The sequence below is a fragment of the Plantactinospora sonchi genome, from assembly GCF_036422035.1.
GTDB classification, from domain to species: domain Bacteria; phylum Actinomycetota; class Actinomycetes; order Mycobacteriales; family Micromonosporaceae; genus Plantactinospora; species Plantactinospora sonchi.
This window is the reverse complement of sequence record NZ_JAZGQK010000037.1, coordinates 56,427-114,097: the sequence shown is the minus strand read 5'-3', so window position 1 is coordinate 114,097 and position 57,671 is coordinate 56,427. Positions and strand designations below refer to the sequence as shown.

Genomic DNA, 57,671 nt, shown 5'->3' with positions numbered 1-57,671 from the left:
TCACATCAGACTCGGGGTTCAGCCGGAACCCCGTGGTGCCGAAGATCGTCACCCGCTTGCCGGATCCGTCACGGTAGACGGCCGCGAACGTCCCCTCGGCCAACCAGTTCCTGGCCCGCAGGTCCGCCTTGAGGTCCCCGACCGCCCGCTCGCCGTCCCCGTCGTCCTGCAGCCGCAGGTCACGTACCTGCTGCGGCAGGGGATCCGCCGGCTGGGCTGGGTACTGGTCCCAGACGGGCCAGAGGTAGTAGCCCGGCACACCGCAGCAGCAGAAGACGCTGAGCAGGGTCAGTACGAGCATGACCCGGGGCCAGCGCCGGCGACGTCGTACCGGGATCGGGACGTAACCCTGCGGTGGCTTCCAACCCGGCGGTGTCGCCTGGGGCGGGGCCGTGGACTTGCGTCGTTTCCGTCGGCTCGGCTGGGGCGGCGCGACCGGTGCCGGTGGGGGTGGCGGGGGCGCCGCCTTCGGGCGTGCTGGTTTCCGGCGGGGTGTCGGCTCGGGTGTCTGCCGTGGTCGGGGAACCGACGGTGCGCCGGGCGGGTGCGGTGTGGGCGCCGGTGGCGGTGGCCCGGCGGGCGAGGGGAAGACCCGGGTGGGCGACAACTGTCGCGGCGGGCTCACCGGGTGCGGCGGCGGGCTCACCGGGTGCGGCGGCGGGCTCACCGGGTGCGGGGGCGGGCTCACCGGCGCGGCCGGCTCCACCCTGGTGGGGTGGGCGGCCGCAGCGGTGTGCCCGGTCGACGGGTGGAGCGGCTGGCCGCCGGCCGGCGGGTAGGCGGGTGACGCCAACCAGGGGTCGTCGGCGGTACCCGCCCAGGGATCCACCGGGGTCGGCATCTCGGCATCGTCGGACTCGACGGTCGGCATCCGCAGCGTCGGGTCCGGCCGGCGCGGCCCCGTCGACGGGCGGTCCGGGCCCGGCGTCGCCGATGCCGGCGGTCCGGCCGGTGCGGCCGGCTCGTCGCCGCCGCCCAGCCAGCGGCGCCGGCGACGGTTCTGTGGCGGCGGTACCGCCGCCGAACCGGTCCAGCGGGGCGCGGCGACCCGGGTCGGCTCCGGTGCCGGCCCGGCCGCACCGGTGACCGGCGACGGGTCCGCCGCGTCGGCGCCCGCGGGTCCGTCCGGCGGCGCGCTCCCGGCGTTGGCTGCCGGTCCGGTCCGCGCCGGCTCGGCGTCGACGGTGGCCGGACGGGTCGGTACGTCGGTGCCGTCGTCCGGCTGTGCGGCGGGTTCGGTCCGGCGGGTCGGTGTGTCGGTGTCGTCGTCCCGGCCCGCCGCGTCGGTCGGTGCGGTGGGGTCCGGCGCCCGGTCGGGCTCTGGGTCCGTGCCCGGGGGCGGACGGTCGGGGTCGGCACCGGCCCCCACCGGCCGGTCGGGACCGGTGGTGGGGTCGACCGGGGTGCCCGAGTCCGCCGCGCCGCTGGTCGGCGAGGTCTCCACCCGGGGCGCCGTGCGGTCCCGATCGTCGGAACCGCCGGCCGGTGGCGGCTCGACCGGCTCCGGCTGCCCGGGTGCGGTGGCTCGGCCTGCCGGCTGACCCTCGTCCGGCTGAGGCTGACGCATCGTGCGGCTCTCCTCTCGCGCCCGTCCGAGGTTAGTACCGGCGTACCAGTTCGTCCGGTCGACGTCTGAGCTGTGCCGGTCCGCCCCGTGTCGTGACGGACCGCGTCGATCCGGGCACAACCAGGTGGGTCGAGTGCACCGGCGCCGACGACGGCTCGGGATAGAGTTCCTACCCGATCGGGTCGCGGAAGCTACGCGTACCCTGGATTGTTGGTCGGGTCCCTGCGAGTTGTTGTTCCGGGAGGTTCCATGAGCGCCGCGTCGGCCGCCGCGAGCAGGTCTGCGGCGATGACGGTCTGGCCGCAGCTCGAACCGCTGCTGCCCCAGGTGAGCAAGCCGATCCAGTACGTCGGCGGTGAACTGGGCGCGGTGGTGAAGGACTGGGAGTCGGCCGTCGTCCGGTGGGCGCTGATGTATCCCGACGCGTACGAGGTGGGCCTGCCCAACCAGGGCGTGCAGATCCTCTACGAGGTGCTCAACGAGCTGCCTGACGTCCTGGCCGAGCGGACGTACGCGGTCTGGCCGGACCTGGAACGGCTGATGCGCGCCAACGGCGTGCCGCAGTTCACCGTCGAGGCGCACCGGCCGGTCGGCGCGTTCGACCTGTTCGGCATCTCGTTCGCCACCGAGCTGGGCTACACCAACCTGCTCACCGCCATCGACCTGGCCGGGATCCCGCTGCTCGCCGCGGACCGGACCGACGCGCACCCGGTGATCGTGGCCGGCGGTCACGCCGCGTTCAACCCCGAGCCGATCGCCGACTTCATCGACGCGGCGGTGCTCGGCGACGGCGAGGAAGCCGTCCTGGAGATCACCGAGATCGTCCGGGGCTGGAAGCAGGAGGGCTGCCCGGGAGGCCGGGACGAGCTGCTGCTGCGGCTGGCCCGGACGGAGAGCGTCTACGTACCGCGCTTCTACGACGTCGACTACCTGCCCGACGGTCGGATCCAGCGGGTGGTGCCGAACCGGCCGGACGTACCGTTCCGGGTGCACAAGCGCACGACGATGGACCTGGACGCCTGGCCGTACCCGAAGAAGCCGATCGTGCCGCTGGCCGAGACGGTGCACGAGCGGTACGCGGTGGAGATCTTCCGGGGTTGCACCCGGGGCTGCCGGTTCTGCCAGGCCGGCATGATCACCCGTCCGGTCCGGGAGCGGTCGATCACCACCGTGGGGCAGATGGTGCAGCAGGGGCTGGAGTACTCCGGTTTCCACGAGGTGGGTCTGCTGTCGCTGTCGTCGGCCGACCACTCGGAGATCGGTGACATGTGCTCCGGGCTGGCCCAGCAGTACGAGGGCACCAACGTCTCGCTGTCGCTGCCGTCCACCCGGGTCGACGCGTTCAACATCGACCTGGCCCAGGAGCTGAGCCGCAACGGGCGGCGTACCGGGCTGACCTTCGCCCCGGAGGGCGGCTCGGAGCGGATCCGTCGGGTGATCAACAAGATGGTGTCGGAGGAGGACCTCATCCGCACCGTCGTCACCGCCTACACCAACGGCTGGCGGCAGGTGAAGCTCTACTTCATGTGCGGTCTGCCGACCGAGACCGACGAGGACGTACTGCAGATCGCCCGGCTCGCGCACGAGGTGATCAAGGCGGGGCGGGCGGCGACCGGCTCGAAGGACATCCGCTGCACGGTCTCGATCGGCGGGTTCGTGCCGAAGCCGCACACCCCGTTCCAGTGGGCGTCGATGGAACGTCCCGAGGTGATCGACAACCGGCTCAAACTGCTCAAGCAGGCGATCAACGCCGACCGGTCACTCGGCCGGGCGATCGGGTTCCGCTACCACGACGGCGAGCCGTCGCTGATCGAGGGCCTGCTCAGCCGAGGTGACCGCCGGGTCGGCGCGGTGATCCGGAAGGTCTGGGAGGACGGCGGCCGGTTCGACGGCTGGAGCGAGCACTTCTCCTTCCAGCGCTGGGTGGACGCCGCCGCCGAGGTACTGCCGACGTTCGGCGTCGACCTCGACTGGTACACCGTCCGGGAGCGCGAGGAGACCGAGGTGCTGCCCTGGGACCACCTCGACTCCGGCCTGGACAAGGACTGGCTCTGGCAGGACTGGCAGGACGCCATGTCCGAGTTCGAGCAGGACGACTGCCGGTGGACCCCCTGCTTCGACTGCGGGGTCTGCCCGTCCATGGACACCGAGATCCAGATCGGGCCGACCGGCAAGAAGTTGCTGCCGCTGACCCCGGTCAACGGGCTACGGGCACCGGCCGGCGCCCACCACTGACCGTTCGATCCGGCCGGCCGTCACCAGCGCCATCCGGCGGCGGCCGCCGGCGACCGTTCCCACCCGGCCGGCCGCGTGCCGTACGCCGGGGGCCGGGTTGGCGTCCGCCGCCGGGCTGGGCGAGGATGCCAGGAACATCGTGTACACCGAGGAGCAGCGCGATCAGTAGCAAACCACAGCCTGAGGGCGGTCAGGCGCCGGTCGTACAGCGGATCCGGATCAGGTACGCCAAACGGGGACCGTTGCGGTTCACCTCCCACCGGGACTTCGCCCGCGCCTTCGAACGTGCGGTACGCCGGGCCGGCGTACCGGTGGCGTTCTCCCAGGGCTTCACGCCGCATCCCAAGATCTCCTATGCCAGCGCGGCGCCGACCGGGGTGGCCAGCGAGGCGGAGTACCTGGAGATCGGCCTCCGGGAGCCGGTGGACCCGGCGGCGCTGCGGGCCGCCCTGGACGCCGCGTTGTCGCCGGGGCTCGACGTGCTGGACGCCGTCGTCGCCGGTCCGGGCAGCCTCGCGGACCGGATCGACGCGTCCCGGTGGCGGGTCGAGTTGCCGGGTGTCGAACCCGCTGTCCTGCGTGACGCGGTTTCGGCGTTCCTGGCCGCCGCCGAGGTGTCCGTGGAGCGGATGACCAAGCAGGGACGACGTGTCTTCGACGCCCGACACGCGGTGACCGGGATCGATGTGATCGAGCGGACCGGGGCACCTTCCGAGGTCGCGGGCGTACCGTGTGCGATACTCGAAATGGTCGTGCGGCAGGTCACCCCGTCCGTACGGCCCGATGACGTCCTTTCCGGCCTCCGCGTGGTGGCCGACCTGGAGCCGCCGGTGCCGCCTCGGGCGACCCGGCTGGCGCAGGGCACGGTGACCGCGCAGGGGGAGATCGTGGATCCGTTGGAGGCGGATCGCGACAGGACAGCCATCGGCGAACGCTAGCCGGAAGTCCGGTCGGCGGGCAGGCAGGCAGACTTCGGCGGTCCGGTCAACTTGACGCGTCGCCGGAAATACTTTGCGGCAACCCTGCGTGGCAGCGCTCACCCGCGCCCGGGGAAGCCAGAACTGGAGAACGTCCATGCTCGAGAACGAGCCCGAGGGCGGGGATCGGACCGGCGCCGAGCCGGCCGACGACACCGTCGAGAACAGCAACAACTCCGAGGCGGCGCCCGCGCGGCGTGGCCGTACCACCCGGCGGCGGAGTTCCGCGACGCCGAGTGAACCGGCGCCGACCGGCGTACCGGTCGAGGCGCCGACGTCGGTCCGCTCGACCAGTGGCGAAGCGGGCGACATGGAGGTGCTGGCCCCGGTGCGGGGCGACACGGAAAGCACCACAAAAGCCCCACGGCGCCGCCGTAAGGCCACCACCGCCGACAAGAAGGACAGCGCCGGAGCCGGCTCGGCGGAACCGACCGCCACCGACGGTCCCGATGTCGCGGCCGGGCGGCCCGCCGACACCGACCCGACGGAGGCCGGTCCGACCGGGGTGGCTGGCGGCGCCGACGAGACGGCCGCCGACGAACCGGTTCCTCCGGTCAAGGTGACCCGTACCCGGCGGAAGAAGGCGGTTCCACCAGCGGCGCCGGCAGGCGGGGAGACCGTGGTCGAGGCCGGCCCGGGCGGTGCGGTGGGCGAGCCGGGCGCCGTGGTGGTCGGTACCGACCCGAGCGGTGCCGCCGGGGTGACCCCGGAGACGCCGCCGGTGACCGTCGAGGCCGAGGAGGCCGAGGCTGAGGCCGAGGAGGAGCCGCCGCGTCGGCGCCGCCGGGCCGCGCTCTCCGCGCCGACCGTGCTCTTCATGGCGCCCGAACCGGAGACCCCGATCGTCCGCCCCGCCGCGCAGCCCGAGCTGGCGCCGGCCCCGGTCGAGACGGTCGAGGTGGAGGTGGAGGCGGACGAACCGGTCGAGACGGGCCGGCGACGCCGCCGTGGACGCCGCTCCGCCGAACCGCTGGCGACCGAGGCCGGTCCCGAGGCCGAGACCGAGGTGGAGGGCACCGCGGACGAGGAGCCCCTCGACGAGGCGGGGGACGAGGACGACGAGACGGCGGCCGCCCGGCGGCGGCGTCGCCGTGGGCGCCGAGGGCGTGGCCGGGGCAAGGGCACCGCCGACGACGGTGACGACGTCGAGGACGAGGAACCGGTCGGCCAGGTCGAGGAGGCCGACGCCGAGGCGGACGAGGACGAGGACGAGGAAGCCGAGGCCGCCGACGGGGTCACCCGTCGTCGCCGTCGTCGCCGCCGCAAGGGCGCCGGCGACACCGACGGCACCGCCGACGACGGCGTACCCACCGTCATCAAGATCCGTGAGCCCCGCAAGACCGTCGACGAGGTGCAGGGCGTCTCCGGTTCGACCCGGCTGGAGGCCAAGCGGCAGCGTCGACGGGACGGCCGCGAACAACGGCGTACCCGACCGCCGATCCTGAGCGAGTCGGAGTTCCTGGCCCGCCGGGAGGCGGTCGACCGGGTGATGGTGGTCCGCCAGCGCGGCGACCGGACCCAGATCGGCGTACTGGAGGACGGGGTGCTCGTCGAGCACTACGTCACCCGCGCCTCGTCCGGCACGATGGCGGGCAACGTCTACCTCGGCAAGGTGCAGAACGTGCTGCCCAGCATGGAGGCGGCCTTCGTCGACGTCGGGCGCGGGCGCAACGCGGTGCTCTACGCGGGTGAGGTCAACTGGGACACCACCGGCCTGGAGGGGCGGGCCCGCTCGATCGAGCAGGCGCTGCGCTCCGGCGACTCGGTGCTGGTGCAGGTGACCAAGGACCCGATCGGGCACAAGGGGGCGCGGCTGACCAGCCACATCGCCCTCTCCGGCCGGCACCTGGTGTACGTACCGCACGGCAACGCCTCCGGGATCAGCCGCAAGCTGCCGGACACCGAGCGCAAGCGGCTGCGGGACATCCTCAAGAAGCTGGTGCCGGACGGTGCCGGCGTGATCGTCCGGACCGCCGCCGAGGGCGCCAGCGAGGACGAGTTGGCCCGGGACGTCAAGCGGCTGCAGGCGCAGTGGGAGGACATCCAGGCCAAGGCCACCGAGGGTGGTGCCCCGGTGCTGCTCTACGAGGAGCCCGACCTGGTGATCCGGGTGGTCCGGGACCTGTTCAACGAGGACTTCCGCGAGCTGGTGGTGCAGGGCGACGAGTCGTACGACATGGTCGAGTCGTACCTCTCGCACGTCTCGCCGGACCTGGTGCCCCGGCTGCGCCGGCACACCGGGACGGCGGACGTCTTCGCCGAGCGGCGGATCGACGAGCAGATCCTCAAGGGGCTGGACCGCAAGGTCTTCCTGCCCTCCGGCGGACACCTGGTGATCGACCGTACCGAGGCGATGACGGTGATCGACGTCAACACCGGTAAGTACACCGGTGCCGGGGGCAACCTGGAGGAGACGGTCACCCGCAACAACCTCGAGGCGGCCGAGGAGATCGTCCGCCAGCTCCGGCTGCGCGACCTCGGCGGCATCGTCGTGATCGACTTCATCGACATGGTCCTGGAGTCGAACCGCGACCTGGTGCTGCGTCGGCTGACCGAGTGCCTGGGCCGGGACCGGACCAAGCACCAGGTCACCGAGATCACCTCGCTCGGTCTGGTGCAGATGACCCGGAAGCGGATCGGCGCCGGGCTGCTGGAGGCGTTCAGCGAGACCTGCGACTGCTGCAAGGGTCGCGGTGTGATCATCCACACCGAGCCGGTGCCGGAGAAGTCCCGGCCGGGTGCGGGCGACAAGGTCAAGGCGGTCGCGTCGGCGAGCACCGGCACCACGCCGGCGGCCCCGGCGGTCGAGCCGCCGGCCACCTCGACCCGGCGCCGTGGCCGCAAGGCCGCGCCGGAGCGGGTGGTCGTCGAGGTGTCCGAGTACGAGGACACCATGGGTTACGACCTGTCCCGGTACGAGATCGACACGCCCTCGACGGCGGACGTCGCCGACACCCAGCCGACGGAGTCGATGCGGCTGGCCGGCGCGGGTGACCCCGACGCCCTCGAGGACGGCGGTGACCTGGACGCCGAGGCCGAGAGCACGGAGTCCGGCGGTCGGCGGCGGGTCCGGCGGGGCGGTGCCCGGCGGCGTACCCGGCCCTGACGGTGGTGCCTCCGGTGCCTGCGGCCGCGGCTGTGGGCACCGGCTCCGAGGTGGCCCCAGGGGTTCGGTGGGACGCCGGTTCGCCGAGCGGTGCGCGGCGCTGACTGGGATGATTGCGGAGGATGTGGCTAGGCTGAGCGCATCCTTCGCGATCTTCAATTGGCCGTCGGCTCCGTCGGCCGGGTCGTCCGGGGGATCGGCCATCCCGCTGTCGAGGAGACGAACATGCGACGCCTGCTGGTGACCGCCGCCATCGCCGCCGTACTGCTCACGTCCGCCGCCTGTTCGGGCGAGCGGAACGGTGCGACGGGCGGCTCCCCGTCGCCCGGCGTCGGCTCGTCGACCGGTACGCCTTCCCCGGGCGCGCCGGGAAGCGGGGTGCCCGGGACCGGGGCGCCCGGCTCGGGCCCGACCGGGTCACCCGGCGTGGACGCCGCCCCGGCCGGCGGCAACGCCAGCGAGGTCTGTGACGCGGCCACCAAGGCCAGTGCCGACTCGGTCCGGACCTTCATCGAGGAGCTGGGCAAGTCGTTGCAGGCGACCGGCGCCAACGACACCGCCGGTGCCGAGGCCGCGCAGCGCAAGGCCGAGGAGGCGCTGCGGAACTGGGGCAGTGCCATGCGTGAACAGTCCGCCAAGGCCACCGACGCCCGGCTCAAGGCGGTGCTGGCCGAGATCGGCACCGAGGTGGGCTCGATGAAGGCCAGCGTCGAGTCCGTCGACGAGACCAAGCTCGACCAGTTGCAGCAGCGGCTGGACCAGCTCTGCGGGACCTGACGCCTGCGCCGGTCGGCTGCCGGTGAGCCGGGGACCGGGTCGCCGCACGGCGGGCCCGGAGCCGGATCGGCCGTCGGCGGGAGCGATCGCCGGCCCCGGCCGGCGTCTCGGGCGGGTGCCTGGTCAAGGGGCCGGTTTGGGGGTCGGAGCGGTCATGGCGTACGCTGGCCTGCGGCGCGATTTACGTGCTACGTTCTCGCGCGCCCGCCCCGCACCTGGTGCGGTGGAGTGGGCGACACGAAAACACCATCCGCAGCCTCAATGACAGGGAGTCCGCCTCCGATGTACGCGATCGTCAAGACCGGCGGCAAGCAGTACAAGGTCGCCGAGGGCGACGTGATCGAGGTTGAGAAGCTGACCGGGCAGCCCGGTGACGCGGTCAAGTTCACCGCCGTGCTGCTCGTCGACGGCGACGACCTGGTGACCGACGCGGCGCGGTTGGCCAACGTCGCGGTGTCCGGTGAGATCGCCGCGCACACCAAGGGTCCGAAGATCCGGATCCACAAGTTCAAGAACAAGACCGGTTACCACAAGCGTCAGGGTCACCGTCAGCCGTTGACCCAGGTCAAGGTGACCGGGATCACCAACGGTAAGTAAGCGTCCAGCGGAAAGACAGGTCGTCCTCAGATGGCTCACAAAAAGGGTGCGTCCAGCTCGCGTAACGGCCGCGACTCCGCGGCGCAGCGGCTCGGCGTCAAGCGGTTCGGTGGTCAGCTGGTCAACGCCGGCGAGATCCTGATCCGGCAGCGGGGCACGAAGTTCCACCCCGGTGACCTGGTCGGCCGTGGCAGCGACGACACGCTCTTCGCTCTGGCCCACGGCGCGGTCCAGTTCGGTACCAAGCGCGGCCGCAAGGTCGTCAGCATCGTGCCGACCGAGCGGTAACGTTCAGTTTTCCGGCGGAGCGGGCCGCGGACCTGGTGTCCCCGGCCCGCTCCGCCGTTTCACGTGTGGAGCGCTGTCCCGCGCCACCGCACGACGCCGTACGTGCCGGTGATCCGGGCGACGGTTGCGCCGCCGCTGTGCCGGCGCCGATGAAAGGATTGACAACGTGACGATGTTCGTTGACCGGGTCGTGCTGCACCTGCAGGCCGGTGACGGCGGGCACGGGTGCGTGTCGATCCACCGGGAGAAGTTCAAGCCGTTCGGCGGTCCCGACGGCGGTAACGGCGGACACGGCGGCAGCGTCTCCCTGGTCGTCGACCCGCAGGTGCACACCCTCCTCGACTTCCACTTCCGGCCGCACGTCAAGGCCGAGAACGGCCGTGGCGGTTCGGGTTCCAACCGGGACGGGGCCAACGGCGCCGACCTGGTGCTCAAGGTGCCGGACGGTACGGTCGTGTACGGCATGGACGGCACCGTCCTCGCCGACCTGATCGGCGCCGGTACGACGTTCGAGGTGGCCCGTGGCGGTCGGGGTGGCCGGGGCAACGCGGCGCTGGCCAGCAGTCGACGCAAGGCCCCCGGATTCGCCGAACTGGGCGAGCCGGGCGACCGGCTCGACGCGGTCCTCGAACTCAAGAGCGTGGCGGACATCGGGCTGGTCGGCTTCCCGTCCGCCGGCAAGTCGTCGCTGATCTCGGTCCTGTCGGCGGCCAAGCCGAAGATCGCGGACTACCCGTTCACCACCCTGGTGCCGAACCTCGGCGTGGTCCGGGTGGACGATCACACCTTCACCGTCGCCGACGTACCGGGGCTGATCCCGGGGGCGGCCACCGGCAAGGGACTGGGCCTGGAGTTCCTGCGGCACATCGAGCGCTGTGCCGTGCTGGCCCACGTCGTCGACGCGGCCACCCTGGAGCCGGGGCGCGACCCGCTGGCCGACATCGACGCGATCGAGGCCGAGTTGGCCGAGTACGGCGGGCTGGCCGACCGGCCGCGGATCGTCGTACTCAACAAGATCGACGTACCGGACGGCCGTGACCTGGCCGAGATCGTCCGGCCCGACATCGAGGCGCGCGGCCTGCGGGTCTTCGAGGTCTCCGCGGTCACCCGGGAGGGGCTGCGGGAGCTGACCTTCGCGATGGCCGACCTGGTCGAGCGGTTCCGGGCGGCGGCGCCGGTGCTGGAGCCGACCCGGATCGTCATCCGACCGCCGGCCGTCGACGACGCCGGTTTTGTCATCGAGCAGGCGCCCGACGGGGCGTACGTGGTGAAGGGTCCGAGGCCGGAGCGTTGGGTCCGGCAGACGAACTTCGACAACGACGAGGCGGTCGGCTACCTGGCCGACCGGCTCGCCCGGTTGGGCGTCGAGGAGCAGCTCGCCAAGGCCGGTGCCGAGCCGGGTGACCTGGTCCGGATCGGCGAGCGGGAGTTCGACTGGCAGCCGACGCTGTACGCCGGTGAGGAGTACACGCCGACCGCCAGGGGAACCGACAGGCGGCTGGAGGAGAAGCAGACCCGGGCGACGGCGGCGGAACGGCTCGCGGCCCGCAAGGCCCGTCGGCAGCGTCCGGCGGACGAGTTGGCCGCCGAGGGGCCGGCGACGGCCGTGGCCGCCGGTGAGGTCGGAACGTTGGCGAACGGTGTGGCCGATGACGCCGGGACGGTGGAGCCGGATCCGGCTGACAGCGCCGGGACCTCGGCGCAGCCGGACCCGAGTGGCAGCGCCGGGAGCTCGGCGAACACCGCGGACGACGAGGGGACGAGGGCGCCGGGTCGCCCCGGTACCGTCGACGGGGACGCGGATTAGTTCACCAACCTCCGGATTCGGGCCACCCGGGCGAAACCTTGTCGAAACGCCTCCTGGTTAACGTCGACAGGGTGCTGATCGAGTCGCGTCCGTCGTCGGACCCGGAGCTGGCCGCCCTGGTCGTGGCGCAGCAGCGCGAACTCCGGGAGACCGGACGGGTCGACCGGCGGGCTTTCTCGCCGTACGACGACGTACGTCACCTGGTCGGCGTGCAGGCCGGCCGGGCCGTCGCCTGCGGGGCGATCCGCTCGGTGGACCGGGAGACGGCCGAGATCACCCGGATGTACGTCCGCCCCGCGCACCGGGGCCGGGGTCTGGGCCGGCAACTGCTCGGCGCCCTGGAGGAGCTGGCGCTCTGGAGTGGGCACAGCGTGCTGCGGCTGGAGACCGGTCGCCAGCTCGTCCGCGCGATCGGGCTGTACGTCTCCGCCGGCTACGCCGAGATCGCGGTCTACGGCGAGTACGTCGACAACCCGCAGAGCGTCTGTTTCGAGAAGCGACTCCCGGTCCCGGCCTGACACCCGCCGCCCCGCCAGGCCGACCGTCGTCGCGCCGGCGTCGGTTCGGCTGACCGAGGCCGTGCTTTCCGCCGGCGGCTCGGCTGGCGTGGCGTCGGGCGTCGGCTCGGCTGACCGGGGCCGACCTGGCCGCCGGGGCGTCGGGTCGGTCGGTGAGCCGGGGAGGCGTCCGCTCGGCCGGGACCGGTGGTCGCTTCAGGTCAGCAGGCCGATTGCCCGCTTGGCCCGGTACACCGTGTCGGCCGCGCTGTCCCGGGCACGTTCCGCTCCCTCGACCAGCACCTGCCGGACGTACCCGGGATCGCGGGCGAGTTCGGCGTGCCGGAGCCGGATCGGCCGCAGCAACCCGTCGACGGCCTCCACCACCGCCGTCTTGAGCTGGGCGTACGACCGGTAGCCGGCGGTCAGCGCGGTGGGTGGGTCACCTACGGCGGCGGCGAGGATGTCCAGCAGGTTCGCCAACCCGGGGCGGGACTGCGGGTCGTACTCGACGGTACGGCCGGGATCGGTCACCGCGCGCGTCACCTTGCGGCGGATCACCTCCGGCGGGTCGAGCAGGAAGATGATTCCCGCGTCGGTCTCGGCGGTCTTGCCCATCTTCCTGGTCGGGTCGGCCAGGTCCATCACCCTGGCCGAGACGGTCGGGAGGACCGCGCGGGGCACCACGAACGTGTCGCCGTAGCGGGTGTTGAACCGGTTGGCGACCGCCCGGGTGAGTTCCAGGTGCTGGCTCTGGTCGGCGCCGACCGGCACCTCGTGCACGTCGTGCAGCAGGATGTCGGCGGCCATCAGCACCGGATAGCTGAGCAGGCTCAGCCGGACATTCGGCTGGGTGACGGACTTCTCCCTGAACTGGATCATGCGCTGTGCCTCCCCGTAGCCGGTGGTGCACTCCAGCAGGTAGTGCAGCTCGGTGTGCTGCGGCACCTGGGACTGCACGTAGAGGGTCACCCGGTCCGGGTCGAGCCCGGCGGCGAGCAGCGTGGTCGCCTGTTCCAGGGTGTTCGCCCGTACCTCGTTCGGCTGGTGCGTCACGGTGAGCGCGTGCAGGTCGGCGAGGAAGACGATGGTCTCCGCGCGGTACTGGCCGGTCACGATCGGCCGGATCGCACCGAGCAGGTTGCCCAGGTGCAGGTGCCCGGTGGGTTTGAGGCCGGTGATCCGGCGTACCCCGGGGGTCGGCCGCGGGTGCGCGGTGGGCGTGGTGAGGGACGCGGTCGGGGTCATGGTCGGTAACTCCTTGCCGGTACGGGGGCCGCCACCGCCCGGGGGAGCGCAAACGAAACGGCCGCCCGGGAGGGGCGGCCGTTGGCTGTTTCGGGTACGCGGATGCGAGGGCCGCCCGTCAGGGCGCCCACCAACTGGTCGTTGTCATCCGCACGCCGTCAACGGTAGCAGGGCGGCCGGGCCGGCACCCCCCACTTGCCGGTGCGGAGGTGAAAGGAAGGGCCCCTTCCTCTACAAAGAGCGATAAGAAGGGGCCCTTCCTTTCAGCCGGGTACGCCGACGTTGAGTTCGGCGACGGTCGCCCACCGGCTGCCGTCGACGGCGCCGAGGGTACGCAACCGGATGTACCGGCCGCTGGTCGGCGGGATGGTCACGGTCTGCTCCGCCGCGCTGTTCGGGAAGGTGCCGGTCGCTACCGGAGTGCCCCAACTGCTCCGGCTGTTCGAGACGTACACCTCGTAGCCGGTGATCCGGCCGGCGGTGGAACCCTGCCGGGGCAGGTAGTAGAGCCGGTTCACGGTCCGGGTCGAGCCCAGGTCCAGGTCGATCCAGTGCGGGTGGTTCGGACTGCTCAGCAGCCGCTGGGTGTGCCAGATCGACGAGGAACTGCCGTCCCGGACATTGTTGGGACGGCCGTTGACCAGCAGGGTCTCCTGACTGTCCGCCCCGGCCACCGACCACTGCGACTGCGGCAGCCGGACACTGCCGGACTGCGGCGCGTACGTCGCGGTGTAGCTGGTCGGCGTGGCCGGCGCCGTGATCACGTGTGACTGGCCGCCGCCGTCGGACCAACTGCCGAAGACGTACGGGACGCCGCCCACGGTCTGCGGGGTGACCGCGCTGACCGTGTTGCTCGACCCCTGGATGACGGTACGGGTGAACGGCGTCGCCTGTTCGGTGGCGCCGACGACCAGCCGCAGCCCGGTCGGGCTGGTGTCGAAGGTCAGGTCGACGGTCTTCGGGTCGAGCCGGACGCTGGTGCTGTGGGCCAGCCCGCCGCTGTCGGTGGCGGTCAGGACCAGTTCCAGGTAGGACGGGTACTCGTGGTCGGGCCCGAACAGACTGCCGCTGGCCCCGGTGAAGTCCTGCAGCGTGTGGGTGTGGCAGTTGTCCAGCGTGTAGCAGTGGTGCAGCAGCATCCGCCACTGCAGGGCGCTGGCCGGCAGGGTGCCCTGGTCGGGGTCGGTGGCGTGGCCGGTGAAGCTGATCGTGTCGTTGACCGCCCAGGTGAAGCCCGCGTCCGGGGTGTCGATCACCGCGGTGGGCATGCTGTTGCCGGTCTGGATCGGCACCGTCTGGGTGGCCGAGGCGTTCAACGTGTCGTACACGGTCAGCCGGGCGGTGTACGGTCCGCCGGCCGGGTAGGTGTACGTCGCCGTCGGGGTGGTCGCGTCGACGGTGCCGTCGTTGGTGAAGTCCCACTCGAAGCGGAGCCGGCCCACGTCGGCCGGGTCGGCGTCGGAGGATCCGGTGCCGTCGAAGGTGACGGTCAGCGGGGCCGTGCCGGAGGTCGGCGTGGCGCTGATCGAGGCGACCGGCGGCTGGTTGCCGGGGAAGTAGCGGACCCGGCGTACCGAACCGGCGTGGTCGACGTAGTAGAGGTCGCCACCGGGGCCCATCTCGAGGTCGACCGGGTTGGCCGCGGCGCTGCCGAAGGTACGGCGGTTCGCCGCCCCCGGCAGCCCGCCTGGCGCGTCGGGCAGCATCGCCCAGATGCAGTCCCGGGAGTAGTCGGAGAAGAAGAGCGCACCGGCGTACTCGGTCGGGTAGCTGCCACCGGCCGCCGGGTAGAAGGCGGCTCCGGAGACCGACGAGCTGCCGGTCGGGCACGCCTCCCCGGTGACGACCCGGGCCGCGTGGTCGTACGTGTAGAACGGCGCGGTCTGGCCGTCACCGGTGTAGAGGTTCTCGCAGAGGTCGAGGTTGGCGCCGTCGTATCCGCTCTGCCGCCCGGTGCCCTCGTAGCAGGGCCAGCCGAAGTTGGTCACCCCGGACGTCGGGTTGGCCACCCGGTTGACCTCCTCCCACCGAGTCCAGCCGACGTCACCGAGCCAGACCTCGCTGGTGCCGGGCCGGACGGTGAACCGGTACGGGTTGCGCAGGCCCTGGGCGACGATCCGTCGGGTGTTCGGGTCGGCGCTGGCCGCGAGCGGGTTGCCCGGGGCGGCGGCGCCGGTCAGCGGGTCCAGCCGGAGCACCGTGCCGTCCAGGCTGGTCGGGTCGGCCGGGGTCCGCAGGTCCTGGGCGCGCAGCGCGCCGCCCTCGGCGGTCGGCGGGGTCATCGCCCCGCCGGGCGGGTCGGCGCAGGGGTTGTGCGGGTTGCCGAGCTGGCCGTAGTCGACCAGGTCGTAGCTGGCTCCGTCGCCCGCGCTGACGTAGAGCATGCCGTCGGCGCCGAAGGCCAGGTCACCGGTGGCGTGGCTGGCGTACTGCTGGCACCAGTCCTGCACGAAGACCTGCTCGGTGCCGGTCATGGTGTCGCCGCTGGCGGTCAACCGGGAGAGTCGACCGGTCACCACGCACCGGCCGCCGTTGGTGCCGCCGACCGAGGCACAGTTGTCGTTCCAGTACGGCGCGGTCTGCCCGGGTGGCGCGTCGTACGCGTACAGCACGTACACGTACGGCTGGGTCGGGAAGTCCGGGTGCAGGGTGAGGCCGAGCAGCCCTCGGTCGTGCTGGTTGTGCACGTTCGCCGACAGGTCGGCGAAGACGCTCGCCGTGGTGTCCGCGAGGTCGTCGTACACCTTGATCCGGCCGCCCTTCTCGGCGACGAAGATCCGGCCGTCCGGAGCGAACTCCAGATTGGTCGGCTGGTTGAGGCCGGTGAAGACGACCTGCTCCTGGAAACCGGTGGGCAGCACCACCGCGGCGGCCGGTGCCGTGCCGCCGGTGACCGGTGCGGCCAGCGCGGCGATCAGGGCGACCGTGAGGCCGGTGCGGAGCAGACGGGCGGTTGATGACGGTTGCGCGGGTGACGGCATGCATGCTCCCCAACTTGGCGCAGCTCCAAGTGGACAAAGGACCTGTCACGCTAGGGGGACACGCCGGAGTGGGCAGCCTCGCCGCGCCCGGAGTGAGCATCCCGGGACTACGGGCCAAACTCGCGACGTTCGTCAATGGGATGTTGTCGCCCGGACCCCGACGCACCGCCTCCACGGATCATCGGAGCGGGTCGGGGCCGGTCGGGCGAAACTACTCCGCCCGACCGGCCCGACCTCGGGTCACCCCCTTGACGGCCGGAGGTGTCGCTTCCCGGCGGCCACCACGACCGGCGGCCGGGAGATCATCCCTTCACTGTCAGGATCGGCCGCAGTTCCACCACCGGCTCAGCCACCCCGGCGGTGCGCAGGCTCTCCACCACCGGGCCGACCTCCTTGTACACCCAGGGCGCCTCCTGCTTCAGGTCACGCCGCCAGGCGTCCACGATGTCCCGCCGGCCGGCCACCGTCGGATCGCCGGGGTCGAGCGGGGTGACCACCCGGAACTCCCGCAGGAACGCGTCCAGTTGGTCGTCGCTGCCCCGGGCTGCCGCACCCCGGGGCACGCTGCGCCCCGCGCCGTGGCAGGCGCTGCCCAGCGACCGGGGATTGCCGAGCCCGCGGAGCAGGTGGCTCGGTGCGCCCATCGAGCCCGGGACCAGCACCGGCTCACCCCAGGCCCGGCCACCGTCCCGACCGGTGCCGTCCGCCCCGCCCGCCGGGGTGGCGCCTTTGCGGTGCAGGACGGCGCCGTCCGGTTCCGGCCAGAGCAGGTTGTGCGGTGCGTCGTAGACCAGTCGTGACCGGAGTTCTCCGGCGCTGATGTCAGCGAGCCCGGCCCGCATCATCAGCGCCAGGAAGAACCGGTTGCCGATGGCGAAGTTCGCCGCGTTGGCGAACGCGGTCAGGTAACGCTGCCGTCCGGTCGCCGTCCGTTCGTCGAGCAGCATCGGCAGGATCCGGTTGCGGGGCATCGGCACCGTGCGCGGCCAGGCCGCCTTCGCCTGGTCGCGGCCGGTCGCGTTGGCCTGGTGGCCGAGCGAGAGCGAACCGCTGTGCACCATCAGCACCACCTGACCGGGGGTCAGACCCCAGGCGTACGCGGTCGCGCCGTCGTGCACCCGGGAGACGTACTGCAGTTCGGCGAAGTGGTTGCCGCCGCCGACACTGCCGATGATGCTGTCGTAACTCGTCCCGCCGCCGCTGGTGATCCAGTCCTGGAAGTCGTCGGCGGAGGAGACCGGGAAGCCGACCGAGTGCAGTCGGCCGTCCAGGTCGCCGAGGTCGTCCGGGCCGACCTGCCGCCAGGCGCCGGCGTCGGCCCGAGCGGCCGGCCCACCGGGTACGCCGTCGGCGAGCAGCCCCGGCAGTCCCTCCCGGAGCAGTCCCTCGCGTTGTCGGGGGGTCAGCCCTATTCGGCGGCCCCCCTCGAAGAACAGGTGTCGTAGCCGTCGTTCCAGGCGGTCGAGGTGCGGCCGGACCTGCTCCACGGTCAGCGAGGTGGCCTCGACCCGCATTCCGCAGTTGATGTCGTTGCCGACCGCCTGCGGGATCAGCGCGCCGACGGTACGCAGCACCGTGCCGATCGGGATGCCGGCACCCTTGTGGAAGTCGGGGGTGCAGACGACCCGGTCGAGGCGCGGCTCGGTGTCGAGCCCGGGTACGGCGTGCCCGAGCCGCCGCAGCGTGTCGGCGGTCTCCAGCACGGTGAGCAGTTCGTCGATCGCCACGGATTCGACAGGTACGTCTGCTCGGGCGCAGATCTCGACCGGAACGTCGTACGGGTTGGGCAGGTGGAGCCAGGAGTCGTCGATCCGGACCGGTCGGGGGTCGGGTCGTCTGGTCGGAGCTGAGCTTCGTCCGGTGGGAGTTGAGGAGGGCACGCGAAACCTTTCGGGGCTGCCAGGAGGTGGATGTGGGCCATCGGCACGCGCGGGACGCGTGCGGGCGGGCGGACGGTGCCGCCGGTATCCGGTTGTGCTCGTCGGTTCAGCAGCCGCGAGGTCAAGATCAGAGTAGGTGCGGCGGTTTCGGGCCGGCAAGCTGATTACCGCCGCGGCCGTCCTGGACGACCGACTGACCAGGAAGTTTGCTCCGGATCCCGATGAAGATCATCACTTGGCGAGGGGTGTCTGTCGTCCTAGGGTCGGCGGATGGGCGCGAACCGGATTCACCTTGCTGTCGCGGCGGTCCGGGCAGCACGCTCGTCGGCGGCACGGGGCGGTGGCCGGCGCCGGGCGCTGGCCGTACCGGTGCTCGCCGTGGTGTTCGCCGCTGCGCTGTCCGGCCTGGGCGGCTGTGGAACCGGACCGGCCGGGGACCGGTCCCCGGCGGCCGGCGGGGCGGGCCGGTCCCCGGCGGACGGCGGACCCGGCAACCCGACCCCCGTCCCGACCGGTCCGTACGCGGCCCGGCTGCCGCGCTTCCCGGCGGCGCCGGTGCCGGAACCGGTGACCGTGCCCGACGGCCCGCTGGCCGGTTGGTACAGCCGGATCCCCACCGAACAGCCGGTGGCGTTCCTGACCATCGACGACGGCTGGATCAGGAAGCCGGAGGCGCGCCAACTGCTCGTCGACGCGCACGTGCCGGTGACGCTCTTCCTCACCACCAACGCGGTCAAGGACGACCCCGACTTCTTCCGCGGCCTGCCGGACAACGTGGCCATCGAGGCGCACACCGTCACCCACCAGGTGCTGCGGGGCAAGTCGTACCGGACCCAGCGGCGCGAGATCTGCGGATCCGCCGACCGGTTGGCCGCTTGGTACGGCCGCCGCCCGCTCCTGTTCCGCCCGCCGGGCGGCAGCAGGGACGACACCACGCTGCGGGCGACCCGGGACTGCGGCCTGAAGGCGGCCTTCTTCTGGACGGAGACCGTGGACAAGGGCAAGGTCCGCTACCAGACCGCGGAACACCGGGTGCACGCCGGGGACATCATCCTGATGCACTTCCGGGACCGGTTCGTCGACGACTTCACCGCCGCGCTGACCGCGATGCACGAGGCCGGACTGACGCCGGCCCTACTCGGGGACTACCTGCGTTGACCAGGGCCGACGGCCGACCCGGTTCACTCGAGGTCGAACTCGCCGTCCTGGGCGCCGGCCACGAAGGCGTCCCACTCCGCCTGGGTGAAGACCAGCACGGGACCGTCCGGCTCGGCGGAGTTCCGCATGCCGATCAGGTCGTCGACGAAGGCGATCTCGACCGCGCCCTCCGAATCGTCTCCCTCGGCACGTTGCCACACGGCGCGCGACAGGTCGAAATCGCCCTTCGGATGCTGCGCCATCGTCGGTTCCTCCATCAACGGGTCGCCGGATCCGCCGCCTGCGGGATCCCATGGTGCAGGATATGCGGATGTCGAGCCTGACCCGGGTAGCGGCCGCCGAGCGCGCCGCCCTGCTCGCCGCCGAGTCCTACGCCATCGACCTGGACCTGACCGGCGACGAGCGGACCTTCCGGTCCACCACCACCGTCCACTTCCGGTGTACGACGCCGGGTGCCACCACCTTCGTCGAGGTCCGACCCGCGCAACTGCTCCGGGTACGCCTCAACGGCGTCGACCTGGACCCGGAGGCGCTGGCGGACAACCAGTACCCGCTGACCGGGCTGGGTGCCGAGAACGTGCTCACCGTCGAGGCGGAGATGGCGTACTCGAACAGCGGGGAGGGGCTGCACCGGTTCGTGGACCCCGCCGACGGCGCCTGCTACCTCTACGCCATGTCCGGTATGGACAACGCGCAGCGGATTTTCGCCTGCTTCGACCAGCCCGACCTGAAGGCGCCGGTGACCCTGACCGTCACCGCGCCGCCGGAGTGGACCGTGGCCGGTAACGGTGAACTCGCCGGCACCCCGGCCCCGGGCCGGTGGGAGTTCGCGCCGACCCCGCCGCTGGCCACGTACTTCGTGACCGTCGTCGCGGGGCCGTACCACGTGGTCCGGGCGGAGCATGACGGGATCCCGCTGGGCCTCTACTGCCGCCGGTCGCTCGCCGGGCACCTCGACCGGGAGGCCGAGGAGATCTTCACGGTCACCCGTCAGTGCCTGGACCGGCTGCACGAACTGTTCGAGGTGCGCTACCCGTTCGGCAAGTACGACCAGGCATTCGTCCCGGAGTTCAACATGGGGGCGATGGAGAACCCGGGCCTGGTGACCTTCCGCGACGACCTGGTCTTCCGGTCCGCGGTCACCGACGACGAGCGCGAGTCGCGGGCCAACGTCGTGGCGCACGAGATGGCGCACATGTGGTTCGGTGACCTGGTCACCCTGCGCTGGTGGGACGACCTGTGGCTGAACGAGTCGTTCGCCGAGTACTTCGGCACCCGGGTGATCGCCGAGGCGACCCGGTTCGACCGGGCCTGGACCACGTTCGGGCTGCGCCGCAAGGCCTGGGGATACACGGCCGACCAGCGCCCGTCCACCCATCCGGTGGCGCCGCCGGAGGTGACCGACGCCGCGCAGGGGCTCTCCAACCTCGACGGGATCTCGTACGCCAAGGGTGCCGCGGTGCTCCGCCAGCTCGTCGCCTGGCTCGGTGACGAGGCGTTCCTGGCCGGGCTGCGGGCCTTCTTCGCCGCCCACCGGTTCGGCAACGCCACCCTCGCCGACCTGCTCGCCGCGCTCTCCGCCAGCAGCGGTCGGGACCTGGGCGGCTGGGCCGAGGTGTGGCTGCGCCAACCGCAGGTGAACACGCTGCGGACCGAGGTACGGCTGACCGGGGACGGGCGCTACGCCGAGGTCGCCATCGTGCAGAGCGCGCCGACGGCGTACCCGGTGCTGCGTCCGCACCGGATCGGGGTCGGGCTCTACGACGCCGCCTCGACGGGGACGGTACCGACCGGGCCTGGGGGGACAGCCGACCCGGACGTCCGGCTGCGCCGCCGGTTCGAGGTGGATCTCGACCCGGCGCACGACCAGGGCCGTACGGTGCTCGCCGGGCTGGCCGGCGAACCGGCGGCCCGGGTGCTGCTGCCGAACGACGGCGACCTGACCTTCGCCAAGATCCGTCTTGATCCGGCCTCCGCCGCCGCCGTGCCGGAGGTGCTGCCCGGACTGGCCGACCCGCTGGCCCGGGCGGTGCTCTGGGGCGGGATGATCGACGCGGCCACCGACGCGGACCGACCTGTCACCGACCTGGTGGAGATGATCACCTCGGCCCTGCCGGCCGAGACCGAGGTCATCGTCGTTCAGGACGTGTTGACCATGGTGCGGCCACTGATCGACCGCTACCTGGACCCGGACGCGCGGGAGGCGGCGCTGGCCGGGGTGGCGGCGGCCTGCGACAGGTTGCTGACCGAGGCGAAGGCCGGCGACTCCATGCAGCTCACCGCCGCCCGGGGACTGATCGCATCGACCCGGGACGTCGGCCGGCTCACCGGCTGGCTCGCCGGTGGGGACGTACCTGCCGGGCTCGCCGTCGACACCGACCTGCGCTGGACGGTGTTGCGCCGGCTCGCCGTACTCGGTGCGGTGGGGGAGTCGGAGATCGCCGCCGAGCAGGTCGCCGACCCCAGCGCCACCGGGGCGGAGCGGGCGGCGGAGTGCCGGGCGGCGCGACCGGACCGGGGCGCCAAGCAACGGGCCTGGCAGGTCGTCATGGCGGACACCGACCTCTCCAACCGGCTGGTGCTGGCCAACGCGACGGGTTTCTGGCAACCCGAGCAGACCGAGCTGACCGCGTCCTACGTGGAGCGGTACTTCGCCGAGATCGGCGAGGCGGCCGGTCGGCGTACCCAGTGGGTGGCCGACCGGGTCGCGGCCGCCGGCTATCCGCGCTACGCCGTCTCGACGCGGACCCGGGAGCTGGCGGCGGCGCTGCTGGCCCGGCCTGACCTGCCGCGCGGGCTGCGTCGGGTGATCACCGACGCCGACGACGACCTGCGCCGGGCCCTGCTCGCCCGCACCCGCTGAGCCGTCCCGCCGAACCGCCGTCCCGCCGAACCGCCCCGCCTGCCGCCGGTCGCCCCGGCACTGCGATCTGTCCCATGCCGGGGCCGTCCGGCGGGGCGGCCGGCCTACGATCACCACGTGGAGGAGAAGATCCGACGGATAGGGATCATGGGGGGCACGTTCGACCCGATCCATCACGGGCACCTGGTCGCCGCGAACGAGGTGGCCGACCGGTTCGAGTTGGACGAGGTGCTGTTCGTACCCACCGGGCAGCCCTGGCAGAAGGCGGACGAGCCGGTCAGCCCGGCCGAGGACCGCTACCTGATGACCGTGATCGCCACCGCCTCGAACCCGCGGTTCCAGGTCAGCCGGGTCGACATCGACCGGGGCGGGCCGACCTACACCGTCGACACTCTGCGTGACCTGCACGACCAGTACGGCCCGAAGGTGCAGCTGTTCTTCATCACCGGAGCCGACGCGCTGGAGAAGATCCTCTCCTGGAAGGATCTCGACCAGATGTTCGAGCTGGCGCACTTCATCGGGGTGACCCGTCCCGGCTTCGAACTGTCCGACGCGCACCTGCCGGCCGACACGGTGAGTCTGGTGGAGGTCCCGGCGATGGCCATCTCCTCGACCGACTGCCGCCGCCGGGTGGCCGCCGGTGGCCCGGTCTGGTACCTGCTGCCGGACGGTGTGGTGCAGTACATCGCGAAACGACGGCTGTACCAGGGGTGATTTCGCCCGGTACGTGCCTTGTCGTTCTGATAACCGCCGGGCCGTACGACGCCCTCGTGTGAGAGGCTAGAAGGGCCCTACGGTTGATCGAAGGAGAATGGTGACAGCTTCCGAACGCGCCCATGAGCTGGCAACGGCCGCCGCGCAGGCCGCCGCCGACAAGAAGGCGCAGGACATCGTCATCATCGACGTGTCGGACCAGCTGGTGATCACCGACGCGTTCCTGCTCGCCTCCGCGCCCAACGAGCGCCAGGTGACCGCGATCGTGGACGCGATCGAGGAACGGCTGGCCGGCCTGCCGGAGAAGGCCAAGCCGGTGCGACGGGAGGGCGAACGGGCGGGCCGCTGGGTGCTGCTCGACTACGTCGACCTGGTGGTGCACGTCCAGCACACCGAGGAGCGCGAGTTCTACGCTCTCGACCGGCTCTGGAAGGACTGCCCGACCGTCCCGTTCGTGGACCGGGACCTGGTGGAGGCCGAGGCGGGCGCCGCCGAATGACCCGGCTGATCGTCTGGCGGCACGGCAACACCGACTGGAACGCCGTCAACCGGGTGCAGGGACAGCTCGACGTACCGCTCAACGACCTCGGCCGGGAACAGGCCGCCGCCGCCGCACCGCTGCTGGCCGCGCTCCGGCCCGACGCCATCGTCGCCAGCGACCTGAGCCGGGCCGCCGACACCGCCGCCGCCCTGGTCGCGGTGACCGGCCTGCCGGTCCGGACCGACCCCCGGCTGCGGGAACGGTTCTACGGGCAGTGGCAGGGGCTCACCATGACCGAGGTCGCCCAACGGTTCCCCGTCGAGCACACCCGCTGGCGCGCCGGCGAGCCGGATCCCGGCTGCGAGGTGGAGAGCCTCGACGAGCTCGGCAAGCGGGTCGGCACCGCGTTGCAGGACGCGGCCGACGCGACACCGGGCGGCACCGTCGTGGTTGCCACGCACGGCGGCGGTGCCCGGCAGGGCTGCGGTTACCTGCTCGGCTGGGACTCCCTGGTGCTCCGCGCCGTCGGCTCGCTGAACAACTGCCACTGGACCGAACTCCGGCACGACGAGGTCCGCGGTTGGCAGCTGCGCGGCCACAACGTCGGGCTGATCGCCCAGGGACCGACACCGGCCGCCATCTGACCCCCGCCCGGCCGCGCTCCGCGTCGGGCCCCGCCGACGGGCGTCGGGTCACGTCCCGCCGGCGGTCGGCCCCGTCGACGGGCGTCGGGTCGACGCCCCGTCAGCGGTCGGCCTCGTTGGTGGTCGGCCTCGCCGGACGGACGCCGAGTCGCGCCCCGTCCGGTCAGACCCGGCGGCCACGCACTCTCTCTTTCCCCGGATGATCGGCTACCGTGCCGGAATGCCCGTCGCGGTTGTCACCGACTCCACCGCCTACCTCCCGCCGGAACTCGCCGACCGGTACCGGCTCACCGTCGTGCCGCTCACCGTCGTCGCGGACGGGGTGGCCGGGCTGGAGGGCGTCGACGTCACCCCGGCCGACGCCGCCCGGGCGTTGAGTGCGCGGCGGAGCACGATGACCACCTCCCGTCCGGCCCCGGAACAGTTCGTCCGGACGTACCGCCGACTGCTCGGGGACGGGGCCACCGGCGTGGTCTCGGTACACCTGTCGGCGGAACTCTCCGGCACGGTCGAGGCGGCCCGGCTCGCCGCCGCCGAGGTCGGTGACCGGGTCGCCGTGGTCGACGCCCGATCGACCGGGATGGGCCTGGGTTTTCCGGCCGTCGCCGCCGGCGAGACCGCCGACCGGGGCGCGCCGCTGGCGGAGGTACGGCAGGCCGCGCTCGACACCATCGACCGGACCAGCACCCTCTTCTATCTCGACACCCTGGAACTCCTCCGGCGCGGTGGCCGGATCAACGCCGCCGGGGCGCTGCTCGGCACGGCGTTGTCGGTCAAGCCGATCCTGCACGTCGTCAACGGCACGATCGCGCTGCGGGACCGGGTCCGTACCGCCGGGCGGGGGCTGGCCCGGCTGGTCGACCTGGCCGTCGAGGAGGCCGGGCCGGGTGATGTCGACGTCGCCGTCCACCATCTCGCCGCCCCGGGGCGGGCCGCCGAACTCGCCGAGGCGCTCGCCTCCCGGCTCGGCCCCCGGCTGCGCACCCGGTACGTGACCGAGGCGGGCGCGGTGGTCGGCGCGCACGTCGGGCCGGGCCTGGCCTGTGTCGTGGTGCACCGGGTGTAAGGAAGGGCCCCCTGTTATCGCTTTTTGTATAGGAAGGGCCCCTTCCTAACACCTGGCCCCGCAACGGGTTGACTGTGGTCGATTCGCGTGATCGCATTGGATAAGAAACCTTCCTAAGAGTCGTCGCCCGGTCGGCGGCGCCTCCGTGTTCCGAGCAGGAGGAAGTGCTGTGTCCAGGTCACGTCTCCGGGGCAGGATCCCCCGCCTGATCGCCCTCGGCGCACTGCTGGCCGCGACGGCGGTGGTGGTCCCGTACGCCGCTCCCGGCACCTCGTCGCCGGCCCAGGCCGCGCCGGCCACCTTCACCCACCCCGGGGTGCTGGTCAGCCGCCCGCAACTCGACTTCATCCGGTCCCGGGTCAACGCCGGCGCACAACCCTGGCGCGGCGCCTACGACCAGATGATGGCGAGCAACTTCGCCTCGCTGTCGCGTACCCCGAAGCCGCGGGCGGTCGTCGAGTGCGGGTCGTACTCGAACCCCAACAACGGCTGCACCGACGAACGGCAGGACGCGCTCGCCGCGTACACCCTCGCGCTGGCCTGGTACATCACCCAGGACAGCCGGTACGCCGAGAAGGCCATCCAGATCATGGACGCCTGGTCGGCGGTGATCCAGGACCACACCAACAGCAACGCTCCGCTGCAGACCGCCTGGGCCGGATCGAGCTGGCCCCGGGCTGCGGAGATCATCCGTTACACGTACGGCGGCTGGTCCTCGACCGGCGTCAACCGGTTCGCCACCATGCTCCGCAACGTCTACCTGCCGGAGATCGTCAACGGCAACATGACGAGCAACGGCAACTGGGAACTGAGCATGATGGAGGCCGCCCTCGGCATCTCGGTCTTCCTGGAGGACCGGGGTGTCTACGACCGGGCGCTCGCCAAGTTCCGCGACCGGCTGCCCGCCTTCCTCTACCTGACCACCGACGGCGCCTACCCCCGGGGACCGGTCGGCAGCCACATCGACACCCGGGCCGAGGTGGTGTCGTACTGGCACGACCAGGCGACGTTCGTCGACGGCCTGTCCCAGGAGACCTGCCGGGACTTCACCCACACCGGGTACGGCATCTCGGCGATCTCCCACGTCGCGGAGACGCTCCGGCACCAGGGCCAGGACATCTATCCCGAGATCCAGGACCGGCTCCGGCACGCGCTCGGCCTGCACGCCCGCTACGAGTTGGGTGACCCGGTGCCGTCCTCGATCTGCGGCGGCTCGCTGACCCTCGGCCTCGGCCCGGTCACCGAGGTCGCGTTCAACGCGCTGAACTTCCGGCGCGGCGTGCCGATGACCCGTACCCAGCAGCTCACCGAGCAGCAGCGTCCGGCCGGCACGAACTACCTCTTCGTCGCGTGGGAGACGCTGACCCACGCCAGCAACCCGTACTGAGCCGGGCACGGCCGGCCCGGGCCGACACGACCTGCCGAGGTCGCGTCGACCCGGGCCTGTTCATCGCTGATCGTCGGCCGCGCGACGGCGGATACCGGTCCAGATCCGGCGCCCGGCCCGGACCCCGCTCACCCGGGCCAGCCGGGACAGGGCGCGGCGGTGCGGCGGCCGGGGCACCGGGGTGCCGGTGATCCGGGCGTACGTGACCGAGGAGGACCTGCGGGCCGTCCCGGGTTCCAGTTGGTGCGAGGCGACCGCGAGGTAGGCGAAGTGCTGCAGGAGCTTGTGGTTGGCCGGCCCGGTGCCCTGGACGTGCCGGGCGAGCGTGCGTACCACCCGCGGCCGCTGGATCAGTTGGCTGATCGGGCCCTGCGCGGTGTCCAGCAGGTCGCAGATGGCGGGTATCCCGTCACCGTCCCAGATCCGGGTCGCGGTGGACGGCCCGGTCGAGGCGCTGACGTACGGCACCTCGGCCCACTCCGGAACCAGCCGGCCGGTCAGCCGCCGGTGCATGGTCCGGTCGCGCTTCTGCTCGAGGGTGAGGGTGAACGAGGCGGCGACGAACGCGGGGGAGAGGCACGGCGCGATCAGCCCCACCGTGTACGCCGCACTGCTCCACCGGCGCATCCGCTCGGTCAGGTAGAGGTAGTCGGCCAGCGCCAGGCCCTGGATGCCGAGGTCGTCGGCGTGGGCCAGCAGGTCGGCGACCCGGGCCTGCTCCCGGGCGACGGCGTCCGGGGCGACGAACGTGACCGGCAGCGCACCCATCACCCGCGCCGCGGCCGCCTCCGCCGGGGTCGACCGACCGTCGGCCCCCTCCTTCGGATACCAGAAGTCGATGGCGAGTTCCCCGGCCGCACCGCTGAGGGTGGCCGGAGGGAGGGACTCCGGCAGCCGCACCGGCACGGCCGGCCGGACGGCGTACGACGAGGGGTACTGGTAGTCGTACTGCCGTTGCAGCCGGCGGATGCGCTCGCGCAGGCCCACGTCGAGGACGGCGGCGGGGGCGCCGGCGAGCCCCAGTTCGTGCTCCGGCCGCAGGCCGCGCTTGTCCTGGAGCAGTTGGACGAGGCGCCGGGCGACCTCACCCTCGGCCCTGGTGTCCTCGTGGGTGTAGAACCGGGGCAGCCGACCGCTGGCGATGACCGCGGCGGCGATGAGTCGGGAGTCCTTGCCGCCGGAGAGACCCATGGTCATCTCGCCGTCGTACAGCCGGTAGAAGCTGTCGGTGCTGGTGGTGAGCGCGTGGGCGGCCCGGTCCAGCGACTCCTCCAGCGGGCGTCCCCGGGCCTCGATACCGGCCAGCACGATGTCGTCGGCCGCGTACCGGCGTTGCGAGGTCACCGTCCAGCCACCGCCGCCGCGACGTTCGCCGGTGATCCGCTCGCCGGGGCGCAGCAGCCGGGTGCCGTGGATCGGCGACAGCTCGCCCCCGAAGTGTCCACAGAGGGCGTACGACGTCCATCCGTCGAGGTCCGGCGTGACCCTGCCGGTCAGAAAGCTGGCCAGCGGGCTGGGACGGTTGGCCAGGGCGGTGACACCGTCGGCCTCGCCGACGAAGAGCCGGCACATGCCGAGCCAGTCCTGCTGGACGGCGAACCGACCCGTGCTGTCCAGGGCGAGCAGGCCGAACGGCGGCACGACCTCCCGGTGCACGTCAGCGCCGGTGAGCAGGTCCCGGGCCAGGTCGACCGGACCTCCGGCCAGCTCCGGCCCCACCGGCAGCCCGAGCGACACGGCGGTGACCGGTCCCTCGACGGCGACCGCCGGCCACCGGTACGCGCCCCGGTCGGCGGGGTGCAGCACGGTCACGCCCCAGTCGTCACCGCCGGCCTCGTACCGCTGGTAGGTCTTCGGTACCAGCCCGTTGACCGCCTTCTCGAACCGTCTCCGGGCGGTACGGCGGGCACCGTCGGAGAGCGTGCGGTTGGCGAACCACGCCAGTACCAGATCCATGTGTGGCCCCCGTTTGCTGCCCTCGATGACGGAAGCAAAGTCCTATCGGTCGGAGATAACGGGGACCGGAACGGGAGATGAACCGGTACGGCCGGAGATCCGAACGCGCGACCGCTCTCCGGCGGTGACGGGCGGGGATCGGTTGCCGAGGACGGCCGGCGGGCTGGCGCCGCATAGCAGATCTGTCCATGATCAGGGCGTTGTCCACAGTGTGGCTGGTTGTCCACAGCGGCGGACGATCGGACGGCCGGAGGGCCGAGGCCGGAGCTAACTTCGCCCGGTGTCCGACGACGACGAGACGATCGTGCGGGAGCGCCTGGACCGGCTCTTCGGCCCCGATCCTGGGGTGCGCCCGGCATGGCCGGCCACCGACCCGCGGGGTGATGTCCCAAGGCGGGCGACCACCGCGCCGGAGCCTGGGTTCTCCGGGTGGGAGAACGCCTCGACGGCCGAAGCGACCGCCGGGGCGGAAGCGGCTCGGTCCTCCGCCGTGCAGCCCCCGCCGGGCGGCGTGACCGCCGATGGAAAGGCCCGCGCGGCCGCCGGTGGTGAGGACGCCGGCCCGGACGGCACGGCGCCGCGCCGGCTGACCGGGCCGGGCGCGTTCGACCCGGGCCGGCGCGGCGTCCGGGCCCTTGCCGTACTGGCCGCCGTGGTGGTGCTCGGCGCGGCGGTCTGGGCCTGGTTGTCGCGTCCGCACAGCGAGCCGGTCCCGGAGGTGCCGGCCGAGGCGGCACCCTTCGCCTCCGGCTCACCCCACGCCGGCGGTGTCGGCGCGAGCCCCGCCGAGCTGGTGGTCGCGGTCGCCGGCAAGGTACGCCGACCCGGACTGGTCCGCCTGCCCGTCGGAGCACGGGTCGCGGACGCCGTCGCCGCCGCGGGCGGGGCGCAGCCCGGGGTCGACGTGGCGCTGCTCAACCTGGCCCGCAAGGTGGCCGACGGCGAACTGATCCTGGTCGGTGTCACACCACCACCGGGTGCGGCCGGACAGGCCGGAGACGGACCGTCCGTGGGCAGCGGAGCCGGTCCGGGTGGCGGGAAGGTCAACCTCAACACCGCCACCGTCGCGCAGCTCGACGCCCTGCCCGGGGTGGGGCCGGTGCTGGCCCAACGGATCGTCGACCACCGTGAGCGCAGCGGTGGCTTCCGGTCGGTGGGTGACCTGCGTCAGGTGACCGGGATCGGCGACGCCCGGTACGAGGACCTGAAGGATCTGGTGACGGTGTGACAAGCGATCCCGTCGGCCCGGACGCCGGGAGTCGACAACCTCCGGATCTCCGCCTGGCCGGTCTCGCCGTCGGTGCCTGGCTCGCCGCGTTGGCCGGTCTCCGGCTGTCGACCGGCGTGACGGTGCTGATCGCGCTGCTCGCCGTGGCGGCCACGCTCGCGCTCGGACACCGGTTGATCCACCGGCCGGTCCGGGTCCTGGAACGGCACGGCTGGGTTGTCGTCACGGTGCTGTTGGGGGTGCTGTGCGGCAGTGTGGCCACCGCCGCCCGACTCGGCGTACGGGACACCGAACCGCTCCGCGAACTGGCCGAGGCACGGGCCCGGGTCACCGCCGAACTGGTGGTCCGGGACGATCCGCGAAGCGTGGCCGGGCCGGCCGGTCGGCCGGCGACGTACCTGCTCTCGGCCCGACTCCGGTGGCTGGAGGATTCGGCGGGAGCCAGGCTGCGCCTGCCGGCACGGATCCTGGTGCTGGCCAGCGACCCCAACTGGCGGCACCTGCTGCCCGGGCAGCGGTTGACCGCCACCGGCCGCCTCGGCACGCCGCGCGGCGGTGACCTCACCGCTGCCGTTCTCTCGGTGGGGACCCCACCGGTGTTGCGGGGGCGGTCGTCCTGGGCGCAACGGTTGGCGGGGACGCTTCGCGCCGGGCTGCAGCGGGCCTGCGCACCGCTGCCAGCGGAGCCGGGCGGGCTGCTTCCCGGCCTGGTCGTCGGGGACACCAGCCGCCTGGAACCGGCCGTCGAGGACAACTTCCAGACGACCGGAATGACGCATTTGACGGCTGTGTCGGGATCCAATGTGGCGATCGTCATCGGCGCCGTGCTGTTGCTGACCCGCTGGGCGCGGGCCGGGCCGTGGCTCGCCGCCCTGTGCTGCGGAGCGGCGCTGGTCGGCTTCGTCATCCTGGCCCGGCCGTCGCCGAGCGTGGTCCGGGCCGGGACGATGGGGGCGATCGGCCTGATCGGACTGGCCGCCGGTCGGCCCCGGGCGGCGCTCCCGGCGTTGGCGGGAGCGGTGACGGTACTTGTCGTCGCCGACCCGGAGTTGGCCGGTGACGCCGGGTTCGCGCTCTCCGTACTGGCCACCGGCGGTCTGCTGCTGCTCGCCCCGCGCTGGCGGGACGCCCTGCGCCGCCGGCACGTGCCGGGCGGACTCGCCGAGGCGTTGGCGATCCCGGCCGCCGCCCAGCTCGCCTGCGCCCCGGTCATCGCCGGCCTCTCCGGCACGGTCAGCCTGGTGGCGGTGCCGGCGAATCTCCTGGCGGTACCGGCGGTCGCCCCGGCCACCGTGCTTGGCGTGACCGCCGCGGTGCTGTCCCCGCTCTGGCCGGCGGGCGCCGAGGTCCTGGCCTGGCTCGGTCACTGGCCGGCCTGGTGGCTGGTCCTGGTGGCCCGGTACGGTGCCCGGCTGCCCGCCGGAACGCTGCCCTGGCTGGACGGGGCGGTCGGCGGGCTGCTGCTCGCGGCGCTGGCGGTCGCCCTGCTGGTCGCCGTACGCCGGCCGCTGGTCCGCCGGCTCGTCGCGGTGGTCACCGCCGCCGTGGTCGTCGGGACCTTGCCGGTACGGCTGATCGCGACCGGCTGGCCGCCCGTCGGCTGGGTGGTGGTCGCGTGTGCGGTCGGTCAGGGGGACAGCCTGGTGCTACCGGTCGGTCCGGGGCGGGCGGTGGTGGTGGACGCGGGACCCGACCCCACCCCGGTCGACCGCTGCCTGCGCCGGCTCCGGGTCCGGACGGTGCCGTTGCTGGTGATCAGCCACTTCCATGCCGACCACGTGGGTGGTCTGGACGGCGTCCTCCGGGGCCGGGCGGTCGGCGCCGTCGCTGTTCCGCCGTGGCCGGAACCGGCCGAGGCGCGGGCCGCCGTGCAGCGTGCGGCCGACGCGCGGAACGTGGCGGTCGGCGAGATCGGGGCCGGCTGGAGCTACCTGGGCGGCGCCGTGACACTGACCGCGCTCGGTCCGCCCTATCCGATCCGGGGCACCCGCTCGGACCCGAACAACAACTCGCTGGTGCTGCGTGCCGAGGTCGCCGGTGTCGACGTACTGCTCACCGGGGACGCGGAGACCGAGGAGCAGCGGGCGCTACTCGACCGGGTACCGGCCGGATCGCTGCACGCCGACGTGCTGAAGGTGCCCCACCACGGATCGGCGTACCAGGAGTGGTCCTTCCTGGACGCGGTGGACCCGGTGGTGGCGCTGGTGCCGGTGGGCACCGACAACGGGTACGGCCACCCCCACCCCGGTCTGCTGGACCGGCTGGCCCGGTCCGGGGTACGCGTGCTCCGCACCGACCAGGACGGCGACCTGGCGGTGGTGCGTACCGACGAGGGCCGGCTCGCGGTGGCGGTACGCGGACTGGCCCCGGGCGAGGACGGCAGGCGGTGACCCGGGGTACGCCGGGACGAGCGGACGGCGGAGGGTACACGAAATGACTGAGTTAAGATAAATGTCTGGATTTGCGCTAAGTGCGGGGTCAGCCGTAGGTAGCCGGGTGACCAGGCTCGACCGGCCGGCACCGCGTGCGACGATGACCCCGTGACCCCCGCGAACCTCGCTCCCGTTCTCCTGGTCCTCGGCGACGAGGAACTGCTCGTCACCCGGGCGGTCGCCGGTGCCGTCGAGGCGGCCCGGGCCGCCGATCCCGGTGTCGACGTACACGACCACGAGGCGGGGGCGCTGAACCCGGGAGAGATCGCCGAACTGCTCGGCCCGTCCCTGTTCGGCGGCCGGCGGGTGTTGATCGTCCGAGCTGGACAGGACGCCCGCAAGGACCTGGTGGCCGAGTTGCTGGCGTACGCGAAGCATCCCGACCCGGAGGTGCACCTGGTGGTGGCGCACGCCGGCGGGGCGAAGGGCAAGGCGTTCGCCGACGGCCTGCGGGCGGCGGGCGCGGAGGTCGTACCGGCGACGAAGCTCAAGGGGCACCGCGAGCGGGTCGCCTTCGTCCGCGACGAGGTGAGGCGCGGCGGCGGTCGGTGCACCGACGACGCGGCCGAGGCGCTGATCGCGGCGGTCGGCAACGACCTGCGGGAACTCGCGTCCGCCTGTGCACAGTTGCTTGCCGACACCGACGGGCGGATCGGCGTCGACACGGTCGCCCGGTACTACCGGGGGCGGGCCGAGGTGAGCGGCTTCACGGTGGCCGACGCCGCGATGGCCGGGGACGTTCCCGGTGCGTTGGAGGCGTTGCGCTGGGCGCTGCACGTCGGGGTCGACCCGGTCCCGATCGCCGACGCGATTGCCGACGGGGTGCGCACGGTGGCCCGGGTCAGCTCGGCGGGGCGGGGAAACCCGTACCAGTTGGCGAGCAGTCTCGGGATGCCCGCCTGGAAGATCGAGAAGGCCCAGCGGGTGGGGCGCGGCTGGACCCCGGAGGGAATCGCCGACGCGATGTACGCCGCCGCCGAGTGCAACGCCGCGGTCAAGGGCGGCGCCGAGGACCGGGGCTACGCCCTGGAACGTGCCGTGGTCGCCGTCGCGACGGCGCGCGGGGTGAGCGGCCAACGATGACCTGGGCGATGGCGCTGTCGGCCGAGGAGGAGGAGCGGTTACGGCCGCTGTACGCCCGCCTGCTCCGGCTGCGTCACGTCGATCCGGGTGGGGTGCTGTGCTTCGTCTACTTCGAGGGCATGGTGTCGCTCGGTCTGCTGCTCGCGTTGGCCGAGTTGGTGAGTTGGTGGGGTGTGTTCCTGCTGCCGGTGTCCGTGGCGGCGATGGTGAAGGCCAACGATCTCGTGGCCGCGGCGGTGGCCCGGACCGCCGCCCGGGTCCCCGCACAGGAGCGCGAGCGCTTCCGCCGTGAGCTGCAGCCGGCGATCGGCCGTGCCAGCGTGCCCGGCCCGTCGCTGATGGATTCCGGGCCGGACCCGGGCACGGACGCCCTGGGCGGAGCCGCCGCGTCCGGCGCGCTCGCGATCTCCGGGCTGGGAGTTCCCGGGGCGCGAGCCGCCAGGGAGCGTGCGGTGGACGTGGAGCGGATCGCCGGCCCGTCCCGCGACTGCGGCTTCGCCCCCGGCGTACGGGACGTCGGCAGTCGCCTGGTCGCCCGGCTCGTCCCGACCGGACGCCCGTTGAGCATGACCTCCATGGTCCGGGCCCGGCTGGAACTCGGCGCCCGGCCCCGATCTGAGCCCGACTGGGAGCCCCGACCCGACCGCGACGTCATGGAGCGCCTCCGGGCCGGTGTGCCGGGCCTTTCGCCGTTGACGGTCGCCCCGCCGACCGGAGACCGGACCGGGCCTGTGGCAGACCGGATCGCCCCCGGTCAGGCCGGCGGCGAAGCGCCGATGAGGCGGGACGCGCTCGCCACCTGGGCACGGTCCGCGGAGTTGCCGAGCCGGCAGACCGGGGTGTCCGGATCCGGATCAGCCGGTGGTCGCCCCCGAAACGATCGGGTGGTCGACCGATCGACCCGGCGGTGGTTGGTCCGGCTGGATCCGGTCGACAGCGCCCGACAGTGGACCCGTCAGTCGGCCCGACGCCGTTACGAGTGAATGTCGGCCACGCGTGCGTCGGCCGACCCGTGGCAGGCGCGAGCAGTCGATCCGGGGCCGGTAGCTCCCCCGGCATCGCCTGGACGCGCCGCATCCGGGCCGGTGGCGACCCGGCTGGTGCCGTACACACGGCCACACGCCGGATGGCCGTGGTGTCCCCGGACGTCGCCGCGCACGGGCCACATCCAGGCCCCGGGCGTCGCCGTGGACAACCCGTTCCACCGCCGGGCACAGCACGGTGGCCCCGAGCCGACCGGCTCGGGGCCACCGTCAGATATCTGCGGAGCGCGTCAGGCGGAGAGCGACTGCAGGCGCTTGGCGATCGCCGACTTGCGGTTCGCCGCCTGGTTCTGGTGGATCACGCCCTTGCTGACCGCCTTGTCGAGCTTGCGCGAGGCGTCCCGCATCAGCTCGCTGGCCTTGGCGCTGTCTCCACTCTCGGTCGCCTCGTGGAACTTGCGGATGGCGGTCTTCAGCGACGACTTGACCGACTTGTTACGCAACCGGCGCTTCTCGTTCTGCCGGTTGCGCTTGATCTGGGACTTGATGTTCGCCACGCGACAGCCTCGTCCTGGTAGCTAGCTCAGCCTGGTAGCTAGGGTTTCCGTTTGCCTGATGCGCGCGGGCGACGACGCACGTCGAATGCGGCCGTGTCGGCACGCGCGAAAACCCACGTTACCAGGTGCTCACGTCCAAGGCCAAAATGACGCATCCCCAGCGGCGCTGCCGGACCCGGGGATCACTGCCAGCCCTGACGGGCGGCGAGCCAGGACAAGGCTATCTCGCCGCTCCACTGCTGATGACCACGGATGTGCGGGGAACCGGTACTCGGCCCGGCCGCCGCCCGGACGAGCCAGTAACCGGCGAGCGCGGCCAGCGCCGCGTCCAGGCCGTCGTCCGGCGCGTTCCGGGCCGCGGGGTGGGCGGCGAACAGGTCGTCGGCGGGTAGGCCGCTGGCGTACGCGGTGACCAGCAGGCCGGCCAGATCGAACCAGGCCGGCCCGAGACACAGCCAGGTCCAGTCGCAGAGCCAGGCGGCACCGGTGGCGTCGATCAGCACGTTGTCGACCCGCAGGTCGCCGTGGATCATCGACGTGCTCTCGGCGTACCCGGGCAGGCGGGCCTCCAGGGCGGCGAGGTCGGGCAGCCGGTGCCGGGCCACGGCCGGGGGGTTCGGCAGCGTCTCGCGTCCGGCGGCCAGTTCGCCCCACCAGGCGAGGTCGGCGCGGACCAGGTCGGCGAGGCGGGGCGTACCGAGGGCGACGAGTTCGACCGGTGGTTCCCGCAGCGCGTCGGCAACCGTCGCGTACGCCCCGAGGGTCGCCTCCAGATCGGCCCGCGACCAGGGGAGTCCCGGCATCCGTCCCTCGATGGCGTCCAGGCAGACCGCGTAGTACCCGCCGGCGGTGAGCGTCCAGCGGGGCCGGGCGACGGCCAGCCCGGCCGGGAGCGCGGCGGTGACCGCGACCTCCCGGGCGTACCAGTCGCTCAGGTGCCGCTGGTCGACCAGGGAGGCGGCCTTGACGAAGACCCGGTCCCCGGCCACGGTCTGCAGGACACCCGCGAAGCCTCGGGTGAAACCGCCACCGGCCGTACCGGCCCAGTTGACCCGGGAACCCAGCCGGGCGCTGATCGCGGCCCGGAGTTCGGCCGGAAGATCGGCCCAGCCGGGTCGTACGGCGGTGGTGTCGTACGGTCGCGGGGGCACCGAGATGACTGCCATGCTCCCAAGTCTGCCCTGGTCCGACCGGCGTACCCGGATCCCTCGCCGCACCGGCCGCGTCGCGTCGGGCGGGTACGGCGACGCTCCGGGCGAAGATCAGGTTCGGGTGGCGTCGGGAAGATCCGACGGGCTCGACCGGGCGCTCCGGGGCGGCATGGGAACATAGAGGGCCCGACAGTTGTCAGCCCAGCAGAACGGATCGCCGTGCCACCGACGCCCGACTCCGGCGCGAACCTCCCTGGTGCCACCGAGCCTGGTCGCATCAGGAACTTCTGCATCATCGCCCACATCGACCACGGCAAGTCGACGTTGGCCGACCGGATGTTGCAGCTCACCGGTGTGGTCGATCCCCGGCAGATGCGCGCCCAGTACCTCGACCGGATGGACATCGAGCGGGAACGCGGCATCACGATCAAGAGCCAGGCGGTCCGCATGCCGTGGACCATCCGCGAGGGCGACCGGCAGGGCGAGCAGGCCGTGCTCAACATGATCGACACCCCGGGGCACGTCGACTTCACCTATGAGGTGTCCCGGTCGCTCGCCGCCTGCGAGGGTGCGATCCTGCTGGTCGACGCCGCGCAGGGGATCGAGGCCCAGACCCTGGCCAACCTCTATCTGGCGCTGGAGAACGATCTCCACATCATCCCGGTGCTCAACAAGATCGACCTGCCGGCCGCCCAGCCCGACAAGTACGCCGAGGAGCTGGCGCACCTGATCGGTGGCGACCCGGCGGACTGCATCCGGGTCTCCGGCAAGACCGGCGAGGGCGTGTCGCACCTGCTCGACGAGATCGTCCGACAGTTCACCCCGCCGGTCGGGGAGGCCGACGCACCGGCCCGGGCGATGATCTTCGACTCGGTCTACGACGTGTACCGGGGCGTGGTGACGTACGTCCGGGTGATCGACGGCCGGATCGAGGCCCGCGACAAGATCAAGATGATGTCCACCGGCGCGGTGCACGAGCTGCTCGAAATCGGTGTGATCTCGCCGGAGATGGTGAAGGCCGGCGCGCTCGGGGTCGGCGAGGTGGGCTATCTGATCACCGGGGTGAAGGACGTCCGGCAGTCCCGGGTGGGTGACACCGTCACCATCAACGCCCGGCCGGCGTCCGAGGCACTCGGCGGTTACAAGGACCCGAAGCCGATGGTCTACTCCGGGCTCTATCCGATCGACGGCTCGGACTACCCCGCGCTGCGGGACGCGCTCGACAAACTCAAGCTGAACGACGCCGCGCTGAGCTACGAGCCGGAGACGTCGGCCGCCCTCGGGTTCGGTTTCCGCTGCGGCTTCCTGGGTCTGCTCCACCTGGAGATCATCGGGGAGCGGTTGGAGCGCGAGTTCGGGCTCGACCTGATCTCGACCGCCCCGAACGTGGTCTACCAGGTACGCCTGGAGGACGGCACCGAGGTGACGGTGACCAACCCGAGCGAGTACCCGACCGGCAAGGTGGCCGAGGTGTTCGAGCCGGTGGTCCGGGCCACCGTGCTGACCCCGAACGACTACGTCGGCGCGGTGATGGAGCTGTGCCAGGGGCGGCGCGGGTCGCTGAAGGGCATGGACTACCTCTCCGCCGACCGGGTCGAGCTGCGCTACACGCTGCCCCTCGCCGAGATCATTTTCGACTTCTTCGACCAGCTCAAGAGCCGTACCAAGGGTTACGCCTCGCTCGACTACGAGCCCTCCGGCGAGCAGCAGTCCGACCTGGTCAAGGTGGACATCCTGCTCAACGGGGAGCCGGTCGACGCGTTCAGCGCCATCGTGCACAAGGACAAGGCGTACAACTACGGCGTCACTATCGCGGCGAAGCTGCAGAAGCTGATCCCCCGGCAGCAGTTCGAGGTGCCGATCCAGGCGGCGATCGGCAACCGGGTGATCGCCCGGGAGACCATCCGGGCGATCCGCAAGGACGTGCTCGCGAAGTGCTACGGCGGCGACATCACCCGGAAGCGCAAGCTGCTGGAGAAGCAGAAGGAAGGCAAGAAGCGGATGAAGATGGTGGGCCGCGTCGAGGTCCCGCAGGAGGCCTTCATCGCCGCGCTCTCCACCGGTGACTCCGGCGACGGCGGCGGCAAGGCGGGCGGCAAGAAGTGACCCCCCGGGGGTACGGGCCCAGCGCCGCGTTCTGCCCCCGGTGTGCCGCCGCGCTGCCCGGTCCCGCCCCGACCGCCTGCACCGGATGCGGCTACCAGCTCTTCGTCAACGCCCGGCCCACCGCCGGACTTGTCATTCTCGACCGGCCGCTGGCCGTACCGGATCGAGACTCGGGGGCCGTGGTACGGCGTCCGGCGGGGGTCGATGTGCCGCAGGAGGCCGTGACTCCCGGATCGGGTGTGGAGACCGACGGCCCCCGTTTCCTGGCTCTGCGTCGGGCGGCGGCACCGATGATCGGTCGCTGGGAGACCCCGGGCGGATTCTGCGACGGCTGGGAGCACCCGGCCGACGCGGCGGTCCGGGAGGCCCGTGAAGAGCTGGGCGTCGATCTGACGCTCGGTGATTACCTCGGCATGTACGTCGGCAGTTACGAGTACCAGGGCGAAGAGCTTCCCGTACTCGATGTCTTCTTCCTGGCCACGTTGGGTGATCAGGTGATCGACCTCAACCGGGACGAGGCCACCGAGGCGACCTGGTTTCCGCTGCTGACGCCGCCTCCGCTGGCTTTCGGCACGATGGATGCGGCCATTCGGACCGCAGCGCGACGTCTGTTCCGCTAGGGCGGTTTGAGTTTTTGCGCCTTCGGGAATCTAGCTGTCATCACAACACCGTGTGACCGCAACTGAAGGAGGACGGCCGTGGAACTCACCGTCTGGGGCATCATCACCGCGCTCATCGTCGGTCTCATCATCGGCGCACTCGGTCGGCTGGTCGTACCGGGCCGTCAGGACATGCCGATCTGGCTGACCATGCTCATCGGTGTGGGTGCCGCACTACTCGGTACCGTGATCGCGCGAGCCGCCGGCATCGCGACCGAGACGGGCGGCATCGACTGGATGGAGTTGCTGATCCAGGTCGCACTGGCCGCTGTCGCGGTGGCCCTGGTGGCCGGTGTCGGTCGACGTCGCCGAGTCAGTCGCTACTGATTCACCCCCCCCGCAGATCTGGGGCGCCGGCCGTCTGGCCGGCGCCCCATGCTGTGCGGGGACGGCGGCACCTTCCGCCCGGCCAGGAGATCGTGTGCGGATGCCGTCCTGACAGGAGGATCAACCCCCGGGGAGTGGACCCCGGAACGGGAACCGGCCCCGCCGACCGGATGGTCGGACAGGGCCGGTGCAGAGCTACCCGCCGAGATGACGCGTCAGCGGAGCCAGGGGATGCTGCGGTCCAGCAGACCGCGCTCCTTGAGCTCCTTGCGCAGCGGGATCTCGTCGTCGATGTAACCGTCCCAGTTGATGCCCCAGTAGTTGGCGGTGTGCGTACCCTCGCCGAGCAGCTGGCGCTGCACCGGCGTGCGGTTCTGGTACCACGGCCCGTTCTTGTCCGGGTGCAGCTCGTCGAGCGGGCGGATCCACCGGTAGGTGTAGCCGACGAAGAGCATCTTCCGCGTGATGTTGGACAGGTTGGTCGACCGCGAGTGCCACTGCCGGCGGTCGAAGATGAAGGCGTCACCGGGGTTGGCGGTGATCTCCACCGTGCCCTCCGGGTCCGGGTTGTGCACCGTCAGGTCCGCCGGGCGGGGCAGCGAGTTCCACAGGTGGCTGCCCGGGATGACCTTGGTGGCGCCCCGGCCCTTCTCCGAGAGGTCGGAGAGCACGTACGCGACCTTCAGCGAGAACATCGGCCGCGGCAGGTTCGGGTCCATCGTCTCCGGGTCGGAGTTCTGCCGGTACCCGTCCTGGTGCCAGCCCCAGTAGGGCTTCTCCGGCTCCAGCGCCGGCGGCGTGACGTCCAGGTGGTTGTGGTGCGTGTAGATGTTCCAGCCCGCCAGGCCCCACATGTACGGGAACGCGATCGGGTGGGTGAGCAGCTCGCCGAAGAGCTCGTCCCGCTCCAGGAAGCCCAGCAGGTGCAGGGTGCCGTCCTTGGTCGTCCGGCCGGCTGCCTTCTCCTCCGCGTAGACCCGGTCGACCGCCTCTTCCAGGGCCGCGCGGTGGTCCTCGGTCAGGACGTTGCGGAGCAGCAGGAAACCCTGCTCGTGGAACTCCTTGCGGTCCGTGTCACTGATCGGCTCGTATCCGGTCCGGCCGCCGTAGTCGAACACCGCGTCCATCCCCTCCCCTGAGTGAAACTTGTTCTGGGCACACAGGCTGCCGATCGTAACGCGGCACGCAACGCCCGCAGCAGCACGCGGGTCGGGCGCATCGGCGGGTATCGGTGGAGTACGGGAAGCTGGCACGGACAGAAGTGGCGACCTGACGGAGGGTTGTTGCTGTCGGAAACGTTCGCGAAGAAAATTGCCGAATGACCGTTTGTGCAATCACTGCGGGTTATTGGATGCAGGGTTTCGTGACGGTGCGGCGTCCACAGCGGGACCGGGGTCGTGCCCGGATCGCCGGTGGTACCCCGGCGGGCGGTGGGTGCGGCCCGGCAATGGACCATCCGGAGCGGCAGGTGGGTGCGGCCCGGCAGCGGACCATCCGGACCGCCGGTGGTCCGCGCGGGCGACGGTGACCGGCTCTCAGTCCGTGAAGACCTCGGCGATGACCTGGTCGGAGGTGGCATCGTCCTTGACCGGCGACCACCTGCCGCCGTCAGCGGTCCACTGCAGGTTGGCGAAGCGGACCCGCTTCACCCCGTGATCCCCGGCGTGCGACACCAGCCAGTGCGCGTACCGCCAGCCCGCCTGCACGTCCGAGGTGGGTACCGCCAGACCGGTCAGCTCGGCGGGGGAGACCGTGTCCAGCCGACCCCAGTCGAGGGTCAGCCCCGCGGTCAGCGCGGCCGCCGCCGCCGATCCCCGGATGACCGGGTCCCGGCCGACCGTGCAGGCCACCGCGCCCGTGGCGTTGCCGAGCAGGGCCCGGGTCAACACCTCCGACTCGTCGGCCCACTGCTGGTACGCCCGGGGGAAGGCGGAACGCTGCACCTTCTGGGCCGCGTCGGTGATCTCCATCTGTTCCCAGCCGCGTACCCTGCGCAGCGCGTCGTAGAACTTGGTGGCTGCGTAGCGGGGGTCCCGGATCCGATCCGGTGTGCCCCAACCCTGACTCGGCCGCTGCTGGAACAGCCCCACCGAGTCGCGGTCGCCGCCGGCCAGGTTGCGCAGGCGTGACTCCTGGAAGGCGGTGGCCAGCGCCACCACCACGGCCCGTTCCGGCATCTTCCGCCGGATCCCGACCGCCGCGATGGTGGCCGCGTTCGCCATCTGCTCGGCGTTGAGACTGACCCGACCGTCCGCGTCGACGACGCAGCCGCTCGCCGGACGGGGCACCGGCAGCTTGTGCCCGAACTCGCGGGCCCCCAGGTAGATGCCGAAGCCGGCGACCGCCGCAAGCGCCACTCCCGCCGCCACCACCGCCTGAGTCCGCACCGCCACCCCCTGATCGATAGTGGGCACAGCCTACGATGGCAGCCCAAGTTCCCGGCAGAGCTGTGACGAAATGCCCCTTACCGGCCCCGGTCGCGCTTTCCTGCCGGTCAGTCCCGGCCCCGCCGCCCGGTCAGTTCAGACCCCGGGTACCCACCGGGCGGGCCGTTTCTCCCGGAACGCCGCGACGCCTTCCCGCCCCTCCGCCGAGTGGAAGTACCGCACCGACAGCTCACGCAGCTCGGCCAGGTCGGTCCGGAGGTCGGCCGCCGGCGGGCGGTGCAGCAGCTCCTTCGCCCCGGCCAGCGCGGCCGGCGCACCGCGTACCAGGGCCAGGCAGTAGGAGGCCACCGCCTCGTCCAGCGCCTCGGCGGGAGTGACCGTGGTGACCAGGCCGATCTCGGCTGCCCGGCGCCCGTCGAAGACGTCCCCGGTCAGGTAGAGCTCCGCCGCCGCCCGGGGCTGCAACCGGGGCAGTACCGTCGCCGAGATCACCGCCGGGACCACGCCGAGGCGTACCTCGGTGAAGGCGAAGGTGGCGTCCGGTACGCAGATCGCGATGTCCGCCGCCGCGATCAGGCCGAGGCCGCCGGCCCGCGCCGGCCCGCCAATCCGGGCCACCACCGGCTTCGGGCACTCCCGGATCGCCGCCAGCACGTCACCGAGCTTCGCCACCGGCACGGTGCCGTTCTCGTACGCCGCCGCGGTCTCCTTGAGGTCCGCGCCGGAGCTGAAGACCGGGCCGGTGTGGGAAAGCACGACCACCCGTACGGCGTCGTCGGCCACCGCCGTGGCCAGCGCGTCGAGCAGCTGGGTCATCAGCGGCGTGGAGAGCGCGTTCCGGTTGTGCGGGCTGTCCAGGGTGAGAGTCGTCACCCCGTGCGCGGTCGAGACCCGGACGAGCGGGTCGGGGGCTGAGGTCATGCCGGCACACTAGTCGTATGCCCGGAACCCTCCCCGCAGGTGAACCCGTCCCCGTCGACGGGACGCTGCCCGACTCCGCCCGGGTGGAGGTGGGGACGCGCGGCTTCGGGGTCTACGTGCACGTGCCGTTCTGCGCCAGCCGCTGCGGCTACTGCGACTTCAACACGTACACGGCGAGCGAGCTGGGCGGCGGCGCCGGCCGGGACGGCTACGCCGACCAGGTCCTCGCCGAGTTGACGCTGGCCGGCCGGGTGCTCGGGGACAACCCGCCACCCCGGGTCGACACGGTCTTCGTGGGCGGTGGCACCCCGACCCTGCTCCCCGCCGACGACCTCGCCCGGATCCTGGACGGCATCGACCGGCTCTGGGGGCTGGCCGGCGACGTGGAGGTCACCACCGAGGCGAATCCGGAGTCGGTGACCCGTGAGTCGTTGAAGGCGCTGCGGGCGGCCGGCTACACCCGGATCTCGTTGGGCATGCAGTCGGCGGCCGCCGGGGTGCTGGCGGTGCTGGACCGCCGGCACAGTGCCGGCCGGGCCACCGCCGCCGCCGAGGAGGCCCGGGAAGTCGGCTTCGACCACGTCAATCTCGACCTGATCTACGGGACGCCGGGGGAGAGCGCGGACGACTTCGCGGCATCGCTGGACGCCGTGGTCGACGCGGGCGTCGATCATGTGAGCGCGTACGCCCTGATCGTGGAGGACGGCACCCGGCTGGCCGCCCGGATGCGCCGTGGCGAGCTGCCGTACCCGGACGACGACACGGCCGCGGACCGTTACCTGGCGGCGGAGGCCCGCCTCTCCGGTGCCGGTTTCTCCTGGTACGAGGTCTCCAACTGGGCCACCTCAGCCCAGGCGCGGTGTCGGCACAACCTGCTCTACTGGACCGGCGGCGACTGGTGGGGCCTCGGCCCGGGAGCACACAGCCACGTCGGCGGGGTCCGCTGGTGGAACGTCAAGCACCCCACGACGTACGCCGCCCGGCTCGGCGCGGGTGAGTCGCCCGGACAGGGGCGGGAGTTGTTGTCGACGGCGGACCGGCGGGTGGAGGACGTGATGCTGCGGCTCCGGCTCGCCACCGGCCTGCCGCTGGCGGTCCTCGACGATGCGGGGCGGGCGGGGGCGGCCGAGGCGCTCGCCGCCGGGTTGCTGAGCCGTTCCGGGTACGCGGCGGGGCGGGCGGTGCTGACCCTGCGCGGACGGCTGCTCGCCGACGCGGTCGTCCGTGACCTGTTGCCTTGACCGTCCGGAGCGCCGGGGACGGTCATGGTCGGTGGTTCCGGTCCGGCGACGGCACGCGGCCGGCGGTGACCCGGCCCGGGTGGACGCCGCTGGTGCGGCGTCCCGACCGGTGACGGTGCAGGTCCGGTGGCCCGTGCGCGGGGGCCGGCGGGCGCGCGGTGGCGTCGGCGACCCCGGCACGGGCCGTGTCCGGTCCGGTCGGGACTACTTGACCATCCGGATGCTCATCGGGTAGCGGTACAGCACGCCCTCGTTGGCCTTCATGCCGCCGAGGATCGCGAAGACGACCTGGATGATCAGCGTGATGAACGGCAGGAAGAACAGGATGCCGAGGGTGCAGGTCGCGATGATCACCGCGATGATCGAGGCGATGCCCCAGGTGATCTGGAAGTTGAGCGCCTCCACCGCGTGAGCCCGGACCGTCGGGGACTCGTTCCCCTTGGCCAGCATCGCGACGAGCCCGGCGATGAACCCGACCAGAGCGCCACCGAAGTGCGCGATCAGCGCCCAGGTCTTCTCGTCGCTGTTGGCGTAGCCGGCCGGAGCGGCAGCCCCGTACGGCGCGCCCGGCGGGTAGCCCCCGGGCGGCGGGTAGCCGCCCGGCGGTGGGTAACCCCCAGGCGGTGGGTAGCCACCGGGGGGCGGGTAGCCGCCCGGCGGTGGGTAACCCCCGGGCGGCGGATAGCCACCGGCGCCGGAGGTCGGCGGGGGATAGGCCCCGCCGCCGGAGGTCGGCGGCGGGTAGGCGCCGCCGCCGGAGGTGGGCGGAGGAGTGCCCGGCGCGTCGTACGGATTGTGCGAGCCGTACTCTCCGGGAGGGCGAGGTGGTTCAGTCATGGGGTCACGGTAGGTGCACCGATCAAACGGCGCCAGACACCCCCTGGCGATTGAAACTGGACAATAGTCGACCGGACCGGCTGGCCCCGCCGAGGTAGGGTGTGCGAACAAGCAGGTGGTCCGGGATCGGCAGGCGCGGGTGTCCCGGATTGGAGAGCCCATCCAGTCGATCATCGCGTCTCCTGCGCCGTGGTCGTAGACTGGCACTCGATACGGTCGAGTGCCAAGGTGTATCCGTGGCCCGACCGTCGTGGTCGCCCCGGTCGTGTCGGCAACCGGGGCCGGGACGTCGCAGGGAGGTGAGGATGGGTCTCGACGACCGCAAGCTCGACGTGCTGCGCGCGATCGTGGAGGACTACGTCGCCACCCAGGAGCCGGTCGGCAGCAAGGCCCTGGTCGAGCGCCACCAGCTGGGAGTGTCACCGGCCACCGTGCGCAACGACATGGCCGTGCTGGAGGAGGAGGGCTACATCCGGCAGCCGCACACCAGCGCCGGACGGGTGCCCACCGACCGGGGTTACCGGCTCTTCGTCGACCGGCTCTCCCGGGTGAAGCCGCTCACACCGGCCGAGCGTCGGGCGATCGAGCGGTTCCTGGTCGGCGCGGTCGACCTCGACGACGTGGTGCACCGCACCGTACGTCTGCTCGCCCAGTTGACCCGGCAGGTCGCCGTCGTGCAGTACCCGAGCCTGGCCCGGTCCTCGGTACGGCACCTCGAACTCGTACCGATCTCCACCACCCGCCTGATGCTCGTCATGATCGCCGACACCGGTCGGGTGGAGCAGCGCCTCGTCGAACTGCCCGCGCCGGCCAGCGCGGACGACGTGATCGACATGCGGCGCCTGGTCAACGAGCGGCTCGGCGGCAAGCGGCTCGTCGACACCCCGCCCCTGGTCCAGGCGTTGGTCGAGGAGGCGCCACCGGCGCTGGGTTCCGCGATGGCCACCCTCGCCACCGTCCTGCTCGAGACGCTCGTCGAACGACACGAGGAGCGGATCGCCCTGGCCGGCACCGCCAACCTCGCCCGGGGTGGGCTGCTGGACTTCCAGGGCTCGCTGCGTCCGATCCTGGAGGCGCTGGAGGAGGAGGTCATCCTGCTCAAGCTGATCGGCGAGGTCGAACCGAACACCCTCCAGGTACGCATCGGCGACGAGAACGAGATCGACAACCTGCGGGCCACCTCGGTGGTCAGCACCGGCTACGGGCCAGGGGCCACCATCGTCGGTGGTCTCGGCGTGTTGGGGCCGACCAGGATGGACTACCCGGGCACCATCGCCACGGTGCGGGCCGTGGCACGCTACGTCGGCGACGTGCTGGCGCAGAACTGACCCACCCACACCTTGCGCAGAACTGACCACCAAGGCTCATCTGACGACCGGCGGACGGTAACGCGAGACAGACATGAGGACACGGAACGCAGTGGCCAGGGACTACTACGGGATTCTCGGCATCAGCCGGGACGCCTCCGACGACGAGATCAAGCGTGCCTACCGCAAGCTGGCACGGCAGTACCACCCGGATGTGAATCCGGACCCGGAGGCACACGAGAAGTTCAAGGAGATCAACGCCGCGTACGAGGTCCTCTCCGACGACCAGAAGCGGCAGATCGTCGACCTCGGCGGTGACCCGCTCGCGCCCGGCGGTGGCGGTGCCCCGGGCGGACCGGGCGGTCCCGGCGGGCCGTTCGTCGGCTTCCAGGACATCATGGACGCGTTCTTCGGGGCCGCCGGCGGCTCCCGGGGGCCGCGACCCCGTACCCGGCCGGGTGCCGACGCCATCCTCCGGCTGGAACTCGACCTGCACGAGACCGCGTTCGGGGTGGAGGCGCCGATCACCGTCGACACCGCCGTGCTCTGCACCACCTGCTCCGGCGCCGGCACCGCACCCGGCACCCACCTCGCCACCTGCGAGGCGTGTGGCGGGCGCGGCGAGGTCCAGTCGGTGCAGCGGACCTTCCTTGGCCAGGTCGTCTCGTCCCGGCCCTGCACCGTCTGCCAGGGCTACGGCACGATCATCCCGCACGCCTGCCCCACCTGCGCCGGCGACGGCCGGGTCCGGACCCGTCGGTCGCTGACCGTCAAGATCCCGGCCGGTGTCGAGGACGGCATGCGGATCCGGCTCGCCCAGCAGGGTGAGGTCGGCCCCGGTGGCGGCACCGCCGGCGACCTGTACGTCGAGATCCACGAGCGTCCGCACGACGTCTACTCCCGCAAGGGCGACGACCTGCACTGCCGGGTCACCGTGCCGATGACCGCGGCGGCGCTCGGCACCCGGCTGACCATCAAGACGCTGGACAGCGAGGAACCGGTCGACGTGAAGCCGGGCACCCAGCCCGGGTCGACGCTGCGGCTGCGGGCCCGGGGTGTTCCGCACCTGCGTGGCACCGGCCGGGGTGACCTCTACGTCCACCTCGACGTCCGGACGCCGACCAAGCTCGACGCCGAGCAGGAGCGGATGTTGCGCGAGTTCGCCAAGACCCGGGGCGAGGAGGTCGCCGAACTCAGCAAGCAGGGCGGCTTCTTCTCCCGGATGCGCGACGCCTTCAACGGCCACGGCTGACCCGACCGGGCTGTCCCGTCCCGGCGTTGGTCCGGTTGCCGGCTCGGTTGGGCTGTCCCGCCACGGCGTTGGTCCGGCTGCCAGCCCCTCGCCGGGCTGGCCCCCGGGCGCTGATCCGGTTGCCGGTGCTCACCGGGCCGGTCGCCCCGGGCAATTGCCGGCGCGCGGCCGGACCCCGGTCGCCGGTCGGTTAACCTGCTCGGCGTGAGCGCTCCGTTGTTCCTGGTCGAGTCGCTGCCGTCGGGAGACGTCGTCACACTCGACGGACCCGAAGGTCACCACGCCGCGACCGTGCAACGGCTGCGGACCGGCGAGGAGCTGCTGCTCGCCGACGGGCGGGGCGGCACGGCCACCGCCGTCGTCACCGCCGTCGGCCGGGGCACCCTGACCGCCTCCGTCACCACCCGGCGGTACGTCGACCCGCCCGACCCGCGGCTTGTCGTCGTACAGGGCATTCCAAAGGGGGAGCGGGCCGAACTGGCCGTACAGGCGATGACCGAGGTCGGGGTGGACGAGATCGTGCCCTGGGCGGCGGCGCGCTCGGTCGCGCAGTGGCGGGCCGAGCGGGGTGTCCGGGCCCGGGACCGCTGGGTGTCGACCGTCCGTGAGGCGGCCAAGCAGGCACGTCGGTCCTGGCTGCCGGTTGTCGGCGGATCGTCGTCGGTGCCGGCCGCGTCACTGGCTACGGTGACCGACCGGTTCGTCGGCGCCACCGCTCTTGTCCTGCACGAGGAGGCGGAACACCGGCTCACCACCGTGGCGCTGCCGGCCAGCGGCGAGATCGTGCTGGTGGTCGGCCCGGAGGGTGGCATCGCCCCGGAGGAGTTGACCACGCTGACCACGGCCGGCGGGACACCGGTCCGGCTCGGTGCCGAGGTGCTGCGAACCTCGACCGCCGGAGTCGCCGCGCTGGCCGTACTCAGCACCCGGCTCGGCCGGTGGTGACGGGCGGCCGGCCCGGGTTCTCCGGCCATCGAACGGTCAGACGTCGAACAGGACGGTGAGCCGGCGGTCGGCGACGCTGCGGGCCGCTTCGAGCCGGTACCGGCCGGGCCGGGTACGCCACCCGTGCCCGGTCCAGACCTGGAAGCCACGTGCCGGCAGTGGCACCCGTACGGTCACCGCCTCACCGGGGGCGGCCTCCACCCGGGCGAAACCGGCGAGCCACCGTACCGGTCGGTCCGGCTCGGTGTGCTCGGGGCCGACGTACAACTGCACCACCTCGGCGCCCGGTCGGCCACCCGCGTTGCTTACGGTGGCCACCGCGACCGGCCCGGCCGGACCGTCCTCGACCGACAGTGCCTGGTAGTCCCAGTCGGTGTAGCCGAGCCCGTGCCCGAACGGGAAGAGCGGCTCCGCCCGCCATCCCCGGTAGCCGACGAGTACGTCGTCGGGATAGTCGAGTACGCCGTCGACCGGGGTGACGTTGAGGCCCGGGCAGTCCTCGGGGCGACGCGGCCAGGTGGTGGGCAGTCGTCCGCCGGGTTCCGCCCGGCCGAGCAGGACGTCGGCGAGGGCGTGTCCCGCCTCCTGGCCGGGAAACCAGGTGAGCAGGACGGCCGCCACCTCGTCGACCCAGGGCATCAGGACCGGGGAGCCGGCGTTCACCACGACGACCGTCCGGGGGTTGACCGCCGCCACCCGGCGGACCAGTTCGTCCTGCCGGCCGGGCAGGGCCAGGGTGCTCCGGTCGAAGCCCTCCGACTCCACCTCCTCGGTGGTGCCGACCACCACCACCGCCAGGTCGGCGTCGGACGCCACCCGGACCGCCTCGGCCAGCAACGCCTCCGCCTCGTCGCCTGCCGGGTCCGCGTCCCCGCCTGCCGGCCGGTCTCCCGGGTCCGTATTCCCGCCTGCCGGCCCGGGGATCGGCTCGGCCGGCTCGGCATGGCCGAGGCTGGCTGACACGAAACCGCTCCGTTCCTCCGACAGTGTCCGGCTCAGCAGCACGTCGACCGGCTCGCCGGCGGTCAGCGGTACGTCGAACCGTCGCTCCACGGTGGACAGGAAGACCGTCCCCGGGTCGTCCCTCTCGTCGAAGAGCGGGCCGGCGAAGAGTTCCGAACCCCCGACCGAGAGGACAAACTCCCCGAAGCCGTGCAGGGCGAACCGGTGCCGGCCGCCCCGCGTCGGCGTGTACCGGGCGGCGAGTTCCACCCGGGCCACCTCGGCAGGGCGTAGCCCGTCGGGGAGGTCACCCATCCAGCGCACCGTCGCACGGTCGAGTTCCGCCCGGTACAGCTCACGACCGTCGGCGGCCCGCAGGGTCGCGATGACCGGGCTCCAGCCGTTGCCGCCCGCTGGCCGCAGCCGGGGTCGGGGGTCGGCGCCGACCGCGTGGTCGAGGACGACGTCGGGCAGGGCGGTGGCCAGCCCGGCCAGCGGGGAGACCACGTGCGGGGGCGAGACCTGGGCGCTGCCGCCTCCCTGGATGCGGGCGTCCTCGGCGAGCGCGCCGAGGACCGCGACCCGGCGCAGCCGCCCTGCGTGCAGCGGCAGCAGGTCACCGGTGTTGCGGGCCAGCACCATCGAGCGGGTCGCCACCTCCCGGGCCAGGGCGGCGCCGTCCGGCGGCGCGGGTACCCCGGTCGGCGTCGCCGGGCCGGGAGGTGGCACCGACGGGGCGCCGCCGTCGAGCAGGCCGACTCTTGCGGCGAGCCGGAGCACCCGACGTACCTTGTCGTCGACGAGGGTCTCGGCGACGGTGCCGGCGCGGACCGCGGCGACCAGCGCAGCGCCCCACGGGTCGCCGGCGGCCGGCATCACCACGTCGAGCCCGGCGTCGGCGCTGGCCACCGTGCTCCGCGCGGCGGTCCAGTCGGAGACGACGACGCCGTCGAACCCCCACTCCCGTTTCAGCAGGTCGTGCAGGAGCGGTCGGTGCTCGGTCATGGTGGCGCCGTTGACCCCGTTGTACGCCGCCATCACCGCCCAGACGCCGGCCCCGACGATCCGTTCGAACGGGGCGAGGTAGAGCTCCCGCAAGGCCCGTTCGGAGACCCGGACGTCGACCGTCATCCGCTCGGTCTCCGAGTCGTTCGCGACGAAGTGCTTCACCGTGGCACCGACGCCGCACTCCTGCAGTCCGGTCACGTAGCCGACGCCGATCTCGGCGGTGAGCAGCGGATCCTCCGAGTAGCACTCGAAGTGCCGGCCGCCGAGCGGGCTGCGGTGCAGGTTGACGGTCGGGGCGAGCAGCAGGTGGATGCCCCGGCGCCGACACTCGGCGGCGAGCAGTCGCCCGGCGCGCCGGGCCAGCGTCGGATCCCAGCTGGCGGCGAGCGCCGTCGGACTGGGCAGGGCAACCGACGGGTCGTCGGGACTCCAGCGGACCCCGCGTACGCCGATCGGGCCGTCCGACATCACCAGCGAGCCGAGGCCGATCTCCGGTACGGCGGGCAGTGTCCAGAAATCCTGGCCGGAGAGGAGGCGTACCTTCGTTTCCAGGTCCAGTGCGGACAGGGCCCGCTCGATCGCGGCCTCGTCCCGTCGCCCGGTCGTCATCCCCGCCCCTGTCGTCGGCGCTGTAAGGGTCCTACTCTCAGAACCCGGCGTGGGTTCGAGATTAGCTCCGGTCGATGCTGGGAGTGGTGGGGACGGTCGATCCGCCGGTCAACGGGAGGCGTCAGATGACGCCCGCGACCAGCGGTGAGCAGGAGTCGGCCGGTGCGGCCACGGGCGAACGGCTGAGCCGGTCCACCGCACCCACGCGCCCGGCGGGGCTCACCGGATCACCTGGCGGGGGAGGAGCAGCCCGTCGCCGGCCAACCAACCGCGACGGCCTGTCTCCGGGATCAGCGGTCGGACGCCGGGCAGAGTGTGTTCGACGTGGTGCGACGCCACCACCGTGCTGGGCCAGGAGTCGTACGCCAGGCCGCAGTTGTCCAAGTCCTCGACCCAGCCACGCCAGTCCAGGTGACCGCCGTGCTCGGCCTCCGACAGCCGGTCGTCCACCCGTCCGAGCAGGGCCAGCCTCCCTGGGTCGGCGATGGAGGCGCGTACCCGTAGTTCCCGGCGGAGCGCGTCGATCGCCTTGTCCACCCGGAGGCTGTACCTCTCGGTCGACCGGTACAGGTCGTCGATCTCCGATCGCGGCGTGGTGTCCGCGCCCTCCTGACACATCGTGGCGTAGACCCGGCGCAGCGCCGCGCGGTCGAACAGCACGCCGAGTTCACGTACGACGTCCAGCGGCTCGTCGGGGGCGTGTATCACGACCAGCACCCGGTTCGGCGCGCCGAGTACGGACCGGAGATGCCGGGGGGTGCGGCCGGTCGGGTCGGAGGTTCCCTTGACGGCGGTCAGCCGGAGGCTCGCCGGGGTGCCCGGCGCCGGGTGGAGGTCGCGCAGGACCAGCATCAGCGCCGGTGCCCGGTAGTGCACCAGGTCGCTGACCTCGATGCTGTCCAGTTGGGCCACGTTCCACTGGTAGCGCCACAGGTCCCGGATGCTGTTCCGGTCGTAGCGCAGCCGCTCCGCGTGGATGGCGGCGAAGTCGTGTCGGCGGAGGAACTCCAGACAGTCATCGGCCTTGCGGGCCAGGATGGCCTCGGGGCGGAGGGTGAGCAGGGTGGTCTGTTGCAGCACGGTCAGGACCTGGGTGCCGAGCACCTCCTGGGCGATCCGCCAACTCTCCCGGAACGAGACCTCGTCCCGGTAGAGGGAGAGTTTCGCCGGCAGGGTGGTCAGGGCTCGCCACCGCTCGTCCGTGTCCAGTTGGGCCAGGTGCGGATCGGCGGAGGCCGGCACGCCGAGACGCTCGCTGAGGTTCAAGGGGCTGGCCGGGTGCCGGCGGATCCGGTCTCCACGCAGGCCTGGCGTACCCGGGCGGCCATCGCCCCTTCCGCTTTCTCCAGATATCCACGAGAGCCGTAGACCGACTTGTCACCGAGGTCCCCGTCTATCCGCAGCACCCTGTCGTATCGGCGGAACAGGTAGTCGGCGATCGCCCGCGTGAACGCGTACTGCGTGTCGGTGTCCAGATTCATCTTCACCACACCGTGCGAAACGGCGGTCGCGACGTCCGTCTGACTGGCACCGGAACCACCGTGGAAGACGAAATCGAATGGTCGGTCCCGGCCGATTCGGGAACCGACCGCCCGTTGGATTTCTCCCAACAGTTCTGGACGGAGCCTCACCTCGGCCGGTCGATACACGCCGTGGACATTGCCGAATGCGGCCGCGACGAGGTAACGCCCCCTGTCGCCGTCACCGAGTGCGGTGACTACCCGTGACGCGTCCTCGACCGTGGAGTAGAGCCGGGGGTCGCTGCTCGGTTCCTCGCCGATCACCCCGATCTCGATCTCCAGAACCGCCTCGGCCTTCGCGCACTCGTCGAGCAGTTGCCGGCTCAGTTCGAGGTTCCGGGCCAACGGGAGGGCGGAGCCGTCCCACATGTACGACTGGAACAACGGCTGGTCACCGGCGCTGACCCGCTGCTGGGAGGCGTGGATCAGCGGCAGGAGGAACGACTCGTACCGGGTTGACGGGCAGTGGTCGGTGTGCAGGGCAACCGTGGTCGGGTAGCCCTCCGCCGCCGCGCGGGCGAAGTCGGCGAAGGCGGTTGCGCCGCGTACCCCGTCCATGACGGTCGAGCCGGACCAGAATTCAGCTCCCCGAACGGTCACCTGGATGATCCCGTCGCTCGCCGCCTCGGCGAAGCCGCTCAGCGCGCCATGTAGTTCAGTCGACGAGCGCACATTTACCGCAGGATAGGCGAAGTGATGTTGCTTCGCCCGGTCCAGCATCTCTCGGTAGAGTGCGGGAGTGGCAACCGGCATGACGTCCTTTCCGAGACGAGGTGGCGGTCGTCCAGTGCGGTGCGGCGGCCATCCAATGGGAGGCGGCGGTCGTTCAGCGTGAGGTGGCGCTCACGCGGCGGCCGAGCGAGCGCACGAGTCGAGCCTTCAAGTAGGGCACGCGGCACTGGTCTGTGTCAATGTGTTCCAGTGACGAGTGGCGGGTGCCGTCGATTGTGTACGGCATCCTGGACCGGTGACGGGCCCGCCACCATGATTCGGAGGGCCTGGCTTCCCGCCGGTCCGTCGCACGGGCGCGGACAGGGGGCAACCGCGTGTCACCGAGATACCTGGTTCTGTGGGACGTCGACCATACGTTGATTGAGACCCGGGGCGTCGGCACCGCCCTGTTCGGCGAGGCGTTCACCCGGGTGACCGGCGTGCCGATGCGAGAACTGATCAAGATCCCCGGACTCACCGAACCAGACGTGCTGCACCGTATGCTGCGGCTGCACGACCTGACGCCCACCGAACAGATCTTCGCCCGGTTCGCGTACGAATTGACCGCCCTGCACGAGGAGCGGATCGACCTGCTGCGTACCCGGGGTCGGATGTTGCCCGGCGTGGAGCGGACGCTGGCCGAGCTCGCCGGACACCCCGAGGTGGCGCAGAGCGTGCTCACCGGCAACCTGCGCGGGGTGGCGGCGGTGAAACTCGACGCGTTCGGCCTGACCCGCTGGGTGGACCTGGACGCGGGCGCCTATGGATCCGACCACCGGGAGCGGGCGGCCCTGGTCGGCATCGCCCGCGCCCGCGCTGCCGACCGGTACGGGCGGGACTTTCCGGGACCCGCGACCGTGATCGTCGGCGACACCCCGGCGGACGTACGGACGGCCCGGACGGCGGGTGCGGCCGTGGTGGCGGTGGCCACGGGCAAGAGCGGGGCGGCGGAACTGGCCGCCACCGCTCCCGACCAGCTCCTTTCCGACCTGGCGGCGGTGTCGCCGTTCTTCCCAGTGGTGGCTGGTGCGGCCCGGGCGGCGATGAGCGGGGAGCGCACCGGCGAGCTGCCGGACGGCCGGGTCAGAGCCTGAGCGTTGTATCCGTGGAGGCGAGATGAACAGCTACGGCGTTGCCGGTCTGTCCGGGATCACCACCGGCCGTACCCGGTCGGTGAGCCCGGAGAACCCCACCGGCGGCAAGGGAATGGGCGGTAGGGCGGTCGACGGCACCGGCGCCCACGCGGCCCGGGAACTGGGGCAGGGCTGGAAGGTGTCACCGAGCGTGGTCGTGCCACCCGGACAGCACACCGTCCTGGCTGATGTCGAGGGTCCCGCTGTGGTCCGGCATATCTGGTTCGCGGTCCACCCCGACCACCTGCGCACGCTGGTCCTGCGGGGATACTGGGAGGAGAGCACCCGGCCCGCCATCTCGGTTCCGCTCGGCGACTTCTTCTGTCAGGGTTGGGCCGAATACGCCCCGGTCAACTCCATCCCGGTGGTGGTGAACCCGTACGGCGGCCTGAACTGCTACTGGGAGATGCCCTTCCGGCGTCGTGCCCGCCTCGTGCTGGAAAACCCCGGCCCGGTGCCGGTGACGGTGTTCTACCAGATCGACTACGAGCTGGTGGAGGTCGAAGCGGCGGCCGGGTACCTGCACGCCTGCTGGCGACGCAGCAATCCGCTGGCCGCGCTGGAGGAGCACGTGCTGCTGACCGGGGTACCCGGACCGGGACACTACGTCGGCACCTACCTGGCCTGGGGGTCGAACAGCGGTGGGTGGTGGGGCGAGGGCGAAGTGAAGTGTTACCTCGACGGCGACGACCAGTTCCCGACCATCTGCGGCACCGGTACGGAGGACTACGTCGGCGGCGCCTGGGGCTTCGACGTACCCGGCCAGGGATACACCACCTACACCACCCCGTACCTCGGTTTCCACCAGGTGGTCCGGCAGGATGGTCAGGCGCGCAGCCAGCAGCGGTTCGGCATGTACCGGTGGCATCTGCCGGACCCGATCCGGTTCGAGCGGGACATCCGGATGACGGTGCAGGCGCTCGGCTGGCGGTCCGGCGAGCGTTACCTGCCGCTGCGCGACGACGTCGCCTCGACCGCCTGGTGGTACGCGGCCCAACCGGAGGGCATCGGCCTGCCGGGACCGGAACTCGACGAGATGGAGGTGATCTGAGTTGCCCGGTCAGCTGGTGACCCGTAACGCCCGGGTGATCTCCGCCGGCTCGACCTCGCCGGGCGTACCCCAGACCGTCCTGGCCCGGGAAACCTTGAGCGCCAGGTTCTCCACCAGCTCCCGCACCCGGTCCGGGGAGACGTCCGGGTCGGAAACCACCTTGAAGTAGCGCACCGAGTCGACCAGCGCCGACTTGACCCGCTCGTGGGACAGGTACAGATCGAGGTCGGCTTCCCACCGTACGGTCGCCTCCGCCGGCAGCCGGGCCTGCCAGGCGGCCCGCATCGCGGCCTCGTCGTCCGGCAGGTAGGCCATCTTGTGCAGATGGCTGCAGAGGTCGTAGACCGGATCACCCCATAGCGCGAACTCCCAGTCGATGATCACGATCCGGCCGGCCGGCGTGAGGATCATGTTCTTGCGGTGCACGTCCGCGTGGACCAGACGGAACGGGCGGGCGCTCAGTTCCGACCAGGTGATCGGAGCGAACGGGTCGGCGGGGAACCGCAGTTCGTTCCAGAGCCAGCCGAACTGCTCCAGGTTCTCCCGGTGCACCTCCCGGGTGACGTTGCTGAGCTGGCTGGCGAAGCCGGCGGTGTCGCCGTCACGTGGCCAGTCGCCCGGTGGCCGCGGAAGCTCGGCCGCCGGCACCAGACCCATGGTCACGAAGAACTCCGCCACCTGCTCGACCAGGCCGTCGGGGACGGCGGTGTTCTTGGGCGCGACCGAATCGACCACCACGCCCTCGACGTACTCGTGCACCTGGAACGCGGGGTCGGCGTGCACCGCACGCAGTTTCGGCACGGCCGGCACGTGCCGCCCGACGGCGGCCAGCACCAGGTGCTCGGGCCAGATCGCCAGGTCCATCGTGTCGGTGTCCGGGATCGGGATGCGTACCAGGTCGTCCCCGACCCGGACGTTGTGGTTGTAGAAGCCGGCCGCGTGGTCGTCCCGACCCAGCGCTTCCCGGTGCAGGGCGGAGAGCCCGTCGCCGGTGAGCAGCTCGAGCACGTTGCCGATCCGGTGGTCCAGGTCGGTCACGCTCTCCGGCAGGCGCAGAGCGGCTCGCGCCCGGGCGACCGCGGCGTCGAGGTCCGGCGCGGGCTCCCCGAGGCGTTCCGCCAGCCGCACCCCGGCGATCACCAGGGTCGGGTAGACCTCGGCCGCCTCCAACTCGGCGATCGCCCAGCGGACCGAGGCGAGCGCCTCGGTACGGCGGCCGAGCCGGGCCGACAGGGCGGCCCGGTAGAGCTCCGCCCGGGCTCGGCCGGAGCGGTACGCCGAACGTTCGAACGCCGCGACCGCCTCGCCGAGGGCGTGCTCGGCCGCGCCGAGCTCACCCAGGGCGGTGTGGGCCAGACCCAGCGCACAGTACGCCTTGCCGATCTCGTGGTCCGCGCCGATCTCGCGTTGCCGGGTGAGGGCGGCGTGCGCCACCGGCACCGCCGCCCGAGGATCGGTGACCGCCAGCAACTCGGCACGATTGGTCATGATGTCCGCCAGGCCGATCGCGCTGCGCGCGGTGGTGTAACTCGCCTGGGCCCGCGCGAGGTAGTCGGCCGAGGCCGGATAGTCGAAGGCGAACCGGTAGCCCAGGTGGAGCAACCGTTCTACGTTGCCCCGCTCCTCGTGACAGTGGGCCGGCAGCATCCGCTCGATCTCGGTCGCCGCGTCGATCGCGTCGACGAAGCGTCCCTGCGCCATGTGCAGGTCACCCGCCCACAGACCGGCGTCCAACCTGGCCGGCCCGTCGTAGCTCTGCCACACCATCTCGTACCGGTGCAGCGCGTCGGCCGTGTCGCCGAGGATGCGGCGGGCGTGCGCCGCCGCCACCGCGAGGCGGGCCCAGACCTGGTCGGCCGGTGGCTCGATCGGTAGCGCTGCGGTCAGCTCCGCCGCAGCGGCGGCATCGCCGTGCATGACCAGCGTCTCCGCGCGCAGGCAGGTGACCAGGTGCTCCAGGTGGCTGGCATCCGCCTCGACCAGGTAGTCCTCCAGGTCCGCCAGCATGCCCTCCACCCCGGATGTCGCCGACGCCGTGCGTACCCGGTCGCTGTAGTCGAGGAAGATGGTCGGCGACAGGTCGTCGCCGCAGAGTCCGTGGTGGGCCGCCTCCCGCAGCGCCACCACCATCTCCGCCGGTGCCACTCCGGCCCGGTCGGCCCGGTCCCGCCAGATCCGGTGCAGCAGGCGGTGCAGGGCGACCCGGCTGGGTACGCTGAGCCGGCGTCGCATGGTCGACGCCATGAGCTGGTGCAGTTGCAGCCCGAAGTCACCGGCGGGCTGCACGAAGGAGTAGCCGATCAGCGACTCCCAGGCCAGAGTGTGTGACGGCAGGGCGTACGCGTCCGCGACCGCCCGGAACACCTCGCTGTCGAAGAGCCGGGCCGGGCTCAGCAGTTCCAGCATCCGTACGTCCACCGGGTCGACGTGCTGGAGGAACCGTTCCAGGATCGCGTCCGGCGAAACGACCGAACCATCCGTGGCGGTGGTGCCGGCGTCCGTGGCGAGGTGGAGGAAGAACGGCACGCCCTCACTGCCGTGGGCGATCGACCCGGCCAGTTCGGGATCCTCCACCCCGATCGCCGCCAGCAACTCCAGCCGCGCGGGAACCGGCAGGCCGCCGATCGGGATGGTGTGGGTCAGCTCCGCCCACGCCGGGTCGTAGCGGTGCCAGTCGATCGGCTCCCGACTGGCGATCACGGTGAGACCGTCGTCGACCTGGGCCACCAGGTCACGCAGCCAGGAGTCCACGGCGGCGGTCCGGCCGGCCCGGGCGGCACCGCCGATCAACGCCTCGTACGCGTCGACGAACAGGACTTGCGGCGCCCGCCCGCCGTCCCGCAGGTCGGCCGCGAACAGGTACGTCACCGCGTCCATGAGCTGTGGAAGTGGCAACTGGTCCAGCTCGCGCAGGGTCTCGTCGTTACGTACATGGTGCCATCGGCGTACGTTACGGTCGGCCAGGTCGATCAACTTGACCGCGGTGCCGAACACCGGGACCGCGGTGATCTGGTCGAGTAGCCCGGTCAGCACCTCGCTGTTCTCGACCAGA

At 72.1% G+C, this 57,671-nt stretch carries 43 protein-coding genes and 1 pseudogene (2 of these 44 cut by a window edge); 28 read left to right on the top strand and 16 right to left on the bottom strand.

Annotation, left to right across the window (positions count from 1 at the left end):
- On the bottom strand, positions 1–1,567 hold the 5' portion of the coding sequence (locus V1633_RS33790; RefSeq protein ID WP_331218359.1) for a hypothetical protein. The gene continues 239 nt to the left of window position 1, outside the view; only the first 1,567 of its 1,806 coding nucleotides appear in the window; it begins with the start codon at positions 1,565–1,567; its stop codon lies off the left edge, out of view.
- A 249-nt stretch (positions 1,568–1,816) separates the two neighbouring features.
- Between V1633_RS33790 and V1633_RS33785 the strand changes: the two genes are divergently transcribed.
- From V1633_RS33785 to V1633_RS33750, 8 genes and pseudogenes are all read left to right on the top strand, one after another.
- Positions 1,817–3,802, top strand: a complete 1,986-nt coding sequence (locus V1633_RS33785) for a TIGR03960 family B12-binding radical SAM protein (RefSeq protein ID WP_331218358.1) — start codon at positions 1,817–1,819, stop codon at positions 3,800–3,802.
- Positions 3,803–3,927: 125 nt separating this feature from the next.
- Positions 3,928–4,740, top strand: coding sequence for a TIGR03936 family radical SAM-associated protein (locus V1633_RS33780; protein WP_331218357.1), 813 nt, complete (start codon positions 3,928–3,930; stop codon positions 4,738–4,740).
- A 136-nt stretch (positions 4,741–4,876) separates the two neighbouring features.
- Positions 4,877–7,885 carry an Rne/Rng family ribonuclease gene (locus tag V1633_RS33775; protein ID WP_331218356.1) on the top strand — a complete coding sequence of 1,003 codons (3,009 nt, stop codon included), beginning with the start codon at positions 4,877–4,879 and terminating at the stop codon, positions 7,883–7,885.
- A 225-nt stretch (positions 7,886–8,110) separates the two neighbouring features.
- Positions 8,111–8,662, top strand: coding sequence for a hypothetical protein (locus V1633_RS33770; protein WP_331218355.1), 552 nt, complete (start codon positions 8,111–8,113; stop codon positions 8,660–8,662).
- 282 nt (positions 8,663–8,944) lie between these two features.
- On the top strand, positions 8,945–9,259 hold the full coding sequence (gene rplU / locus V1633_RS33765; RefSeq protein ID WP_331218354.1) for a 50S ribosomal protein L21: 315 nt from the start codon (positions 8,945–8,947) through the stop codon (positions 9,257–9,259).
- A gap of 30 nt (positions 9,260–9,289) precedes the next feature.
- Positions 9,290–9,547, top strand: a complete 258-nt coding sequence (rpmA, locus tag V1633_RS33760) for a 50S ribosomal protein L27 (protein ID WP_331218353.1) — start codon at positions 9,290–9,292, stop codon at positions 9,545–9,547.
- Positions 9,548–9,713: 166 nt separating this feature from the next.
- Positions 9,714–11,144 (top strand): annotated as a pseudogene (gene obgE, locus V1633_RS33755) (GTPase ObgE); the annotation flags it as partial.
- A 281-nt stretch (positions 11,145–11,425) separates the two neighbouring features.
- A complete protein-coding gene (locus V1633_RS33750) occupies positions 11,426–11,872 on the top strand; it encodes a GNAT family N-acetyltransferase (protein WP_331218352.1) in 447 nt (148 codons plus the stop codon).
- 195 nt (positions 11,873–12,067) lie between these two features.
- On the opposite strand, the gene trpS is transcribed toward V1633_RS33750, so the two are convergent.
- The 3 genes from trpS to V1633_RS33735 form a co-directional block, all read right to left on the bottom strand.
- The gene (gene trpS / locus V1633_RS33745) at positions 12,068–13,099 is read right to left on the bottom strand and encodes a tryptophan--tRNA ligase (RefSeq protein ID WP_331218351.1); all 1,032 of its coding nucleotides are present in this window, start codon (positions 13,097–13,099) and stop codon (positions 12,068–12,070) included.
- A gap of 263 nt (positions 13,100–13,362) precedes the next feature.
- On the bottom strand, positions 13,363–16,080 hold the full coding sequence (locus tag V1633_RS33740) for a PQQ-dependent sugar dehydrogenase (RefSeq protein WP_331218350.1): 2,718 nt from the start codon (positions 16,078–16,080) through the stop codon (positions 13,363–13,365).
- A gap of 302 nt (positions 16,081–16,382) precedes the next feature.
- Entirely contained in the window at positions 16,383–17,960 is a 1,578-nt protein-coding gene (locus V1633_RS33735; protein WP_331218349.1) for an RtcB family protein, read from the bottom strand.
- Positions 17,961–18,230: 270 nt separating this feature from the next.
- Between V1633_RS33735 and V1633_RS33730 the strand changes: the two genes are divergently transcribed.
- Positions 18,231–19,118 carry a polysaccharide deacetylase family protein gene (locus V1633_RS33730; protein WP_331218348.1) on the top strand — a complete coding sequence of 296 codons (888 nt, stop codon included), beginning with the start codon at positions 18,231–18,233 and terminating at the stop codon, positions 19,116–19,118.
- A 23-nt stretch (positions 19,119–19,141) separates the two neighbouring features.
- Here the strand turns inward: V1633_RS33730 and V1633_RS33725 are convergent, their stop codons facing one another.
- Positions 19,142–19,360, bottom strand: a complete 219-nt coding sequence (locus tag V1633_RS33725) for a DUF397 domain-containing protein (protein WP_331218347.1) — start codon at positions 19,358–19,360, stop codon at positions 19,142–19,144.
- Between the two features lie 68 nt (positions 19,361–19,428).
- Here V1633_RS33725 and pepN point away from each other — a divergent pair, with 68 nt between their 5' ends.
- The 6 genes from pepN to V1633_RS33695 all read left to right on the top strand — a co-directional run bounded on the left by pepN (position 19,429) and on the right by V1633_RS33695 (position 26,273).
- Positions 19,429–21,981: an aminopeptidase N gene (pepN, locus tag V1633_RS33720; protein WP_331218346.1), complete on the top strand. Its 2,553-nt coding sequence runs from the start codon at positions 19,429–19,431 to the stop codon at positions 21,979–21,981.
- A 117-nt stretch (positions 21,982–22,098) separates the two neighbouring features.
- On the top strand, positions 22,099–22,695 hold the full coding sequence (nadD, locus tag V1633_RS33715; protein WP_331218345.1) for a nicotinate-nucleotide adenylyltransferase: 597 nt from the start codon (positions 22,099–22,101) through the stop codon (positions 22,693–22,695).
- A gap of 100 nt (positions 22,696–22,795) precedes the next feature.
- Positions 22,796–23,194 carry a ribosome silencing factor gene (gene rsfS / locus V1633_RS33710; protein ID WP_331218344.1) on the top strand — a complete coding sequence of 133 codons (399 nt, stop codon included), beginning with the start codon at positions 22,796–22,798 and terminating at the stop codon, positions 23,192–23,194.
- Positions 23,191–23,820 carry a histidine phosphatase family protein gene (locus V1633_RS33705; protein ID WP_331218343.1) on the top strand — a complete coding sequence of 210 codons (630 nt, stop codon included), beginning with the start codon at positions 23,191–23,193 and terminating at the stop codon, positions 23,818–23,820. The genes rsfS and V1633_RS33705 overlap by 4 nt, the downstream gene beginning before the upstream one ends.
- Before the next feature lie 220 nt (positions 23,821–24,040).
- The gene (locus tag V1633_RS33700) at positions 24,041–24,886 is read left to right on the top strand and encodes a DegV family protein (RefSeq protein ID WP_331218342.1); all 846 of its coding nucleotides are present in this window, start codon (positions 24,041–24,043) and stop codon (positions 24,884–24,886) included.
- A 169-nt stretch (positions 24,887–25,055) separates the two neighbouring features.
- Positions 25,056–26,273, top strand: a complete 1,218-nt coding sequence (locus V1633_RS33695) for an alginate lyase family protein (protein ID WP_331218341.1) — start codon at positions 25,056–25,058, stop codon at positions 26,271–26,273.
- 60 nt (positions 26,274–26,333) lie between these two features.
- On the opposite strand, the gene V1633_RS33690 is transcribed toward V1633_RS33695, so the two are convergent.
- Positions 26,334–28,229 (bottom strand): hypothetical protein, encoded by a 1,896-nt coding sequence (locus tag V1633_RS33690; protein WP_331218340.1) that lies wholly within the window; start codon positions 28,227–28,229, stop codon positions 26,334–26,336.
- Between the two features lie 280 nt (positions 28,230–28,509).
- On the opposite strand from V1633_RS33690, the gene V1633_RS33685 reads away from it, so the two are divergent.
- From V1633_RS33685 to V1633_RS37105, 4 genes are all read left to right on the top strand, one after another.
- Entirely contained in the window at positions 28,510–29,457 is a 948-nt protein-coding gene (locus V1633_RS33685) for a ComEA family DNA-binding protein (RefSeq protein ID WP_331218339.1), read from the top strand.
- Positions 29,454–31,847 carry a ComEC/Rec2 family competence protein gene (locus V1633_RS33680; protein ID WP_331218338.1) on the top strand — a complete coding sequence of 798 codons (2,394 nt, stop codon included), beginning with the start codon at positions 29,454–29,456 and terminating at the stop codon, positions 31,845–31,847. Before V1633_RS33685 ends, V1633_RS33680 begins: the two co-directional genes overlap by 4 nt.
- A 150-nt stretch (positions 31,848–31,997) precedes the next feature.
- Positions 31,998–32,972, top strand: coding sequence for a DNA polymerase III subunit delta (gene holA / locus V1633_RS33675; protein ID WP_331218337.1), 975 nt, complete (start codon positions 31,998–32,000; stop codon positions 32,970–32,972).
- Positions 32,969–33,955: a hypothetical protein gene (locus V1633_RS37105; protein WP_407952155.1), complete on the top strand. Its 987-nt coding sequence runs from the start codon at positions 32,969–32,971 to the stop codon at positions 33,953–33,955. The genes holA and V1633_RS37105 overlap by 4 nt, the downstream gene beginning before the upstream one ends.
- A gap of 290 nt (positions 33,956–34,245) precedes the next feature.
- Here the strand turns inward: V1633_RS37105 and rpsT are convergent, their stop codons facing one another.
- Both rpsT and V1633_RS33660 read right to left on the bottom strand, forming a co-directional pair.
- The gene (gene rpsT / locus V1633_RS33665) at positions 34,246–34,512 is read right to left on the bottom strand and encodes a 30S ribosomal protein S20 (protein ID WP_331218336.1); all 267 of its coding nucleotides are present in this window, start codon (positions 34,510–34,512) and stop codon (positions 34,246–34,248) included.
- 182 nt (positions 34,513–34,694) lie between these two features.
- A complete protein-coding gene (locus V1633_RS33660; RefSeq protein ID WP_331218335.1) occupies positions 34,695–35,678 on the bottom strand; it encodes a phosphotransferase family protein in 984 nt (327 codons plus the stop codon).
- A gap of 204 nt (positions 35,679–35,882) precedes the next feature.
- Between V1633_RS33660 and lepA the strand changes: the two genes are divergently transcribed.
- The 3 genes from lepA to V1633_RS33645 all read left to right on the top strand — a co-directional run bounded on the left by lepA (position 35,883) and on the right by V1633_RS33645 (position 38,755).
- Positions 35,883–37,769: a translation elongation factor 4 gene (gene lepA, locus V1633_RS33655; RefSeq protein WP_331218334.1), complete on the top strand. Its 1,887-nt coding sequence runs from the start codon at positions 35,883–35,885 to the stop codon at positions 37,767–37,769.
- Complete coding sequence (locus tag V1633_RS33650; protein ID WP_331218333.1) at positions 37,766–38,389, top strand: NUDIX domain-containing protein; 624 nt, start codon at positions 37,766–37,768, stop codon at positions 38,387–38,389. Before lepA ends, V1633_RS33650 begins: the two co-directional genes overlap by 4 nt.
- 78 nt (positions 38,390–38,467) lie before the next feature.
- Positions 38,468–38,755, top strand: coding sequence for a GlsB/YeaQ/YmgE family stress response membrane protein (locus V1633_RS33645; RefSeq protein ID WP_331218332.1), 288 nt, complete (start codon positions 38,468–38,470; stop codon positions 38,753–38,755).
- Between the two features lie 215 nt (positions 38,756–38,970).
- Here the strand turns inward: V1633_RS33645 and V1633_RS33640 are convergent, their stop codons facing one another.
- From V1633_RS33640 to V1633_RS33630, 3 genes are all read right to left on the bottom strand, one after another.
- Positions 38,971–39,882, bottom strand: a complete 912-nt coding sequence (locus V1633_RS33640; protein ID WP_331218331.1) for a phytanoyl-CoA dioxygenase family protein — start codon at positions 39,880–39,882, stop codon at positions 38,971–38,973.
- 408 nt (positions 39,883–40,290) lie between these two features.
- Positions 40,291–41,148 (bottom strand): hypothetical protein, encoded by an 858-nt coding sequence (locus V1633_RS33635; protein ID WP_331218330.1) that lies wholly within the window; start codon positions 41,146–41,148, stop codon positions 40,291–40,293.
- Between the two features lie 129 nt (positions 41,149–41,277).
- Entirely contained in the window at positions 41,278–42,063 is a 786-nt protein-coding gene (locus V1633_RS33630; protein WP_331218329.1) for an enoyl-CoA hydratase-related protein, read from the bottom strand.
- A gap of 17 nt (positions 42,064–42,080) precedes the next feature.
- Between V1633_RS33630 and hemW the strand changes: the two genes are divergently transcribed.
- Entirely contained in the window at positions 42,081–43,304 is a 1,224-nt protein-coding gene (gene hemW, locus V1633_RS33625; protein WP_331218328.1) for a radical SAM family heme chaperone HemW, read from the top strand.
- Between the two features lie 204 nt (positions 43,305–43,508).
- Here the strand turns inward: hemW and V1633_RS33620 are convergent, their stop codons facing one another.
- Positions 43,509–44,141 (bottom strand): DUF4870 domain-containing protein, encoded by a 633-nt coding sequence (locus V1633_RS33620; RefSeq protein WP_331218327.1) that lies wholly within the window; start codon positions 44,139–44,141, stop codon positions 43,509–43,511.
- Between the two features lie 305 nt (positions 44,142–44,446).
- Here V1633_RS33620 and hrcA point away from each other — a divergent pair, with 305 nt between their 5' ends.
- From hrcA to V1633_RS33605, 3 genes are all read left to right on the top strand, one after another.
- Complete coding sequence (gene hrcA / locus V1633_RS33615; protein WP_331218326.1) at positions 44,447–45,469, top strand: heat-inducible transcriptional repressor HrcA; 1,023 nt, start codon at positions 44,447–44,449, stop codon at positions 45,467–45,469.
- A gap of 91 nt (positions 45,470–45,560) precedes the next feature.
- Positions 45,561–46,700, top strand: coding sequence for a molecular chaperone DnaJ (dnaJ, locus tag V1633_RS33610; RefSeq protein ID WP_331218369.1), 1,140 nt, complete (start codon positions 45,561–45,563; stop codon positions 46,698–46,700).
- Positions 46,701–46,904: 204 nt separating this feature from the next.
- Complete coding sequence (locus V1633_RS33605; RefSeq protein ID WP_331218325.1) at positions 46,905–47,645, top strand: 16S rRNA (uracil(1498)-N(3))-methyltransferase; 741 nt, start codon at positions 46,905–46,907, stop codon at positions 47,643–47,645.
- A 36-nt stretch (positions 47,646–47,681) separates the two neighbouring features.
- Here V1633_RS33605 and V1633_RS33600 read toward each other — a convergent pair whose 3' ends face one another.
- From V1633_RS33600 to fbaA, 3 genes are all read right to left on the bottom strand, one after another.
- A complete protein-coding gene (locus tag V1633_RS33600; RefSeq protein ID WP_331218324.1) occupies positions 47,682–50,204 on the bottom strand; it encodes a beta-glucosidase family protein in 2,523 nt (840 codons plus the stop codon).
- 219 nt (positions 50,205–50,423) lie between these two features.
- Positions 50,424–51,446 (bottom strand): hypothetical protein, encoded by a 1,023-nt coding sequence (locus V1633_RS33595; RefSeq protein ID WP_331218323.1) that lies wholly within the window; start codon positions 51,444–51,446, stop codon positions 50,424–50,426.
- A 20-nt stretch (positions 51,447–51,466) separates the two neighbouring features.
- Complete coding sequence (gene fbaA, locus V1633_RS33590) at positions 51,467–52,477, bottom strand: class II fructose-bisphosphate aldolase (RefSeq protein WP_331218322.1); 1,011 nt, start codon at positions 52,475–52,477, stop codon at positions 51,467–51,469.
- A gap of 293 nt (positions 52,478–52,770) precedes the next feature.
- On the opposite strand from fbaA, the gene V1633_RS33585 reads away from it, so the two are divergent.
- Complete coding sequence (locus V1633_RS33585) at positions 52,771–53,529, top strand: HAD family hydrolase (RefSeq protein WP_331218321.1); 759 nt, start codon at positions 52,771–52,773, stop codon at positions 53,527–53,529.
- 22 nt (positions 53,530–53,551) lie between these two features.
- Positions 53,552–54,619 carry a glycoside hydrolase family 172 protein gene (locus tag V1633_RS33580; protein ID WP_331218320.1) on the top strand — a complete coding sequence of 356 codons (1,068 nt, stop codon included), beginning with the start codon at positions 53,552–53,554 and terminating at the stop codon, positions 54,617–54,619.
- 9 nt (positions 54,620–54,628) lie between these two features.
- Here V1633_RS33580 and V1633_RS33575 read toward each other — a convergent pair whose 3' ends face one another.
- Positions 54,629–57,671: the 3' portion of a phosphotransferase gene (locus tag V1633_RS33575; protein ID WP_331218319.1), read on the bottom strand. The gene runs 371 nt beyond the window's last position; 3,043 of the gene's 3,414 nt are visible here — the last part of the coding sequence; the start codon falls outside the window, past its right edge; the stop codon is at positions 54,629–54,631.

Bases quoted from the DNA above. Each gene is read 5' to 3' on its own strand.
- V1633_RS33785 (WP_331218358.1), top strand. From the start codon at position 1,817: ATGAGCGCCGCGTCGGCCGCCGCGAGCAGGTCTGCGGCGATGACGGTC.
- V1633_RS33780 (WP_331218357.1), top strand. From the start codon at position 3,928: ATGCCAGGAACATCGTGTACACCGAGGAGCAGCGCGATCAGTAGCAAA.
- V1633_RS33775 (WP_331218356.1), top strand. From the start codon at position 4,877: ATGCTCGAGAACGAGCCCGAGGGCGGGGATCGGACCGGCGCCGAGCCG.
- V1633_RS33770 (WP_331218355.1), top strand. From the start codon at position 8,111: ATGCGACGCCTGCTGGTGACCGCCGCCATCGCCGCCGTACTGCTCACG.
- rplU (WP_331218354.1), top strand. From the start codon at position 8,945: ATGTACGCGATCGTCAAGACCGGCGGCAAGCAGTACAAGGTCGCCGAG.
- rpmA (WP_331218353.1), top strand. From the start codon at position 9,290: ATGGCTCACAAAAAGGGTGCGTCCAGCTCGCGTAACGGCCGCGACTCC.
- trpS (WP_331218351.1), bottom strand. From the start codon at position 13,099: ATGACCCCGACCGCGTCCCTCACCACGCCCACCGCGCACCCGCGGCCG.
- V1633_RS33740 (WP_331218350.1), bottom strand. From the start codon at position 16,080: ATGCCGTCACCCGCGCAACCGTCATCAACCGCCCGTCTGCTCCGCACC.
- V1633_RS33730 (WP_331218348.1), top strand. From the start codon at position 18,231: ATGGGCGCGAACCGGATTCACCTTGCTGTCGCGGCGGTCCGGGCAGCA.
- V1633_RS33725 (WP_331218347.1), bottom strand. From the start codon at position 19,360: ATGGCGCAGCATCCGAAGGGCGATTTCGACCTGTCGCGCGCCGTGTGG.
- pepN (WP_331218346.1), top strand. From the start codon at position 19,429: ATGTCGAGCCTGACCCGGGTAGCGGCCGCCGAGCGCGCCGCCCTGCTC.
- V1633_RS33705 (WP_331218343.1), top strand. From the start codon at position 23,191: ATGACCCGGCTGATCGTCTGGCGGCACGGCAACACCGACTGGAACGCC.
- V1633_RS33700 (WP_331218342.1), top strand. From the start codon at position 24,041: ATGCCCGTCGCGGTTGTCACCGACTCCACCGCCTACCTCCCGCCGGAA.
- V1633_RS33690 (WP_331218340.1), bottom strand. From the start codon at position 28,229: ATGGATCTGGTACTGGCGTGGTTCGCCAACCGCACGCTCTCCGACGGT.
- V1633_RS37105 (WP_407952155.1), top strand. From the start codon at position 32,969: ATGACCTGGGCGATGGCGCTGTCGGCCGAGGAGGAGGAGCGGTTACGG.
- V1633_RS33660 (WP_331218335.1), bottom strand. From the start codon at position 35,678: ATGGCAGTCATCTCGGTGCCCCCGCGACCGTACGACACCACCGCCGTA.
- V1633_RS33640 (WP_331218331.1), bottom strand. From the start codon at position 39,882: ATGGACGCGGTGTTCGACTACGGCGGCCGGACCGGATACGAGCCGATC.
- V1633_RS33630 (WP_331218329.1), bottom strand. From the start codon at position 42,063: ATGACCTCAGCCCCCGACCCGCTCGTCCGGGTCTCGACCGCGCACGGG.
- hemW (WP_331218328.1), top strand. From the start codon at position 42,081: ATGCCCGGAACCCTCCCCGCAGGTGAACCCGTCCCCGTCGACGGGACG.
- V1633_RS33620 (WP_331218327.1), bottom strand. From the start codon at position 44,141: ATGACTGAACCACCTCGCCCTCCCGGAGAGTACGGCTCGCACAATCCG.
- hrcA (WP_331218326.1), top strand. From the start codon at position 44,447: ATGGGTCTCGACGACCGCAAGCTCGACGTGCTGCGCGCGATCGTGGAG.
- V1633_RS33600 (WP_331218324.1), bottom strand. From the start codon at position 50,204: ATGACGACCGGGCGACGGGACGAGGCCGCGATCGAGCGGGCCCTGTCC.
- fbaA (WP_331218322.1), bottom strand. From the start codon at position 52,477: ATGCCGGTTGCCACTCCCGCACTCTACCGAGAGATGCTGGACCGGGCG.
- V1633_RS33580 (WP_331218320.1), top strand. From the start codon at position 53,552: ATGAACAGCTACGGCGTTGCCGGTCTGTCCGGGATCACCACCGGCCGT.